This window comes from Methylobacillus arboreus, assembly GCF_020532725.1.
Taxonomy (GTDB): Bacteria; Pseudomonadota; Gammaproteobacteria; order Burkholderiales; family Methylophilaceae; genus Methylobacillus; species Methylobacillus arboreus.
This window is the reverse complement of sequence record NZ_JAJAVC010000004.1, coordinates 171,923-228,204: the sequence shown is the minus strand read 5'-3', so window position 1 is coordinate 228,204 and position 56,282 is coordinate 171,923. Positions and strand designations below refer to the sequence as shown.

Below are 56,282 nucleotides of genomic sequence, written 5' to 3'. Positions count from 1 at the left end.
TACGCAACAAACGATCGCGCAACTCTATCAGGTGCGATACAAAAGTGTCAGAAGGCTTCAATCCGGCTTACCAGTTTTATTATCGTCAATATTATTGTTCTGCAATGTCTGGTCTGGGCTTGGCTGGGCATCAATATCCTGGCGCACATCCTGTGCCAGCTCCTTGCCGATTTCACCGATCTGGTTGACTTCACGGTTCACCGCAGATTCGGCTTGGTTGATGCCTTGTCTCACCTCGTCCTGCAAGCGCTGCAGTTCTTCAAAGCGCAGCTCACGGCTGATGTCGGATTTGACGCCATTGACATACCGCTGCACGCGCCCAACCAGCAAGCCCACGGTACGTGCAACCTTGGGCAATTTTTCCGGGCCGATCACAATCAAGGCAACAATGCCGATGACGACCAGCTCTGAGAAGGCGATATCAAACAATGGAATATGCTCTCTCTATTCTATTGCTTCTCTTTTTGCCTGACTTCGTTCTCGATGGTGTTGGCGTTAGCCTCATCATCATCCAGGGCAGGTGCAGACTTGCCGTCATTCACGGCCTCCTTGAAGTTCTTCACCGCGCCACCGACGTCGCTGCCGATATTGCGCAGCTTCTTGGTGCCAAAAATCAACACCACGATAGCCAGTACGATCAACCAATGCCAGATGCTAAATGAACCCATGGTTCGCTCTCCTAATATTTCAGGTCTTCGGCAGCGTTTCACCGCCACCGAATACATGTACGTGTATATGAAATACTTCCTGTCCACCTTCACGCCCAGTATTGATCATGGTGCGAAACCCTTTCAGACCTAGCTGGGTAGCAAGCTTTGGCGCTAATAACAATATTTTTCCGAGCAGCGCCTGATGTGAAGCATCACAGCCTGCCAGGCTTTCCACATGCCCCTTGGGCACTATCAAGAAGTGTACCGGGGCAATCGGGCGGATGTCATGAAATGCAATGACCTCTTCATCCTCATAAAATTTCTTCGCAGGAATATCATTGGATACTATCTTACAAAAAATGCAGTCAGAACTCATAAGATATTCCTTTTCCTCATGCCATAAAAGGGATTACGTGTTGCGTCAGCCGAACTTGATCAGTCGGCCGGACGGGAAGCTTTTTCTTCAATGCCCGACAAGCCTTCACGCCTGGCCAGTTCGTTGAGCACATGTTCCGGGCCCAGCCCGGCATTTGCCAGCATCACCAGGCAATGAAACCAGAGATCCGCGGTTTCATAGACAATCTTCTCCGCATCACCATCCTTGGCGGCAATAATCGTTTCAGCCGCTTCCTCGCCCACCTTCTTCAGTATGGCATCCGTGCCCTTTGCATACAGCTTGGCAACATAAGAGGATTGCGGATCTGCGCTCTTGCGCTGCTCCAGCAATTCGGCCAGCCTATTCAGCACGTCACTCATGGTGATAAATATCCTCGGGATTCTTAACAACAGCCTGGTCAATCACCCAACTGTCCTGCTCCAGTTTCTGGAAAAAACAATTATGCCGGCCAGTGTGACAGGCTATGCCGCCAACCTGCTCAACCAAAATGAGTATCACATCCTCATCGCAATCAAGCCTGATCTCGTGCACCTTTTGCACATGGCCCGACTCTTCACCCTTGTGCCAGAGACGGTTACGTGAGCGCGACCAATAAACAGCCTGGCCGGTTTCAGCCGTCAGGCGCAAAGCTTCGTGATTCATCCAGGCGAACATCAACACCTTGTTGCTGCCAACCTCCTGCGCAATCACCGGTACCAGGCCGTCTGCAGTCCAGCTTACCTTATCCAGCCATGACGCGCTCACAAGCGTACCTCTATCCCGTGCTCGCGCATATATTCCTTGGCCTCGCGTACCGTATATTCACCATAATGGAAAATGCTCGCGGCCAACACTGCATCCGCACCGCCTTCCTTCACGCCTTCAACTAGGTGAACCAGGTTTCCAACACCGCCAGAAGCAATGATGGGCACATCCACCGCTTCGCTGATCGCGCGGTTAAGCGGCAAATTGAACCCTATTTTGGTGCCGTCTCTATCCATGCTCGTCACCAACAATTCGCCCGCACCCAACTCCACCATCTTGCGCGCCCATTCCACCGCATTCAGGCCAGTGGGCTTGCGTCCGCCATGCGTAAAGATTTCCCAACTATCCCCCACCTGTTTGGCATCAATCGCCACCACGATGCACTGCGAGCCGAAGCGCGAGGCGGCATCTGCGACCAGTTGCGGGTTAGTCACCGCTGCAGTATTGATACTGACCTTGTCGGCACCCGCATTGAGCAGGCGGCGCACATCTTCCACCGCACGCACGCCACCGCCTACCGTCAGCGGAATAAATACCTGCGAGGCCACCTGCTCGATGATACCGAGAATCAGGCCGCGGTTATCGGAACTGGCAGTGATATCAAGAAACGTCAACTCATCAGCGCCCTGCTCGTCATATCGGCGCGCAATTTCCACCGGATCCCCGGCATCACGCAGTTCAAGGAAGTTAACCCCTTTTACTACGCGGCCATCGGTTACATCGAGGCAGGGAATAATGCGCTTGGCTAGGCTCATACTTGGCTCAACTCATCCGCAAGTGCCTGCGCCTCGGCAAAATTCAGCGTACCTTCATAAATAGCGCGCCCGGTAATGGCACCAATCACGCCTTCGCTTTCCACTTCGACAAGACGCCGCACATCGTCAAGGTTGGTTACGCCACCACTGGCAATCACCGGAATAGTCAGCGCCTGGGCCAATGCCACAGTTGCTTCAATATTGACGCCCGTCAGCATGCCATCACGGCCGATATCGGTATACACCACGGCCTCTACGCCATAGTCCTCGAACTTCTTGGCCAGGTCGATGACATCATGCCCGGTCAATTTTGACCAGCCGTCAACCGCCACCTTGCCATCCTTGGCATCCAGGCCAACGATGATCTGCCCAGGGAAGGCATAGCAGGCTTCATGCAGGAAACCCGGGCTTTTCACCGCAGCCGTGCCTACGATCACATAGCTGATGCCATTATCCAGGTAACGCTCGATCGTATCGAGGTCGCGAATGCCGCCGCCAAGCTGGATGGGAATGTCGTTGCCCACCGCCTTGACGATTGCCTTGATGGCATCCTCATTGACAGGCTTGCCTGCAAAAGCACCGTTAAGATCCACCAGATGCAAGCGCTTGCCGCCCTGGTCAACCCAATGCCGCGCCATGGCGCCCGGATCTTCAGAAAAGACTGTGGCATCTTCCATCAAGCCCTGTTTCAAACGAACACAATGACCATCTTTCAGGTCGATAGCAGGAATAATCAGCATGATATTTTAAGATTTAACGATTAAAACACCCGTCCCACTGGACGAAGTTTGAAAGAAGCTTAAGCCCGGCATGTTGGCTTTTTTCCGGGTGAAACTGGGCGGCAAACAAATTACCGCGCGCAATACAGCTGGTAAAACGCTTGGGATATTCGCTATAGCCGGCATCCAGGCCGGCATCCCCGGGCGACACATAATAGCTGTGCACATAATAAAAACGTTCGCCATCCTCAATGCCTTGCCATAAGGGATGCGCCTGGCTCTGGTACACCTGGTTCCAGCCCATGTGCGGCACCTTGAGCTTGGCTCCGGCCTCATCATGCATATCTGCTGCGGCAAAACGCCTGACCTGGCCTTTCAAGATACCCAGGCCTGCAGCATTGCCCTCTTCACTGTGCTCAAACAGCAGTTGCAGGCCAATGCATATGCCCAGGAACGGCTTTTCTGCCGCGGCGGCAATCACAGCCTCGCGCAGGCCCCTGGCATCAAGTTCTCGCACACAGTCAGGCATGGCACCCTGGCCAGGAAAGACCACGCGACCGGCAGCAGCAATCTGCTCCGGGTCGCTGGTGACGATCACGGTCTGGTTGGGAGCGACATGCTCCAAGGCCTTGGACACGGAGCGCAAATTGCCCATGCCATAATCAACAACGGCTATATCTATCATGGTAGAACGGTAGGAAACCCGGAAACGTCTATAAACTGCCTTTAGTTGAAGGCATTATACCCACCATACGGGGGTCGAGTTCAACCGCGGCACGAAGCGCACGGCCAAAAGCCTTGAAAATCGTCTCCGCCTGGTGGTGAGCATTTTTGCCGCGCAGGTTGTCTATGTGCAGTGTGATAGCGGCATGGTTGACAAAGCCCTGGAAGAATTCCCGCACCAGGTCCACGTCAAATTCGCCGATCCTGGCACGGGTAAATTCCACATCGAATTCCAATCCCGGACGGCCGGAAATATCCAGCACCACACGTGATAATGCTTCATCGAGCGGCACATAGGCATGCGCATAACGGCGTATGCCTTTCTTGTCACCCAAGGCCTTGCTGAATGCCTGACCCAAGGCGATCCCCACATCCTCCACGGTATGGTGCGCGTCAATATGCAGGTCGCCCTGGCATTCGACATTGATGTCCATCATGCCATGGCGCGCAATCTGGTCCAGCATGTGATCGAAAAAGCCGACCCCGCTGTTCAGTCTGGATACGCCAGTGCCATCAAGGTTGATGGCAACGGCAATCTTGGTCTCTAAAGTATTACGGCTCACTTCAGCGTTACGCATGGCAATCATTCAAATCTTGAGAAACAAAATCAAAACCGCTGCAAAACAGTCAACACAGTCTTGCAGCGGTTTCCAGATGGGCTAATGTCGGCACCCACAAGGATGCCGCAAAAACGTCAATTAGCTGAACAGCTTCTTCAGCCAGCCGAACAGGCCACCACTGCTTTGGGAGCCTTTGGCAGCATTACTGATTTCAGCTGCAGCAGCTGCAGGATCCGCAGCGCCGTAAATTGCAGCACCGGCCACAACGATGGTAGCGCCTGCGTCAACCACTTGCTTGGCAGTCGTTGCCTTAACACCACCAGCAACGGAAATATCCACACCAAGGTTCAAACCAGCTACCAGACCCAGATCAGCAAATGGGGTTTGGCCAGCGGCTTGTTGGTCAAGACCAGTATGAACACCGATGATGTGTGCGCCCAGCTTGGCAACTTCCTTAGTACGAGCAGCCTTATCAACCACGTTGATCAAGTCGACTTGTGCCTTCTTGCCATACTTGTTGGCAACGTCAATTACGCCCTTGATAGTGCCGATGTCTGCAGTGCCCAATACGGTCACGATGTCAGCACCAGCCTTGTAGAATGGTTCAGCTTCATAGAAGCCAGCATCCATGGTCTTCAGGTCGACCAGGATCTTGTTGTTTGGGAACTTTGCGCGCAGAGTTTCCAGCAGTTTGATGCCGTTGTACTTGATGCAGGGTGTGCCAATTTCAAGAATATCAACGTGTGGTGCAACAGTCGTAGCAAGTGCTACTGTTTGATCGAAATCGAGTGAGTCTAATGCCATTTGAACTAATGGTTTTGCCACGATGCTTCCTCCGCTTTAATTACAGAATTATGATGTACTGACCGCGCTATAATACATTTTTTCCACAGATTAAGGGAAGCGATGGCGCACTATTCTCTTAATTTATTGGAAAATCAATGCCGTAGACAGCCAGAAACACCAGTTTTAAGGGGTTAAAATCTCTTTTAATGCCTGCACCAACGCTTGCGATTGCGCATCCGTGCCTATGGTAATGCGTAAAAACTCGCTGATACGTGCCGGCTTGCTGAAATGGCGCACGATAATGCTGTGCTCGCGCAGCCTGGCTGCAAGCTCGGCGCCACACCACTCGGCATGACGCGCAAAGATAAAGTTGGCCGCTGACGGCAGTACGGCAAATCCCAGTGCCTCCAATTCCGCAGTCAAAACCTCTCTTGTCGCGACCACCTTGCGGCGGGTTTCCTCGAAATACGCCTTGTCTTCAATCGCCGCCACGGCACCGCTGATCGCAAACCGGTCCAGCGGATAGGAATTGAAACTGTCCTTGACCCGGTTAAGGGCCTCTACCAGGTGAGGCTGGCCAATCGCATAGCCTACGCGCAGGCCCGCCAGCGACCTGGCCTTGGACAAGGTATGCGTCACAAGCAGGTTGGGATAATGCTTGACCAGTCCAACCGCGGACTCGGCCCCAAAATCGACATAGGCCTCGTCAACCACAACCACGGATTCGGTATTTGCCTTGAGCAGGCGCTCAATCTCACTCAACGGCAAACCGCGCCCGGTCGGGGCATTGGGGTTGGGGAAAATGATGCCGCCATTGGGACGCAGGTAGTCATCGACGTTGATCTCGAACTCGGTACCCAGCGGAACGGTTTCATACGCAATGCCATACAGACCGCAATACACCGGGTAAAAACTATAGGTAATATCCGGGAAGAGAATGGGCGCATCATGCTTGAGCAGGGCATTGAACGCATGTGCCAGCACTTCGTCCGAGCCATTGCCGACAAACACATGCGTTGCGGGAACATCGTAAAATTTCGCTACCGCCTGCAACACCCTATCCGAAGTCGGGTCTGGGTACAGGCGCAGGGTATCGCCCACCTCGGCCTGCAACGCAGCCAGCACCTTGGGGCTCGGCCCATAGGGATTCTCGTTGGTATTGAGCTTGACCAGGTTAGTGATCTTGGGCTGCTCCCCAGGAACATACGGGGTCAGCTCATGCACAATGGCGCTCCAGAACTTGCTCAAGGTCAACCTTTCAGCCGAAACTCGGCAGAGCGCGCATGAGCCTGCAAGCCCTCACCATAGGCAAGCGTGGAAGCAATCCGGCCCAGCTTTTGCGCACCTGCACTGGATACCATGATCAGGCTGGAACGCTTCTGGAAATCATAGACACCCAACGGAGATGAAAAGCGTGCAGTACGCGAGGTCGGCAGCACGTGGTTAGGGCCTGCACAGTAATCACCCAATGCCTCGCAGGTATCGCGGCCCATGAATATTGCTCCCGCATGGCGGATTTTCTTGCTGTAGGCCAACGGGTCATCCACCGACAATTCCAGGTGTTCCGGCGCAATATAATTGGCGATTTCCGCGGCCTGCTCCAGGTCCTCGACCTTGATCAACGCGCCGCGATTCTGCAATGAAGTGCGGATAATTTCCTTGCGCGGCATTTCCTCCACCAAGCGCACTATGCTCGCCTGCACCGCGTCAAGGAACGCAGCATCCGGCGACAGCAGAATGGCTTGCGCCAGCTCGTCATGCTCGGCCTGGGAGAACAGGTCCATTGCCACCCAGTCCGGGTTGGTCTTGCCGTCGCAGATCACCAGAATCTCCGAAGGACCCGCCACCATGTCAATACCCACTACGCCGAACACACGGCGCTTGGCGGCGGCCACATAGGCATTGCCTGGACCGACAATCTTGTCCACCTGCGGCACGGTCTCGGTGCCATAAGCCAATGCGCCGACTGCCTGCGCACCACCGATACAGAATACGCGGTCAACAGCGCACACGGCGGCCGCGGCAAGCACAAGCTGGTTCCTCTCGCCGCCCGGGGTCGGCACCACCATGATAAGTTCCTGCACGCCTGCCGCCTTGGCGGGAATAGCGTTCATGAGCACTGAGGAGGGATATGCCGCCTTGCCGCCGGGCACATAGAGGCCGACGCGGTCCAGCGCCGTCACCTGCTGCCCGAGCAGGGTGCCATCTTCCTCGGTATAGGTCCAGGAAGCCATCAGTTGCTTCTCATGGTAATCGCGCACGCGCTGTGCTGCTTGCTGCAAGGCATCGCGTTGCTCCGCTGGCAGGCCATCCAGGGCAGCCTGCAATTCCGCCTTGCCGATTTCGAGCTGTGCCAGGGATTGCGCAGATTGTGAATCCAGCCGGTCAAAACGCTGGGTATATTCCAGCACGGCAGCGTCGCCGCGGGTTTTGACATTACGCAGTATATCGGCAACCACGCTGTCTATCTGGTCGTCTTGCGCAGTCTCGAATGCAAGCAGGGCTTTCAGGTCCTGATCAAAGCTCGCGTCACTTGTAGAAAAACGTCTGATATTCATGATTTAAACCTGAGTTATTGTTTGGCCGCTACGGCCTGGGCAAATGCATCCATGATGGGCTGCAGGGCATCGCGCTTGAGCTTGAGTGAAGCTTGGTTCACCACCAGTCGCGAGCTGATGTCAGTTACTTCTTCCACCGCCTTGAGGTTGTTGGCGCGCAAAGTGCCGCCGGTACTCACCAGGTCCACGATCGCATCCGCGAGGCCTACCAGCGGCCCCAGCTCCATGGAGCCGTAGAGCTTGATCAAATCAACATGCATGCCCTTGGCGGCAAAATGCTCGCGTGCAGTCTTGACGTACTTGGTGACCACCTTGAGGCGCGCGCCACGACGGATGGATCCAAAATAGTCAAAGTCCTCGCGTACCGCCACCATCATGTGGCAACGGGCGATCTGCAAGTCCAGCGGCTGGTACAGGCCATCGCCGCCATGCTCATTCAGCACATCCTTGCCAGCAATGCCGAGGTCGGCGGCACCGTACTGCACATAAGTCGGCACATCGGTCGCACGCACGATGATCAGTCGCACATCCGGGCGATTGGTCGGCAGGATCAGCTTGCGCGAAGCCTCCGGGTCTTCCAGCGCAGTAATCCCTGCTGCTGCCAGCAGCGGCACGGTCTCTTCAAAAATACGTCCCTTGGAAAGGGCGATAGTAATCATTGCTGTCTTTCTTGGTTGTTCAATCAGGGACTACCGATGTTGCAGGCAGCTTCCCTTTTACTTATTTGGCCGGCTCATTTGACCCGCTGGGACTTTATTTTATCCGTTGGATTCGTGCGCCAAGCTGGCTCAGTTTTTCTTCCAGCCGCTCATAGCCACGATCAAGGTGGTAAATACGCTCGATCACCGTCTCGCCACGCGCCACCAGCGCAGCCAGCACCAAACTGGCCGAAGCGCGCAAGTCCGTTGCCATGACGGTGGCACCTTCAAGAAACTCGCGCCCGCGTATGATGGCAGTATTGCCTTCAACCTCAATGCTGGCGCCAAGGCGCTGCATTTCCTGCACATGCATGAAACGGTTCTCGAAAATTGTCTCGGTCACAGTTGCCACCGCATCGGCCACCGTATTCAAGGCCATGAATTGTGCCTGCATATCCGTAGGAAAAGCCGGATGCGGCGCAGTGCGAACACTCACAGACCGCAATGCACCCTGGCGCTGCAACACACCTTCGCTCCTGACCGTAATGCTGTCGCTATCGTGTTCCACGACAGCACCGCTTTCGCGCAGTTTATCAATCACGGCATCCAGCAGGTCGGCACGCGCACGCTTGAGCTTCACCTCGCCACCGGTCATCGCCGCTGCCACCATGTAAGTGCCCGCCTCAATACGATCACATACGACATCATGACTGGCTGTATGCAGATTGGCGACACCCGTGACAGTAATCACGTCCGTGCCCACGCCCTCGATCTTGGCGCCCATCTTGACCAGGCATTCCGCAAGGTCAACCACCTCGGGCTCCTTGGCGGCATTTTCCAGCACAGTTGTGCCTTCTGCCAATGCAGCGGCCATCATGAGGTTTTCCGTACCGGTCACGGTGACAATATCCATGAAGATGCGCGCACCCTTGAGCCTGTCAGCCTTGGCCTCGATATAGCCATGCTCAATACGGATATCGGCACCCATCGCCTGCAACCCCTTGATATGCAAATCAACCGGGCGCGAACCGATGGCACAGCCGCCTGGCAATGAAACGCGCACATGGCCGAAGCGGGCAAGCAAAGGCCCCAGCACCAGGATGGATGCCCGCATGGTTTTCACCATGTCATAAGGTGCTTCGCAAGTATGAATATCGCTGGCATCCAGGCTGATTTGATTATTATCCAACTGCTCGATCTTGACGCCCATGTGCACCAGCAGTTTGCGCATGGTGGCAATATCATGCAGCTGCGGCACATTACCCAGCGTCAACGGCTCGGCAGTCAGCAGGCTCGCACAGAGAATGGGCAAAGCGGCATTCTTGGCACCGGAAACAGATATTTCACCGTTTAAAGGGACGCCCCCCTGGATGACTAACTTATCCACGTTTTCAGGCCTGGGCTTCCTGCAACAGATTCTGCAATTCACCTTGCTGGTAAAGGTCGCGCATGATGTCCGCACCGCCGATAAACTCGCCCTTGATATAGAGTTGGGGAATGGTCGGCCAGTTGGCGTAAACCTTGATGCCCTCGCGGATAGCAGGATCTGCCAGCACATCAATGGCGGCAAAGTCCTTCAGGCCACATGCCTGCAGAATCTGGACTGCCAGACCGGAGAAGCCGCATTGCGGAAACTTCGGGCTGCCCTTCATGTAAAGCACCACCGGGTTGCTAGTGACCTGGCTCTTGATCAGTTCTTGCGTATCCATATTTTTCCTTGAAATTAAATTGCCATCAGAGCGTGGCATTGAGTCTGGCCCAGGCTTCCGGCGTGAAAGTGCGCATGGACAAGGCGTGAATCTCTTCATGCATGCGCCCGCCCAAAGCCTGGTAGACCAGTTGATGCTGCTGCACCATGTTCTTGCCCACAAACAACGGGCTCACGATCACAGCCTCGAAATGCTGGCCGTCGTCACCCAGTACCTGCACATGCTCACAGGTCAGTCCCTGGGTAATATAGTTTTTCAATGCTTCTGCACTTAACACGGTTCAGCCTCGCAATTTGTAGCCGGATTTCAGCATCTGTAAAGTAATCAATGATAGGGCAAAAAAGCACCCTGCAACAACGCCCAGGCTGATAAAAGGCGAAATATCGCCGGTACCGAAAAAACCGTAGCGGAAGCCGTCTATCATGTAGAAAAACGGGTTGAGATGCGACACCTTCTGCCAGAACGGTGGCAGCGAGTGAATGGAGTAAAACACGCCCGAGAGGAATGAAAGCGGCATGATGACAAAATTCTGGAATGCCGCCATCTGGTCGAACTTCTCGGCCCAGATACCGGCGATGATGCCAAAGGTGCCCATCAGGCCGCTGCCAAGCAAGGCAAAGATCAATATCCAGCCGGGATGCTCCACCGGCAGGTCAATAAAGATGATGGTCACCAGGTAGATACCCAGGCCCACTACCATCCCGCGAAGGATCGAGGCAGCAAGAAATGCCAGGTAGACCCCCAGGTAGGATATGGGCGTCAACAATATGAAGATCAGGCTGCCCATGACCTTGGACTGAATCAGGCTGGATGAGCTATTGGCAAAGGCATTCTGCAACAGCGACATCATGATGAGGCCGGGAATCAGGAACGCGGTATAGCCCACGCCGGGATATACCTGCACGCGGTCTTCCAGCACATGGGAAAAGATCAGCAAATACAGCAATGCCGTGATGATAGGCGCTGCCACGGTCTGGAAACTCACGCGCCAGAAACGCAGTAATTCCTTCTTGAACAAGGTCCATGGGCCGCGCAGATTGTGGCTGATGAAGTCCGCCATCAGCTCACGAGCTCCACGAAGACATCCTCAAGGTCGGCTTCCGTCAATTGCATATCCTCTACGGCCACGCCTGCCAAACGCAGTTCCGCCAGGATGGATTCAAGCTGGGTGACATCAGCAATCGCCAGAATACAGTCGCCATCCTGTTCTTCACGCAGCAAGGGCACTAGCGCAGCAGGCAAAGCACCCGACAATTTCAAACGCAAACGCTTGCCCGGCAAGCGATTCAAAAGATTACGCGTGCTATCCAGCGCCACAATCTCGCCCTGCTTCATCATGGCAATGCGGTTGCACAGGGTTTCCGCTTCTTCCAGGTAATGCGTAGTGAGAATAATGGTATGGCCTTCGCCATTGAGCCTGCGAATGAATTGCCACATGGCCTGGCGCAACTCGACGTCCACACCGGCGGTCGGCTCGTCGAGTACGATCACGGGAGGCTTGTGCGCAAGTGCCTGCGCGATCAACGCGCGACGCTTCATGCCACCTGAGAGGCGGCGCATATTGGTATGCGCCTTATCCGCCAGGCCCAGCGACTCGATAATCTCATCCACCCAGGCATCGTTCTCGCGACCGCGGCCGAAATACCCAGCCTGGAAACGCAGCATTTCACGCACATTGAAGAATGGATCGAACACCAGCTCCTGCGGCACCACGCCCAATGCGCGCCGCGCCTCGGCATATTGCGTATAGACATCGAAGCCCATCACCTGCAAGCTGCCACTGGTTGGGCGCGACAACCCTGCCAACAGGTTGATCAGGGTGGACTTGCCCGCGCCATTCGGCCCAAGCAAGGCAAAAAACTCGCCCTGCTCGATGGACAAGTCTATGCCTTTCAGCGCGTGTAAATTGCCAAAACGCTTGTGCACCTGCTGGATATTGATCGCGGGAATCATGGATGACTAGCTGGGGCCAAGGCCCCAAAACTCAATGGCTGGATTGGGGAATCAGCTCAAGCACCCCATACAGGGTAGCCAAGCTGGAAAGATTGGCTGGCAGATGAACGATGTTGATATCAGCCTTGGCCGCCTGGGCCTGGCGTGTCCATTCGAAAATCAGGCTCAGCGCCACAGTATCGACCTCAGCCACCTGGGCAAGGTCAATCTCCAGCGCTGCCGACATCGGCAGTGCCTTGCTTTCGGCCAACAGGCTGTCAACCTGATTGACGGTGATGTCACCGCTTACCAGCCAGCGGTTTCCTTGTTGTTGGATTTGTGCCAAGTGGATACTCTTTATGCTTATTTGCTGGATTCCTGATTCTTGGCAGCCAGCTTCTGGATCAGGCTATCCAGGCCGTTCTGGCGAATCTCGTTGCTAAACTGACCACGGTAGTTGGTCACCAGGCTCACGCCTTCGATGGTGATGTCGTATACCTTCCAGCTTTCGCCACTCTTTTCCAGGCTGTAATCCACCGCCACAGGCTGACCGCCCGGCTGCAAAATCTGGGTTTTCACCTTGACATCGGTTTCACCAGGTTGCGCACGGAAAGGCTTGTATTCAATGGTCTGGTTGCGGTACTTGGAAAGCGCTGTGGCATAAGTACGCAGCAGCAAGCTGCGGAATTGCTCCTGGAAAGCCTGTTTCTGTTCAGTAGACGCCTTGCCCCAGGCCTTGCCCAGCACCAGGCGCGATACGCGGTCAAAATTGAAATTAGGCAGGATCTTTTCTTCTGCGAGGGCGAAAATCTTGTTCTGATTACCCGCCTGAATGTCCTTGTCCTGCTTAACGACAGCCAGCACATCTTCGGCAGTGCTCTTCACCAATGCGTCAGGCGCCACTTCTGCCATTGCCAGACCCGCACAGCCAACAAAAGCCAGTGCGGCCATCCACTTCATCATATTTTGCATGCCTATTCCGCCTCTTTAATATCGTTAGACTTATCATCACCTGACTCAGATGCCTTGCTATACAGGAACTGGCCGATCATCTTTTCAAGCACCACAGCATCCTGCGTCTTGCTAAACTTGTCGCCGTCCTGCAGCATCTTGTCGTCGCCGCCAGCTTCCAGGCCAATATATTGTTCACCCAGCAAGCCGGCAGTGTAGATATTGGCAAATGTATCCTTGGGGAAAGGATAACGCTTGTCCACCTTGACTGTCACTAATGCTTCATAGCTCTCGGGATCGAACTTGATGTTATCGACACGTCCCACAACCACTCCTGCGCTCTTGACTGGCGCGCGTGGCTTGAGACTGCCGACATTCTCGAAAGCGCCCGTCACACTGTAGGTTTCACCCAGGGTGGCACTGTTGAAATTGCCCACTTTCAAAGCCAAACCAAACAGTGCAGCAGCCCCTGCCGCTACAAAAACACCGACCCATAGATCAATTGTTGTACGTTCCATCTTTTCTCCAGTGTGTTGCGCTTACGCAACAATCATGAACGAAGTCATTACAAAATCAAGACCCAGCACCGCCAATGATGAATTCACCACGGTACGGGTTGTTGCGCGGCTCACACCTTCAGCAGTGGGCGGCGCGTCGAACCCTTCAAACAAGGCAATCATGGTGCAGGCAACGCCAAACACCACGCTCTTGATCACCCCATTGACAATATCTTCACGGAAATCCACGCTGGCCTGCATCTGCGACCAGAACGCGCCCGCATCGACACCGATCAGCGGCACAGCCACCAAATAGCCACCCAGCACGCCCACCATCGAGAACAATGCCGCCAGCAAAGGCATGGAGAATACGCCAGCCCAGAAACGTGGCGCAACCACGCGCGCGACCGGGCTCACCGCCATCATTTCCATGGCAGACAACTGCTCGGTTGCCCGCATGAGGCCGATTTCCGCCGTAATGGCAGTCCCTGCGCGACCGGCGAACAGCAGCGCCGTCACCACAGGCCCCAGCTCACGCACCAACGACAAGGCCACCAGCACGCCAATAGCCTCGGAAGAGCCATAACGCTGCAAGGTGTTGTAGCCCTGCAACGCCAGCACCATGCCGACAAAGAACGCCGATACCAGGATAATGATCAAGGACAACACGCCAGTGAAATAAATCTCGCGTATGGTCAGGTGTAGCCTGCGGAAACTCTCGCCGGAATAAATCAGCACATAAAAGAAAAAGCGAATGCTGGCACCAAAACGCCACAAGCTATCAATCACGCGGTGGCCGATTCCACTCAGCACGCTTGCTACAGCACTAAACATTCGCGCTCCTCAAGATATCCTGCCTATAGTCAGGCGCTCTATAGTGGAACGGCACCGGACCATCCACCTCACCATGCACAAACTGATGAACAAACGGAAGTTCGGATTTGCGCAGGTCCTCCGGCGCTCCTTCTGCCGCCACAACGCCATCCGCGACAAAATACACATAATCGGCAAACGCAAAAACTTCCTGCACGTCATGCGTCACGATGATGGAAGTCGCGCCCAGCGCGTCATTGAGCTTGCGGATCAGGTTGCAGATCACCGCCATCGAAATCGGGTCCAGCCCGGCAAACGGCTCGTCATACATGATAATGGCCGGGTCGAGCGCCACGGCACGCGCCAACGCAACACGCCGTGCCATGCCGCCGGAAAGTTCGGTTGCCTTGAGGTCGCGCGCACCGCGCAAACCCACGGCATTGAGCTTCATCATCACCAGGTCGCGGATCATGGATTCCGGCAGGTCGGTATGCTCGCGGATGGGAAACGCCACGTTCTCATATACGGAAAGATCAGTGAACAGCGCGCCTTGCTGGAACAGCATGCCCATCTTGCGGCGCAGCTTCTGCAAACCCTTGCGGTCCTGCTTGTGCACCACCTGCCCGGCAACACGCACTTCGCCGCCCGAAGGCTTCAACTGTCCGCCGATCAGGCGCAAAAGCGTGGTCTTGCCGCTGCCGCTGCCGCCCATGATGGCCACTACCTTGCCGCGCGGGAATTGCATGTTAATGCCCTTGTGCAGCAAGCGCGTCTTGTAGCCAAAAGATAGATTGTCGATTTCGACGATATTGTCGCTCATGATCGCTACTTTTTTGATTAGCCGGGTATTTTAATGCAAAAGCGCTTTAGTTCATAACATTGGAAAAGTAAAAGCCCGCAAATGCGGGCTTTTAGAATTTACGTGTATGACTTTAAAAAGCCATACATACATTATAAAGACCAGAATCCGAAATTGATGGCTCCGCGACTAAAGACGTAACCCACGCCCCTGTATTTGTTTGATACGCCCTTACAGAGCCAGTACTAGTTTCACCGTCATCCAAAGTCAAATCAATTTGTTTTGCAAACTTCCCTAAAATACCAGCAGAACAAATAGCATACCCTCCATTTAATGCAGGCGTCGGCAAATTACTAGAGCCAGGAATACTTTGGATACCAATTCGACCACCTTCAGCATTTTTCGGTACGAACGCAGCAGCATCATCCCCAATTATTGTCGGTCCTGGAGCGAAACCAGCAAGTCTCACATGCTGCCAAAAAAGAATTGACTCATCTCCAACTGTATTAGAATCCCAAGCACCATTAATCACTCCATTACCAACAGTACTTGTAGCACCTGTACCCGCTGCTCTTGTAGCATCAACACCTAAATGTGCAACAACAGCAGCATCATCTCCAGGAAGCGCCCGGAATTTATCTTGGTATCCATATACGTAGACTTGCACATTCTTAAAATCAGATGCCAAGCTTTTTACCTTGGCACTATTAATCAACTCCTGACCCTTGAGCACACCGCCCAGCAACAAGCCGATAATCACGAGAACTATCGCCAGCTCGATCAGCGTAAAGCCAGATGTTTTTTTCATATGTTATCCTTGCGCGGAAGATGCGGCAGCCGCACTTCCAAAAACAATAGGGTGGTATGAAACATGCAACTCTCATGCCAAACGAAAATAGTTTGCAACAGGCGCCGAATGCAAGACTGGCGCGAGATTTCATGGGAATCCCGGCTAATATCGCCATAGACGAAAATTCAGCGAAGTGTTGAGATTTCGTCTACAGTGACAGAATTACGACACTTACGACTAAAAGATCACAGGATTTCATGGCCAGCCTGAGCAGCCGTACCACCGCTTACCGCCCCAGCGCTTCCACCTTGCAGCAATGGATGCTGGGGCTGATGTTATTGAGCTTTCACGGCGTCCTGCTTTGGGGCTTCGATGACCCGCTGCAAAAAAGCCTGCTGCTTTGCCATTACGGCCTATTCCTGATCTGGCAGCCTATCTGGCAAACCCAGGAAAAGCTTTCCCCGCGGTCCATGCTGCTGTTTGCTGCGGGCGGTATATTGCTGGCATGGTTCGTCAGTTGGTGGCTGCTTGCTATCTGGATGTCTGCCTTGTTCGGCCTGCTGGGTGGGCGCATCTTCTCGACCACGGCCCGCACCTCGCGTCTCAGCTATTTGCTCGCAGCCACTTATTTGCTGTCCGTATTGCTGCTCTGGGTGATTCCCCATTTGCTCGATGCCAGTGCCGCATTGATCGTGGCGGAATTCCTCATGCTGTATCTCCTGCCTATCCTGCCGCTGGCCATCCTGTTCCTGCGCGTAAAGCAGGAAACCCACCAGCATGCGCCTATCCTGGATTTTTTCTATACATTGTTGCTGTTCCTGCTGTCCGTCACGCTGGTGCTGAGCATTTTCACCATCTCCCGCACCAGCGAAGCCGACTATGCAGAAGTCGTGATATGGGTAATATTCGGCCTGGCCGCCACGCTGTTGCTGGCAAGCTGGCTGTGGAATCCGCGCGCCGGTTTCAGCGGCATCGGCCAGTTGCTATCGCGTTACCTCCTGAGCGTCGGATTGCCGTTTGAACGCTGGATCAAGAATATTGCCGAGCTTGCCGAGCGCGAGACCAGCGCCAGGGAGTTCATGCAGGCGGCCATGGGCGAAGTGGAAACCCTGCCCTGGGTGGCCGGCGGCAAATGGGAGACCGAGGATGACCAGGGTGAATTCGGCACCCAGGCGCCTTACCATGCCGAACTTGAGTTTCATGATTTTTACCTCAAGCTATACAGCCGCTGGCCGCTGACGCCTGCATTGACCATACACCTCAAGCTGCTAACGCAAATTCTGGGCGAATTCCATGAAGCCAAGCGCCGCGAGGAAGCCTTGCTACAAAACACCTACATGCAGGCAATCTATGAAACCGGCGCGCGCCTGACGCATGACATGAAGAACATCGTGCAATCCATGAGTGCCTTGTGCAGCGCGGCAGAGCAGGCGAGCGACGCCGATAATGAAAGGCTGGTTGCCCTGATCCGCAAGCAGCTCCCCCTGCTCAACCAGCGCTTGGCACTAACCCTGGACAAGCTGGGAGCGCCCCGTAACGAGAACAGACGCATGCTGCCCCTGCTGGAATGGTGGGACAACCTGCAACAGCGCTACACCGATACCCGCGTCAGCTTCAGCGAGGCAATCGCTGAAGACCCTGAACTGAAGGTTGACAGCGAAGTATGGGACAGCGTGATGGACAACCTGCTGCAAAACGCGCTTGCCAAGGCCCGGCATGAGCCGGAAATCAACATCAGCGCAAAGCTGGCGGCAGGCAATGAAGTGTTTGCAGAAGTCACGGACAGCGGCAGTGCTATGCCGGAAGAAATAGCCGCCAACCTGTTCCGCAAACGCATCCGCTCGGAAGGCGGGCTGGGAATCGGCTTGTACCAGGCCGGCCGCCAGGCACAACAGGCAGGCTATCAGCTGGCTCTTGTGGAAAACCGGCCCGGCATGGTGCGCTTCAGGCTAGGCTTAAAATAGATAATCTACTATCTAAAAAATAAAAAGGCCGAGCTGTGATACAGGCGCGGCCTTTTTGTTGTATGGCATGTACAGGCCCTTACAGTTCGCCGTAGGAATGCAGGCCAGACAGGAACATGTTGACGCCGAGGAAGGCAAAGGTCGTCACCAGCAAGCCGACCAGCGCCCACCATGCCAGGATAGGGCCTCGCAAGCCCTTGACCAAACGCAGGTGCAGCCAGGCTGCGTAATTGAGCCAGACGATCAGCGCCCAGGTTTCCTTGGGATCCCACGACCAGTATCCGCCCCAGGCCTCTGCCGCCCACATGGCACCAAGAATGGTGGCAATCGTGAAGAAGGCAAAGCCGACTGAAATGGCCTTGTACATCACGTCGTCCAGCACTTCCAGGCTGGGCAGGCGCGAAGCCAGGATGCCTTTGCTCGCCAGGAGGTAGGCAGCGCCCACCATGGCCGCCAGCGCAAACGTGCCGTAACCGATGAAGTTGGCAGGGACATGGATTTTCATCCAGTAGGATTGCAACGCAGGCACCAGCGGCTGGATTTCATACGCCTGGCGGTCAAAGGTGTACCAGAGGATGAAACCCACAGCGGCATTGATGACCACCAGGACAAAACCGCCCAGTTGGCGCGTGGCATAACGGCCTTCGTAATAGAGATAAGCCAACGCAGTAATCAGGCAGAACAGGATGAAGACTTCATAAAGATTGCTGATGGGAATATGCCCGACATCCGGCGCAATCAGGTAGGTCTCGTACCAGCGCACCATCAGGCCGACAAAGCCCATCACCACTGCGGACCATACCAGGCTGGAACCGACCTTGGATGCAAACGCGGAGCGGGCAAGCAAGCCCAGCCAGTACGCGAGCATAGCGAGCACAAACAGCACATTCATCCACATCACGGCGGACTGGCTGGCAAATAGGTACTTGAGCAGGAACACCTGCTCGACATTCGCCTGGCTGCCATCATAGAGGCGGATGGCGAACAGGCTGATGCCGGCTATGCCCAACAACAACGGGCGCATGGGCTTCCATTGCCACCCCAGCCAGCTGAACAACGCTACCGAACCAAACATGATGCCCACTTCGTAAGCATCCATAAACTCGGCATATTGCTGGAATGCAAACAAGGCACCCAGCAGCAGCAGCAGCGAATACCCCCAGTCAAGCCAGCCCAGGCGCTTGAACAGTGGTTCCGGCATATCTTCCATATAGGCAGTTTTCATCATCGACCTCAATGACTTTCGGTTACGTGACTTGACGTCACACTTGCTGGTTTTCCAGCAGACGCGCGAGTTTATCGCGCATTTTGTCAAACTCGATATCGAAATCGCGGTTCTTGCGGTTGGCCGACATGGCAAACAGCACACGATTGTTTTCCGGCTTCACCAGTAGCCAGATACGGCGCTCGCGAATATAGATCATGGAAAAAATTCCAAGCACCAGCAGCACCGAACCCGAATAGACCAGCACTTTGCCCGGCGAGCGTGTCAGTTGCAACCCGCTGGACTGCCGATGCTCAAAGCCCGTGAGCTGCAAATAAAGCGGCGCACCATAGTGAAAACTATCGCTGATCGCATGCAGACTGTCCTCAATAAACAACTGCAATGCTTCGCTATTCTCGGCGGGAGGCAGGCCCGCACGCTCACGGCTGATGGCATATGCCCCAAAGGCCGCAGTGGTGACAACCTTGACGTAAGCCTGTGCCGCACCGGCACGCTGTTCTTCTGGCACGGCATCATCAATCATCTCGGCCACCTTGCCGAATCCGCCCTGGCTGAATGCCTGCAACAATTGCATCACACTGGCTTCAAACTTGCTGCGGACTTCAGGATCAAGCTCGCTGTGGCTGGACAGCGCCAGTTGGGAAACACGCCGGACAATGTCTGGATACAGGGATTGGTCAAACATCGCCGCCCTGAAGTTCATATAACCTTCCATGCCGCCATCTTCATCTGCGGGAATCCGCAAGTAGCGGTAGCTGTCCTGCTGCATGGAACGCATGCCTGACAGGAAATATTGGCGACCGTCCAGCAGCAGCGGATTCATGTAATTCACATATTCGCGTGCCTGCCCCTCGGCATCGCGCACCTTGAAGGTGACATTGGGCCCGACATTGCGCGGCTTGCCTTTGCCATCAGTTGAAAGGTTAAGGATATTGAATAGCCGGAAATCTGACAGCTCAACGCTCAGCGGGCTGTTGCCGCCAGCCACGTTATATTTATTGAACACGCTGCCAGTGAAGGGAATGGTATCGGCATGGCTGCCCAGCAGGTTCCACACCTTGAAATCCAGCCTGGAACCGCCATCACCGAAATCAGACTGGTAGATGGCAACGCCTTTGTAAATCAAGGGATGATTCACCTTGATGGTGGCCGTCACCGGCTCTTCACGCTCGGGATCGATGATCATGACATCGCTCTCGAAAGACTTGGGCTGGCCGGTATCGTAATGTTGTATGCGGAAAGCCTTGAGCACAATGCTGAATGGCAGGTCCTGCACCAGGTAGCCATCGCGCACCCGCATGAAGGCGGCATTGGCACCCGCGCCTTCCGGCAGGGTCATGTTGGCGCGGAACGAAAGATTGGCAGGTGTCATGCGGCTTTCCGGCGGCACCTTGCGCTCGGGAATATCGCGGGTTTCTATTTTCTTGTAGCCCAATAGCTCTTGCGCCTTGAACACCAGGTTGCCATCCATGAGGCCGCCGATGCAGATGATCACGATGGCCGCATGCGTGAGGATGTAGCCCAATCGTTGATAGCTGCCGGCCTTGGCGGCAAATAGGTTGCCGCCATCATCCTGCAGCACGGTCTTGTAACGGAAACCATGGGCAGACAGGAACTGCGCCAGGCGCGATGCGGTTTCTTCGGTGGAATAAGGCGTGTGGTATTCATGCTTGTGGCTGAAACTGCGCAGGGAGACTTCCTTGGCATTTTCACGGAACGCACGCAGTTCTCGCAGCATGAGCGGAGCATTGCGGTAAATACAGAGCGAGGTAGAGAGCACCAGGAACACCAGAATGACCAGGAACCAGCCGCTATGGTAGACATCGTACAGCCCCAGGAACTCAAAGAACTCGAACCAGAACTGGCCGAACTGCACAATGTAATTCGTATAAGGCTCGTTTTGCTTGAGCACGGTGCCAATGATGGAAGCAATCCCCAGCACAACCAGTACGCTGACTGCAAAACGCATGGAACTCAGCAATTCATATAATCTGTGACTGGTGGACTGTACCGATTTCAAAACGAGACCATTCAAAAAATTTGAGGTGAGACAATCATGCCTGTTGCTAATTGCCAGCCCAGCGATATAAAAAGTTAAGGGCGGCCATTGCCACCCTTAGAGCCTGATCAACGTTTTTTTATGGAGTACGTTGTCCCGGCAGTGTAGGTGATGCAAGGCGCAAACCACAGACGGGCTAATTGCCCGGCGAGGATTTGCAACACAGCAGCAGCTGCACTGCCGGGACAACCCGATGGGCATGGTTTTAAAACGCGCCGCTCCGCGTTGCAGTCCTTCGCGAGGCAATGAGCATCACCTGCGGACTGCGCCTTAACCGGACACGTTTTGAAGCCATGCGTACCCCACAAAAAAACGTTGATCAGGCTCTTAACGCTTGAACCCGGCTTTTGGTTGTCAGAGCGAACCAACTTCCCGGCCCGTCTCACAAGACAGGCACCTAAAAGCCTGCCCGGTCAATCTTTTCACCTACTGCGAATAGGGTCGCATTCTATATAAAAACCCTACTTCGTGCTAATATTTTTCCCCTTTCCGATAATGGCCGCCCCTTCCCATGCCCTTGTTTCAAAACGCCACTTTTTACATCTCGGCCCACAACCTGAGCGACCTGCCACCCCCTGCAGGAGTTGAGGTCGCCTTTGCCGGACGCTCCAATGCCGGCAAATCCAGTGCTTTGAATACATTGGCCAACCATAACCGGCTCGCTTATGTCAGCAAGCAGCCCGGTCGCACCCAGCTCATCAATTTTTTCAGCCTGGGCAATGATCGCTTCCTGGTAGATTTACCCGGCTACGGTTATGCAAAGGTGCCGGAAGCCATGCGCAAACATTGGCAACTGACCCTGGCCACCTATTTAAGCCAACGCCCTTGCATTGGCGGCCTGGTACTGGTGATGGACAGCCGCCACCCATTGACGCCGCTGGACCGGCAGATGCTGGACTGGTACAGCCCAAGCGGCAGACCCATCCATGTCCTGCTGACAAAATCGGACAAGTTATCCCGCCAGGCAGCCAACCAGACACTGCAACAGGTCAGGAAGGAGCTGGAGGCGAACTGGGGCAATTGCAGCGTGCAATTGTTCTCCAGCCTGAAGAAACAGGGCGTAGAAGAAGCCGAGGCCGTGATCGGGCGCTGGCTATTTACGCCGGAAAACGATGTCCCAGACGCCGTGGCCTAACTTGATGCCGCGGTTCTCGAACTTGGTCAGCGGCCGGTAATCCGGCTTGGGCGCATAATCCTGCGCCGTATTCTCCAGCAAGGGTTCCTGCTGCAGGATTTCCAGCACCCATTCCGCATACTCCTGCCAGTCAGTCGCCACATGCAAGTAAGCACCTACTTTCATCTTGCTGCACAGCAGCTTGATAAACCCGGCCTGGATCAGGCGGCGCTTGTGATGGCGCTTCTTGTGCCAAGGGTCAGGGAAGAAAATATGCACGCCGTCCAGGCTGGCGTCAGCAATCATGTGCTGCAAGACTTCAACCGCATCATGCTGGACAATGCGCAGGTTCTTGAGCTCCAGTTCGCCGATCTGCTTGAGCAGGCTGCCGACCCCTGGCGTATGTACCTCCACCCCGAGAAAATCTCGGTCAGGCTGCGACTGAGCGATCCTGGCCGTGCTTTCGCCCATGCCAAAACCGATTTCAAGGATTTTCAGGCTGCTGTTGCGGCCAAACAGTTCGTCAAAGTCCAGCAGGCCGGGCGCATAAGACACGCCGAACACTGGCATCAGCTCATCCAGGGCACGCTGCTGGCCATGGGTCAACCGGCCTTGGCGCAGCACAAAACTGCGGATTGGGCGCTTCGCAAGCTCTTCCTTGCCGATGTTATCCTGCCCTAAGGCGTCTTGATCCATGCTTGACTCAACCACTGAAAAAACCGCGATTATAAGACATGCGAGCGGTCGCCGCGAACAAAGCCAGTGAGCGGGCCGACTCCCTTGCCCAGCACAACCACCTTGAACAACTCTCCCATTTCCGCAGGCGACAACAGCTTTTGCGCCTGACTTGCCAGCGGCGCATATTGCTTAAGGTTATCCGCCGGCACACGCAGCATGAGGTCGGTAATGCCGCAATTGATGAGGAATTGCGCCTGACCGCAATAGCCCAGCAACTGCAGGCCATGCTCAAGCCCTACCTTTGCCACCCCAGAAAAATCCACATGGGCGGTCACGTCCTGCAAGCCTGGGTAAAGCAAGGGATCAGTGTGGGCATGATGACGGTAATGGCACATCAAGGTGCCTTGATCCCGCTGTGGATGGTAATACTCTGTGCGGGAAAACCCGTAGTCGATCAATAGCAGCACGCCCTGATGCAAACACTGCGCCAGGCTCGCAACCAGCGCCCGCACCGCGGGGCTTATTTCTGTCTGGTAATCTGCAGGCAAGTCGAGTTCTTCTGCCAGGCCGGCTAGCTGCCTGCCAAGCAATGGCTGCTGGCGCAGCATGAGCGAGCCATTTTCATGCAAGGCCACGCCCAGCTCCTGCAAACCTTCCCCCTCCTTGCGTATCAAATGCACAGGCACGGCGTCGAGCACCTCGTTAGCCAGCACTACGCCCGTGAAACTTTCAGGCAAACCATCCAGCCAGGAAACTCTTTCATATAAGGCCGGTGCCAGCACTGATCGCAGGTATTGCTGCTGCACGGATTTGAGGTCTGCGCTTACCTCAAGAATCAGGTAGCGTTCCGGCAAGGCACCGGCCCGCTGCATTTCCTCCAGCACCGCTGCGGCAAGCCTGCCGCGCCCGGCGCCCAATTCCAGCACGCTGCCGCCGGTTTGCGCCAGCACCTGCATGACCTGCTGCGCCAGCGTCTGGCCAAACAACGGCGTCATCTCGGGCGCCGTGACAAAGTCACCCGCCTCGCCGAACTTCTGCGCACCAGCGCTGTAATAACCCAGGCCTGGCGTATACAAGACCAGCTCCATATAACGGGCGAAGTTGATCCAGCCGCCAGAGGCAATAATATGTTCACCAATCATTTCAAGCAGCTTGTCGCTATGGGCAAGCGCATCGGCATCGGGAATGGGCAAGGCAGAGATGTTCATGGTATTTGGATTATAATGCTGCGTTATTCCCAAACTTTGATGCGATCTGGAACATTTGTGGATTCCTCCCTGGAAAACAAGGTCATTTTAATCACTGGCGGTGCCAAGCGCGTCGGTGCCGCGATCTGCCGCTTGCTGCATGCAGGCGGTGCCAGGCTCATGATCCATTATCGCAGTTCCGATGGCGAAGCGCGCGCCTTGCAGTCCGAACTCAACCTCAAGCGTGCCAACTCGGTCGCCATCATGCAAGGCGACCTGCTCAAGCTCAGCGTACTGCCCAAGCTGGTGCAGGAAACCGTGCACCACTTTGGCCGGCTCGATGCTCTCATCAACAATGCCTCCAGCTATTACCCAAGCGAACTGGGCAGCATCAACGAAGACCAATGGGAAGATTTGATCGGGCCCAACCTCAAGGCACCGTTATTCCTGTCACAGGCCGCCGCACCTGAGCTCAAGAAAACCCACGGCACTATTATCAATATCACCGATATGCATGTGGAACGGCCCAAGAAAGGCTATATCGTCTATAGCGTTGCCAAGGCCGGGCTGGTCACGCTCACCAAGTCGCTTGCGCACGAGCTTGCCCCGGAGATACGCGTCAACGCGGTAGCGCCCGGGCCAGTGCTTTGGCCGGAAGACAATCCCCAATTCGACGAGGTGTACCGTCAACGCGTCATCTCACAAACACTGCTCAAACGTATAGGCGAAGGCGATGATGTTGCCAAGGCCGTGCGCTTCCTGTTGCAGGATGCCCCTTTTATTACCGGGCACGTGATTGCCGTCGATGGCGGGCGCTCACTCAATCTTTAACATATCCACCATGATCAAACATTATCCCGACGATGCTTCCAACAGCTTCCTGAAACTGCGCAACAGCCTGATCAGCGCCACAGGCAAGGCCATTGGCGACTACAACATGATTGAAGACGGCGACACCGTCCTGGTGTGCATGAGCGGCGGCAAGGACTCCTACACCATGCTCATGCTGCTGCTCGCACTGCAGGAGCGGGCACCAGTGGACTTCAAGCTGATTGCCATGAACCTGGACCAGAAGCAGCCAGGCTTTCCCGAGCATATCCTGCCAGCCTACCTGGCAGAGCTTGGGGTGGAGCACCGCATCGTCGAGGCCGACACCTACTCCATCGTCAAGGAGAAGATTCCCGAAGGCAAAACCACCTGCTCGCTCTGTTCACGGCTGCGTCGCGGTATCATCTACCGCACCGCACAGGAACTGGGCGCCAACAAGATCGCACTCGGTCATCATCGTGACGATATTGTGGAAACCCTGTTCCTGAACATGTTCTTCGGCGCGAAAATGAAAGCCATGCCGCCCAAGCTCGCCACCAACAAGGGCGAGTTCCAGGTGATACGCCCGCTTGCCTACTGTGCCGAGAAGGATATTGCCAGCTATGCGCGCGGCATGAACTTCCCCATCATCCCCTGCGACCTCTGCGGCTCGCAGGAGAACCTGCAACGGCAGAAGGTCAAGGACATGCTGCAAGCGTGGGAACGCGAACAGCCAGGCCGCGTCAACAACATCTTCCGCGCCATCGGCAATGTGGAACCTTCCCATCTTGCCGACACCGACCTCTATGATTTCAAGAATATGTCGCAGACCAAACCTGAAGACGAAGATCCCTTGTTCGGCGATATCGACAAAGAGAACAATCCCGCACTGAGCCTGGTTTCCAGCGAAGGCTCGCGCATTGAGTTCAAGCGCAATATCGCTTGAGCATCCTCCATCCCATCAAGAAAGCGCTGACGGCAAGCACCTAAATTTACAGCGCTTTCTTGTGCAGTAGGCGATTTACTCTTATCATCTGCCGCTCTGCATCCCACAAACCGTGCGTCCATGTCAAAACTGCTGATCGTTGAATCACCCTCCAAAGCCAAGACCCTGAAAAAATATCTGGGCAAGGATTTTGAGGTTCTGGCCTCATATGGGCACGTACGCGACCTGATTCCCAAGACCGGTGCCGTCGACCCCGAGCAGGACTTCGCCATGAAGTATGAGGTGATCGAGCGCAATGCGCGCCATGTGGATGCCATCGCCAAGGCAGTGAAGAATGCCGACGCCATCTACCTCGCGACCGACCCGGATCGCGAAGGCGAGGCGATTTCCTGGCATATTGCCGAGATACTCAAGAGCAAGAAGCTGCTCAAGGACAAGCTGCTGAAACGCGTGGTGTTTCATGAAATCACCAAGAACGCGGTGCAGAACGCCATTGATCAACCGCGCGACATTTCCATGCCACTGGTCAATGCCCAGCAGGCACGCCGGGCACTCGACTATCTCGTCGGCTTCAATCTATCGCCCTTATTATGGAAGAAAATCCGCCGTGGGCTTTCCGCCGGGCGCGTGCAAAGCCCGGCCTTGCGCCTGATCGTCGAACGCGAACTCGAGATTGAGGCGTTCAAGAGCCAGGAATACTGGACTATCCACCTTGAATCAGCCAAGCATCAGCATGTATTTGACTCCAGGCTGGTGCAGCTCGAAGGCAAGAAGGTTGAACAATTCGCAGTCACCAACCAGGAACAACAACAGGAAATCGTCGGCAAACTGCTTGCCGTCAGCGCAGGCAAGACCACCGTCACGCGCGTTGAAAAGAAACAACGCAGCCGCAGCCCGGCAGCGCCGTTTACCACTTCCACATTGCAGCAGGAATCCGTGCGCAAGCTCGGCTTCACCACCAGCCGCACCATGCGCGTTGCCCAGCAGCTATATGAAGGTATCGACATCGGCAGCGGCACAGTCGGCTTGATTACCTATATGCGTACCGACAGCTTCAGCCTCGCTGCCGAGGCCGTGATGCAGATTCGCGGCTATATCAAGCAGAATTTCGCTGCCGACTACCTGCCGCGGTCGCCCATCATGTACAAGACCAAGGCCAAGAACGCGCAGGAGGCCCACGAGGCCATCCGACCGACGGATATCACGCGCACGCCGGCCAGCCTGCGTGCCTTCTTGACCGATGAGCAGTTCAAGCTGTATGAAATGATCTGGAAGCGTGCACTGGCCTGCCAGATGACCCAGGCCAAGTTCGATGCCGTCAGTATTGATCTCGCCGTGGGCAGCGAAGCCAACCTGTTTCGTGCCACGGGCCAGACCCTGGTGTTTCCGGGCTTTATCGCCGTCTATATGGAAGGCGTGGACGACGAGGAAGAAGAAGGCGAAAGCAAGCTCCCGCATCTGGAAACTGGCGAGGTGCTCGCCGTACAGAAAATATTCGGCGACCAGCATTTCACCGAGCCACCGCCACGCTACTCGGAAGCCAGCCTGGTCAAGGCACTGGAAGAGTTTGGCATTGGCCGACCGTCCACCTATGCCAGCATCATTTCCACGCTGCAGGATCGCGAATATGTCCTGCTGGACAAGAAACGCTTCACCCCCACCGATGTCGGCCGCGTGGTGAACAAGTTTCTCACTGAGCATTTCACTCGCTATGTGGACTACGGTTTTACTGCCAATCTTGAAAACGAGCTTGACGATATTGCCGAAGGCGAGCGCGAGTGGATTCCCGTGCTCAATGAGTTCTGGCAGGGTTTCAATAACCAGATCAATGAAAAAAGCAATGTAGAACGCCCCGGGGTAGAAATGCTTGATGAAGCTTGCCCCAAATGCGGCAAGCCACTACAGTCCCGCCTGGGGCGCTTCGGCAAGTTCATCGGCTGTTCCGGCTACCCGGAGTGCGACTACATCCGCAATCCGAGTGCCAACACCAACAGCAATGAGCCCACCGTGATCGGTCAGGAACCGGAAAGCGGCAAGGACATCCTGTTGCTCAACGGCCCTTATGGCCCTTACCTGCAAATTGGCCTGCCCGAGGCGGACAGCAAGAAAAAACCCAAGCGCGTCAGCATTCCCAAGGAAATTCCCGCGACAAACTTGGACATGGAAACGGCACTCAAGCTGATTGCATTGCCGCGCGACCTGGGCCAGCACCCTGAAACCGGCAAGAAAGTGGTAGCCAATATCGGACGCTTCGGACCTTACGTCAACCACGACGGTAAGTTCAAGTCCATTCCCAAGAGCGACAGCGTGTTCGACATCGATATGACGCGCGCTGTCGATTTGCTGGCTCAAGCCAATTCCGGACCAGCACCCATTCGCGAACTGGGCGAACACCCGGATGGCACAGGCAATATCGCAATCTATTCTGGCCGTTACGGCCCTTACGTGCAGCATGGCAAGCTACGCGCCACGCTTCCCAAGGACCAGGAGCCAGAAGGCCTGACCGTGGAACAGGCGCTGGAACTTCTGGCAGCTAAAGCCGCAAAGGATGCCCCGGCAAAGAAAAAAGCGCCTGCGAAAAAAACGACTGCCACCAAGAAAACAACCACAGCCAAGAAGGCAACCACGCGTAAAAAAACCACCAGTGAGTAATCATCTTCCTGAGTGGCAATAAAAAAAGCGGCTTAAAGCCGCTTTTTTTATTGCTTCAATCGTCACATATCAGCTGATATGCCGATGACTGTTACTGCTTTCTATCCACTTGCGAATTTTCTGGGCATCGCCTATCCGTGCATTCTTGCTGAACGAGTCGAGCAATACGATGATCAGCGGCTGCCCACCGACCTCCGCCTGCATCACCAGGCAACGCCCGGCTTCATTGATATAGCCCGTCTTCGACAAACCAATCACCCAGTCGCTATTGCGCACCAGCACATTGCTGTTGACATACTGCAGCGGCGCCCGCGCTCCGTTGACCGGCACGGAATACGAAGTGCTCGTTGAAACATGGCGGATTTCAGGATACTGATAAGCCGCACGCACCATCTTGACCAAGTCTTCGGCTGTAGAAACATTGGCGCTATTAAGCCCTGTCGGGTCCGCAAAACGGGAGTGCAGCATGCCGAGTTGTATTGCCTTGACATTCATGGCGGCAACAAAAGCATCCAGGCCACCCGGATAATGCCGCCCCAGTGCTGAAGCAGCACGATTTTCCGAAGCCATCAGTGCCAGCTGCAGCATTTCAGCCCGGCTCAATGTCGCGCCTATTGGCATACGTGAACCCGTACCCTTGAGAGTATCAATATCCTCCCGTGACACTTTGAGCTTCTCATCCATATCCAGTTGGGCATCCAATACCACCATGGCAGTCATGAGCTTGGTCAAAGAGGCAATCGGGGTAGTAAGATCAATGCCTTTGGCAAAAAGCACCTCACCAGAATCCTGGTTGACAATCATCGCCTTGCTGGAAGCCAGCTGCAAGCCAGTGCCATCGTCCTTGAAAACGCTGGGGCTGGCTGCACCCACTGCGCTGTTGGAACGAATGGTGCTGATAATGCGGCCGCTGGCTTCATTTTTCTTGGCAACGGCAGCCGTGCTCTTTTTCTTTGCGACTACCTTCTTGCTGGCCTTGGTTTTACTCGCAGCCGCTTTTTGCGGCTTTTTCTCAGCAGCATAGGCCACTGCTGGCGGCATGCATAATGCCAGCATGGTCAGTAATAATGTAATTTTACGAATCATGACGCGCCCACCCCGTTCAATGGTCGAGAAGAATATTATCTAAAAAAGTTTGATTTGTCATTAACATAGCAACGGAAGTTTATAAACTTTCTTAATAGTGATCCGTAAAAAAATATGCTGATGCACCGCCCAGCCAAGTTTATGCGAAAATAGCCAAATAATAATCTTCAGAGTTTTTTCATGAAAATCCCAGAGAATCTGCAATATACCGCTGAACATCTATGGATACGCCAGCATGAAGACGGCAGTTGGCTGGCTGGTATCACAGACTATGCCCAGGACTTGCTGGGCGACATCGTGTATGTCGAGGCTCCCCGACCAGGCAGCACAATCAATGCGGGCCAGCCTTGCGGCCTGGTGGAATCAGTCAAGACCGGTTCGGACTTGCATTCCCCACTGGACGGCACAGTCGTTGCCATCAATGAAGCCTTGCAAAGCACACCCGAACAAATCAACGACCATCCTTACGAGGCCTGGATTTTTTCATTCAAGCCGGCAGGTGCAGCTAGCGGCCTGTTAAGCGCAGCAGAATACCAGGCCCTGCTGGGTTAATCGCCCTTTAACGCCTGTATCACACGTTCACGCAAACTGTCGGCCAGCACTTGCTCCACTTCGGCACTGAGCCTGGGAGCCAGTGCTTGTATCTCCTGCGCCAAGGCATCCTTGATCGCCTGCGAGATCAAGGGCTGCATATCTGCAATCACCGCCTCGGCGAGTTCCTGACGTGCCAGAATCAGTTGCGGGTTATCTGCCTCAGGATGGGAAAACAGATGCTCCTGCGGCAGTTCATTGGCTGCCTCATCCACGTCTGCTGGCAAAAACTTGATTCCCGACGTTTGCTGTTCATCCACTTCGGGCGATAACGTCTGCTCTGGGCTACTCTGCGTTGCTGCCTCAGCATCCTCATTCTCGGCATAATAAGGCGCTAGTAACTGCTCGATCTCCACAGCACTGAAGGCATCCGCGCCCTCATAAACGTCAGTCAACACAGGGATATCATCAATAGGCTTCCCCCCGGATGGCTGGGCCGGACGGCTCAGCGCATTGATGCGGCGCAGCACCAGGGCAAGTTCATCTTGAGATTGCTCACTCATGGCTACCTCTTTTCATCATAAAGCGGCCCCACTGACATCAAATGTCCTGACTTCATAACCACGATCACGATAGAACCGATAGCGTTCACGCGCAGCGGCGCGGTCTTCCTCCTCAAGGCCGACAATCTCGATCAATCGCCTGAACCGGCTGAAGAAAGGCGGATGCTGGCTATCCAGGTTAATCAGGATATCGTCGTGCGGCAGTGGATCATGGCGCCAGTCTATGATCACTGGCGTTTCCGCCGCACGAGGATGCGTGGCGTGGCAATGCGGCAGAAAACCTGTGGGCGGATTGCTCCAGAGAAAAACGCCCAGCTGTTCCGCCGCCTGCTGGGTAGGGGCAAGCACCATCAGCTTCCGGCCACGCTGGGTGGCACGACTGCTCAGGCTGGCTACATGCATGGCCTTGTTTTGCACATTAAAGAAGAAATCTACCCTGGTCATGCCGCTTTATTTTCCGGCACGCTGCTTGAGGAATTCAGTCAGCAATGGCACAGGGCGGCCGGTAGCCCCTTTTTCCTTACCCGACTTCCATGCCGTACCGGCAATATCAAGGTGCGCCCAGTCATACTTCTTGGCAAAGCGGGACAGAAAGCAGGCAGCGGTAATGCTGCCGCCTGCACGGCCGCCGATGTTTGCAATATCGGCAAAGTTGCTGTCGAGCTGGCCTTGGTAATCATCCCAGAGCGGCAGGTGCCAGGCACGGTCTTGCGCCTCGTTACCGGCTTCCAGCAGTTCTTCCGCCAGGCTGTCCTTGTTGCTGAACAAGCCGCTGGCATGATGGCCGAGCGCAATCACGCATGCGCCGGTCAGCGTAGCAATATCCACCACGGCCTGCGGCTCGAAACGCTCTGCGTAGGTCAGCGCATCACACAGAATCAGCCGGCCTTCTGCATCGGTATTCAATACCTCGATAGTCTGGCCGGACATACTGGTCAGCACGTCACCCGGGCGCGTTGCATTGCCATCCGGCATGTTTTCACACGTGGGGATGATGCCTACCACGTTGAGCGGCAAACCGAGCTCGGCAATCGTCTTGAACGTACCCAGCACGCTGGCTGCGCCGCACATGTCGTACTTCATTTCGTCCATGTCAGCACCCGGCTTGAGCGAGATGCCGCCGGTATCGAACGTAATCCCCTTGCCCACCAGTACCACCGGCTTCTGGTTTTTCCTGCCTTTTTTGTGCTGCAGCACAATCAGCTTGGGCGGTTGCACGCTGCCCTTGGTCACGCCGAGGAAGGAGCCCATGCCCAGCTTTTCAAGATCGGCTTGCTCCAGCACCTCGACCTGCAAGCCATGGCTCTTGACCAAGGCTTTGGCCTGCTCGGCCAGGTAGGTGGGCGTACAATAATTGGGCGCTAGGTTGCCCAAATCCTTGGCAAAGCTGACACCGGAAGCCAGCGCCTGGCCTTGCTTGAGGCCATCCTCGCCAGCCGCAACATCGGCGCGCTGCGGCACATGCACCTGTAGCTTGGCAATGCCCTTCTTGCTGTGCGCTGGCTTGCTCTTGAAACGGTCAAAGCGGTAAACGCTGTCTTCCGCCACCTCCACCAGTTGAGCAACACGCCAGCTGACATCGCGCTTCTTCACGGGAACTTCAGCGAGGAAAGTGGCAATATCACCCACATCCAGGCTGCCCAAAGCCTTGATGGCAGCACGCAATGCCTGACGATACGCGCGCTCGTTAAGCTCGCGCTCCTTGCCCAGGCCAACCAGCAGTACGCGGCCAGCAGATACACCGGGAACGGAATGCAAAAGCAAGGTAGAGCCCGGCTTGCCGTCAAGATCGCCTGCACGCAGAATATTGCCGAGATAGCCATCGGATACACGATCCAGCGCCTCTGCTGCGGCAGAAAGCTTGCGCGCTTCAAACACCCCGACTACAACGCAATCTTTACGCTGTTTTTCCGGATTACCGCTTTTTATGCTAAATTCCATTCCTTAATATCCTTAAAATTTAAGCCTCTTGAATTATCCCGCGTTTTTGCGGTAAATCAACCTCAATTGCCGAATTTGAACCACTGTCCCATCTAATATGCTCTTCAAACGTTCACTACTGCAAGAGCTAGTCAGCACTGCCATTGGCGGCTTTCTGGTGCTGTTCGGCATTGTCATCGCCCAGCGCGTAGCATATTACATCGGTGTCGCGGCCAAGGGCAGCCTTGCCAGCGATGCCATCAACACCCTGCTGGGCTTCAGCATGCTGAAGTTCCTGCCGATGATGCTGTCCCTCACCCTGTTCCTCGCCGTGCTGCTGACATTATCACGCTGGCACCGGGATAGCGAAATGGTCGTGTGGTTCAGCTCTGGCCAGGGCCTGTCCAGCTGGATCCGCCCGGTGCTGACTTTCGGCCTGCCCGTGATTGTCCTGATTGCATTCCTGAGTCTGTTTGTCACGCCGTGGGCCACCAACAAGGGCGCCGAATTCCGCGACCAGCTGAAAAGTCGTGATGAGCTGGCCTCAATCAGCCCTGGCGTATTCAAGGAATCCCGCCAGGCCGACCGCGTTTTCTTCGTGGAAAGCTTTGATGAGCTGGGCAATATCGTCAAGAATATCTTCGTGCAGTCCATGCAGCACCAGAAACTGGGCATCATCGTCGCCGCGCGCGGCCATCGCGAAACTGCGGAAAATGATGACAATTTCCTGGTCATGCAGAATGGCCGCCGCTATGAAGGCACGCCCCATACCGCAGAGTATTCCATTACCGAATTCGAGCGCTATGCCATCCGCATCGAACCTGCCGAGGTACAGCAACAACTACCCAACACCCAATCCAGAAGCAGCCTGGAGCTTTTTCAGGAACATAGCCCTGACAGCAATGCCGAACTGCAATGGCGGCTGGCTATCCCGATCTCGGCATTTGTACTGATCCTGCTCGCCATTCCCCTGAGCTTTGTCGACCCGCGCTCCGGGCGTTCAGCCAACCTGATGCTGGCCCTGTTGATTTATATCGTCTACAACAATCTGCTCAGCATCATGCAAGCCTGGCTGGCGCAGGGCAAGCTTTCACCCATCATCGGCTTGTGGCCGGTGCATGCATTCTTCCTGCTGTTGACGTTCTGGATGTTCTATCGCCGCCTGTTCCAGTTGCCGTTCCTGCCACGTCTATGGCGTAAGTAACCCGCGATGAAACTACTCAACCGCTACCTCTCCCAGGAAATCATCTCCAGCATCATGCTGATCATGCTGGCGCTGCTGGCCATGTTCTCCTTCTTTGACCTGATCCAGGAGCTGGAAAGCCTGGGCAAGGGCAGCTACGGCATCAGCAAGGTGCTGCTCTACGTATTGCTCAGCGCGCCGGGGCATGTCTATGAGGTTGTACCGGTGGCGGTATTGGTCGGCACCATGTATGCGCTTGGCCAATTCTCCCGCTATTCAGAACTGATTATTCTGCGCGTCAGCGGCATTTCCATCCGCAAGATCGCATTTTCACTGCTGCGGGTAGGGCTGATCTTTGCCATCCTCACTTTTGTGGTGGGTGAATTGATCGCGCCCCTGAGCGAGAAATCCGCCCAGCGCATCCGTATCCAGGCCACGGATTCCGTCGTTGCACAGGATTTCCGTTCCGGCTTGTGGGTCAAGGACGGCACCAGCTTCGTCAATGTGCAGGATGTCATGCCGGATGCCACGCTCATGAACATCCACATCTACGAGTTTGACAACGAGTTTCGCTTGCGCACCATCAGCGATGCCAAGGATGGCCGCTTTGACGGCAAGAACTGGAGCCTGCGCCAGGTAACGCAAACCCACTTTGAAGAGCAGAAAATACGGACCAGCTTCCTCCAGGAAGCCACCTGGCAATCGCTGATCCGCCCGGAACTGCTGAATGTGCTGTTGGTGGTGCCGGAAAAAATGTCGGCCTGGAACCTTTATTTCTATATCAACCACCTGACAAGCAACAAGCAGAAAACCTCGCGCCACCAGATTGCGCTCTGGTCAAAGATGATTTATCCGCTGGCCTGCCTGGTCATGGTTATTTTGGCACTGCCGTTCGGCTTCCTGCAGCAGCGCTCAGGCACGGCGAGCACCAAAATTTTCGCCGGCATCATGCTGGGGATCGTCTATCAGGTATTGAACCGGGTGTTCGTGCACCTGGGGCTGCTCAACGACTGGTCGCCGCTGTTCAGCGCCGTGGTGCCCACACTGCTGTTCATGGCGGCAGGCATCTTCATGCTGTACTGGGTGGAACGTAGATAGCAGGCAGGAAAGACTGCCACGAGATATAAGAGCCGTTAACAAAACTCAGCGAAGCGATTCTGGCTAGGCGATCTGCCGCAGGCAGTACAAGTGGTACGGCAAGGCAGAGCAACAACGCCAGAAGGGTTTTGTTAGCGACTCTAAATCAATCCAGGTCTTCCAGGTCGGTACCAATTTCCGGGTTCTCGCGGCGCAGTGCTTCGCGCTTGGACTCGGGCAAGCGTTGATATTCTTGCCATTTCTTGCGCAACTCGGCTTTCTTCTCGGGCGACAGGTTCTGGTATGCCTGGTACTTCTTACGCGCATTCTCCCGCTCGTAGGGCGTCATGCGGCTCCAATGGGTCAAACGCCTTTGCACACGCTGCTGTTGCTCAGGTGTCATCTTGGAATAGTCGCGCGCAATATCCAGCATCCTCTCCCGCTGCCACGGACGCAGGATATCCCACTCCTGTGCAAGCGGGGCCAGCACCTGGCGTTGGCTTTCGGTAAGCTGGGCCCAGCCCGGCTCATTGGATTCTGTCTCGGCAGCCGCCGTGAAAGCAAGCAATAACAGACCAGCTGCTATTGCTGCTCTAGCCATGAATAAAAACCTTTATCAAGATATGCCTCGGGGGGGAGTTCAGAAGCCAGCAAAAAGGCATCGCCATGTTCGGCGCCGCCATGGCCTGTCAATTGCTGGGTCGCTATAAATGTAAACAAGACAGCCCCTGCCAGGGCCGCCGCTGATAAAGCGCGTTGATGTTGCAGGAAATAGCCGGCAAGCAATGCCACAAAACCATTTCCCATATGCAAACGGCTGCGCGAATTGGCAGCCATCGCGGCCACCGCTCGTCGGCGCGCTTCAGCCAGGCGTTCGGTCACCTCCGGGCTTAGTTTTTCTGTATTTTCGTCCAGTCGCCGGACGATCTCTTTTGCAAATTGTTGTTCCTGATTCATCGCTCGCCCCCAACCTTGTCGAGCATTTCTTTAGCAAAACCGTATTTTTCAAGCGCTGCAGCCAAGGAATGGACTGCGCGAGAACAATGCGTCTTGACGCTGCCTTCCGAACAGCCCATTGCTGCAGCGGTTTCGGCAACATCCATATCTTCCCAGTAACGCATGATAAATGCTTCTCGTTGACGCGCTGGCAGATTTTTTATTGCTGTTTCGATAATCGCGATGGTTTGCTGCTGCTCATACTGCACTTCGGGATCGTCGTGTCCATTTTGCGAAGGCATGGTTTCCAGCGGATCATGCTCGTCATCGTCGTCATGGCTTACGCCAAGCGAAGAAAGCAATGTGGTCCAGACACCGCGTACCTTCTGCCGGCGCCAATAGTCCTTCATCGTGTTCTGCAAGATGCGCTGGAACAGCATGGGATACTCTTCCACAGGGCGGCCTGCATACTTTTCTGCCAGCTTGAGCATGGCATCCTGTACGATATCCATGGCAGCATGATCGTCACGCACGGCATATGCCGTCTGCTTGAATGCCCGACGTTCAACTTGCGCTAGAAAATTGGAAAGTTCCTGTGTGCTTGCCATGAAGGTGATTGGATGCTTGTGATTGCATTTAGTGCCGCGCCACGCATGAACTAGAGCCTGTTTATTGAGTATAACAGGTTTGATTTTGTTACCTTGGCCGCTTTTAGCTACAATCAACCCCATCTCCCACCTACCTGTCAGGCATCATGCTGAAACTGCTATTACTAGCCATCGTATTCTGGTTAATCTACACCATCCTCAAACGCTATCGCTCCAGCGTGGATCAAAAACCACAATCACGCGAAAAACCCGAAGACATGGTGCAATGCGCACACTGCCAGCTACATCTGCCCAGAAGTGAGAGCATCAAGAGCGGGGCACTGCACTATTGTTCAGAGACGCACCGCCAGCAACACCAGCCATGAACCAGCAGTATGCCGCAGGCATCAATGGCCCGGACTTCTGGCGCCCGCTCGCACTGTTCGGTGTTTACCGCGTCCTGCTTGGCATTATTTTCCTCGCATCCTATTTCCTGTTGCAGGATACCCCCATCTGGCTTAACTATAACCCCACCTTATACCTCAGCCTCTCTCTGGCTTACCTGGGCTTCGGCGGCCTGGCCGTATGCCTGAATATCCTACGCAGACCCAGCTTCGGCCACCAGCTTTCCCTGCTTACTCTGGTCGATATTGGCTTTATCATTCTGCTCATGTATGCCAGTGGCGGCATCAAAAGCGGCCTGGGACTGCTGCTGATCATCACGATTGCGGCCGCCAGCCTGATCAGCCAGGGGCGGTTGGCGTTGTTTTATGCCGCTATTGCCAGCATAGGGCTATTGCTGGAACAGTCCTACCAGATGTTGCTCTGGAACGAGAGTTTCGGCGATTACTCCCACGCCGCCATGCTAAGCATCAGCTGTTTTGCCACTGCCTGGCTGGCACATAGCTTTAGCAAACGGGCCAGCCTGCATGCCCAGCTCGCCTCGCAACGTGGCATCGACCTGGAAAACCTTGCCCAGGTCAACCAGCTGATTACCCAGGAAATGGACGACGGCGTACTGGTAGTGGACCATGCGCTCATCCTACGCCATCGAAACCGGCAGGCGGATTTTCTTCTGGGGACTGAAGCCAATGCCCGCAATAACCAGCCATTAAAAGAATATGCACCAGAGCTGGCCGAGCTATTGCAACACTGGCAACAGCATGGCAAGGGCAAACAGCAAGGCTTGATCAAGCTCAGCCTGATCAAGCGGGACTTGCGGCTAAAGCTCATGCCGGTCGGTGGCAGCTATGCACAAGGGACAGTGGTCTTTATCGAAGACTGGAGCCAGCTGCAAACCCAGGCACAGCAACTCAAGCTCGCAGCGCTTGGCCGCCTGACAGCCAATATCGCCCACGAGATCCGCAACCCCTTGAGCGCCATCAGCCACGCAACCCAGCTCTTGCAGGAAGACGAGTCGCATGATCCCGCCAGCCAGCGCATGCTGCAGATCATCAGCGACAATGTGCAGCGCATGGAGCAGATGATCAAGGACGTACTGGAACTCAACCGGCGCGACCGCACCAAGCAGCAGGAAATCCGCCTGGCCGACTTCCTGCGCGAATTTCATGACCAGTTCTACCAGGTGGAGAAAATCCCTCCGCAAGGATTTGTGCTGGACACGGAGGACCTGGAACCCACCATCACCTTCGATCACCGACACCTGCACCAGGTGCTGTGGAACCTGTGCCGCAATGGTTGGCGTCATAGCCGGCAACGTGATGGCAGCCTGACATTGTCGCTGCGCAGCGAGCCGCAGCAATGGCTGATCGAAATCCGCGATGACGGCAACGGCATTCCCGAAAGCGCCCTTGCCCACCTGTTCGAGCCTTTCTTCACGACAGAGAGTACTGGCACCGGGCTTGGCCTTTATATCGCACGAGAACTATGCGAAGCTAACGGGGCAACCATAGAGCATGTTGCCGTTGCGCAAGGTTGCGCATTTGTTATCCACCTCGAGAAAACCGAATCTGCATGAGTGCTTTTCCCGCCTGCCTGGTCGTCGATGATGAAACCGATATCCGCGAACTCCTGGTACTCACCCTGGAACGCATGGATATCCGCGCAGACAGCGCGAGCAACCTCACTGAAGCCCGCCACCTGCTTGAAAACACCCAATATGACCTATGCCTGACCGACATGCGCCTGCCCGATGGCAGCGGCCTGGACCTGGTCAAGCATATCGCTCAGCAATACCCAGGCCTGCCGGTCGCGGTGATTACCGCCTATGGCAGCGCGGAAAATGCCGTCTCCGCGCTCAAGGCAGGCGCATTCGACTACCTCACCAAACCCATCTCGCTCAAGCAATTGCGCCCCTTGGTGCAGTCGGCGCTCAAATTATCGGCAAGCGGGCAAACCGATACTGCCAATGACACATTGACCATGATAGGCACCAGCGCGGCCATCAGGCAGGTGCGCAGCATGATAGAAAAACTATCGCGCAGCCAGGCGCCTGTGTATATCAGCGGCGAATCCGGCAGCGGCAAGGAACTGGCGGCAAGGCTCATCCACCAGAATAGCTCGCGCCGGGATGAACCTTTTATTGCCGTCAACTGTGGCGCCATTCCGGAAAACCTCATGGAAAGCGAGTTCTTCGGCCATAAGAAAGGCGCATTCACGGGCGCGACCCATGATAAGGAAGGCATGTTCCATGCCGCCAAGGGCGGCACATTGTTCCTGGATGAAGTTGCCGACCTGCCGCTGGCAATGCAAGTCAAGCTGCTGCGCGCGATCCAGGAAAAGAAAGTGCGCATGGTCGGCGGCACACAAGAGGAAAGCGTGGATGTCCGCATCATCAGCGCCACGCACAAAAACCTGGCCGTGCTCATGGAACGGGGCGAGTTCCGCCAGGATCTTTACTATCGCCTCAATGTGATTGAACTCAAGATGCCCGCGCTGCGCGAAATGCAGGAAGATATTCCGCTATTGGTCAACGCGCTGCTTGCCAAGCAATGCCGTGAAGAAGGGCGCGCCATCCCAACAATATCGCCCGAAGCCAGCCAGATGCTGGCAAGACATAGCTTCCCGGGCAATGTGCGCGAACTGGAAAATGTACTCGAACGCGCACTGGCCCTGTGTGACGACGCCAGCATTACAGCGGATGATCTCCTGCTGGATCAAGACTCCACCGGCAGCAGTTCTCCCGGGCTGCTGCTTGAAGATGAAGGCCTGCCATTGCCCGATTACCTGGAGCAACTGGAAAAGCAAGCCATCCTCAATGCCTTGGAGAAAACCCAGCACAACAAGACTGCGGCAGCCAAGCTGCTGGGCGTCAGCTTCAGGACTTTCCGCTACCGTCTGAGCAAGCTCGGGCTCAGCAAGGACAACGACTGAATGCCGATGGATCAGGCGCTTTCGATTGACCAGCAAGGCCTGGTGGCAGAAGCCGAATTCATCGCCTCACCAAACTTCGACGCACGCCCAGCGGGTAGCGAAATCTGCCTGATCGTCATCCATAACATCAGCCTGCCACCGGGAAAATACGGCGGCCCAGGCATCAGCGAGCTATTCACCAACCGCCTGAATCCGCATGCGCATCCCTATTACGCGGAAATTCACCAGCTACGGGTGTCCTCGCATTTCGTCATCCGGCGTGATGGCGCCCTGCAACAGTTCGTCCCCTGTGAGGCCCGCGCCTGGCATGCCGGCGTATCAAGCTGGCAGGGCCGTGAGCGCTGCAATGATTTTTCCATTGGCATAGAACTGGAAGGCAGCGATTTCGAACCCTTCGCCACGGCCCAATACACAGTGCTGCAAGCCTTGCTCAAGCTATTAGTTTCGCACTACCCCATCCGCGATATCGTCGGACACTCCGATATCGCGCCAGGCCGCAAGACTGACCCAGGCCCGCATTTCAACTGGAAAATGCTGGCCGGCCTCAAGCTGGATATGGCAAAAAATGGTTAATCCGGTATAGACTGCTGAATTTAAAGCATGAAGCAACAGAGTTGCTCTTAAAACAGCAGCGTTAAGCTGGTTAGAGGAGCCAGCGTATGCTTGGTATTCATCAGGAAAACTAGAATAAATGTCAGCTTATCATTTGGGGACGGGCGCGCTGCTAGTCATGCTCACCGCATTTACCAGCGCTTGCAGCAAACAGGAAGACACCGCAAGACAAGGCCCATTGCCGCCGCTGGTCAGCGTTGCCAATGTCGAGACCATCCGGCTCGAAATCCGCGAACAGTCTATCGGCACACTGGAAGGGATCATGGACCCCACCGTTTCCGCTGAGGTCCCGGCACGGGTACTCAAAATACTTGCCCGGCCAGGCCAGGTGGTGAAAAAGGGTGAAGTGATCGCCCTGCTCGACCCGCAAGACTATACCTTGCAGCAACAAGAGGCTGAAAGCGAGGTGGCCCGGCTGGAAGCGCTGTTGCTCAACCAAGAGCGCAATGTAGAGCGCAACCAGAAGCTGGTGGAAAAGAATTTCATCTCGCAAAATGCGCTCGACGAACTTGAAACCCAGAAAATCGCCTTGAAACGCCAGCTGGAAGGTGCCCGTTCCCGCCTGGCCACCATTACGCATAACAGCAGCAAGACACGCCTGCTTTCGCCCATAGACGGCAAGGTTGAAAAGCAGATCGTCTCTCCTGGCGACTATGTCAAGGTGGGCGACCCCATCCTGCAAATCATCAGCAACCAGCGCTTGCGCGCGCATCTGCCGTTTCCGGAAAACCTTGGCAGCAAGCTGAAACCCGGCCTCAAAGTCAGGCTGAAAACACCGACTTCGGACGAAGAAGCAGAAGGCGTATTGCGTGAATTCAAGCCCGTGATCGGCAGCACCAACCGCGCCATCGACGTACTAGTGGATATCGTCGACCAGCACGGCTGGCAATCCGGCGCCAGCGTCACAGGCAACATCATCCTTGGCGAGCACGCATCTGCCTTGGTGGTGCCGGAACAAAGCGTGGTGCTGCGCCCAGCCGGCGAAGTGGTATATGTAATTGAAGACGAAGTGGCCCACCAGCGCATCGTCAAGACCGGCATGTACCAGGATGGTCGCATCCAGATCCTCGAAGGCCTGAAAGCCGGTGAAACCGTGGCCGTGGATGGCGCGGCCTTCCTCACCGACCAGATCCGCGTACAAGTCCAGGCCCTGGCGCAACAGGCACAGCCATGACCTTGCCGGAAATATCGATCAAGCGCCATGTGCTGGCGTGGATGGTGTCCGGCCTGCTGGTGCTGCTCGGCATCATCAGCTATCAGCGCATCGGTATAGACCGCCTGCCCTACATTGAATTTCCCATCATCTCGATCACCACCACGCAGCAAGGCGCCAACCCGGATATCGTCGATGCCAGCATTACCAGTATCCTCGAATCTTCCGTCAACACTACGCCAGGCATAGAGCACATCCAGTCCTCCTCCTCGCCTGGCGTTTCCGTTATCACGATTACTTTTGGCCTGGAAAAGAACATCGATGTGGCCTATAACGAGGTGCAATCCAAGGTCAACGAAGTCTTGCGCCGCCTGCCTGACGATGCCGACCCGCCGCAAGTGCAGAAGGTGGAAACCAATGCCCAGCCCATCATGTGGCTTGCCCTGCGCGGCGACCGTACCGCGCAGCAGCTTAATCTTTATGGCTCCAATGTCCTGAAGAAGAAACTCGAAACCATCAACGGCATAGGCGAGGTGCGGCTGGGCGGGCGCCGCGACCGTACCATTCGCATTAACGTGCTGCCTGAGCGCATGGCGGCCTACAACCTGACTGCGACTGATCTGATCGACGCGTTCAAACGCGAGCACGTGCAGCTCCCAGGTGGCTTCCTGGTCGGCAACAACGCTGAATACCTCATGAAGCTGGACCTTGAATTCCACAACCTGCGTGACATGGCCGAGATGATAGTCGCTTATCGTGATGAAGCCTCCATCAAGCTCAAGGATGTCGCCGAGCTGGAAGACAGCATTGCCGATTACCGACAGCTCGGACGCTTCAATGGCACCCCATCATTGGGGTTGGGTATTATCAAGGTATCCAATGCCAACACCGTCGCCATCATCAATGAAGTGCTGCACAGGCTGGATACGGAAATACGCCCCAGCCTGCCGCCGGGCATGACGCTGGATATTTCCACCAACGATGCGCTGTTCATTGAGGAAATCGTCGGCGCATTGCAGGAACACCTGGTGGAAGGCACATTGCTGGCCGCGTTTATCGTCTGGCTATTCCTGCGCTCGGTGCGCTCCACGCTCATCATCGCCACCGCCATTCCGGTATCGCTGCTCGGCTCGGTCGCGGTCATGTATTTTTCCGGCTTCACCTTCAACACCATGACCTTGCTGGCGTTGCTGCTGCTGATTGGCGTAGTGGTGGATGACGCCATTGTCGTGCTGGAGAATATCTACCGGCACCTGAACATGCGCAGCCAGGAAACAAATGCCGACCCTAGCGCCGTTGCACGCACCGCCGCCATCACCGGCAGCCGTGAAGTGGCTTTTGCCGTAATTGCCGCCACCTTCTCGCTCGTATGTATTTTCGCGCCGGTGATTTTCATGGATGGCATCATCGGCAAGTTCTTCAAATCCTTCGCCGTGGTCGTCACCTTTGGCGTACTGGTTTCGCTGCTGGTCTCACTCACGCTCACTCCCATGCTGTGTTCGCGCTACCTCAAGGCCCATGAACCTACAGGCCGCTTCTATGGCTGGCTTAGTCGCATGTTCAACGCCATGGACCATGTCTATGGCCGCATGCTGGCATGGGCCTTGGACCATCGCTGGAAAGTCATGCTGCTGACTGTGCTGGTCGTGGTTTTCAGCAGTTTCTTCTTTGACAAGGTGCAAAAAGAATTCATCCCGGATTCGGACGAAGGACGTTTCATGATCTCCTTCCGCACACCGCTAGGTTCCAGCATTGAATATACAAACAGCCGCCTCAAGGAAATTGAAACCATATTGCGGCGTTACGACAAGCAGATTGCCAGCTATTTCAGCTCTATCGGGATCGGCGCCCAGGGACAGGTTAACAAGGGCACGGTCAGCATCCGCCTCAAGGACAGGCGCGAACGCAGCATGAGCCAGCAGGCATTGATCCATGCCATGCGCAGCGAGCTGGACAGGATTCCCGGCGTACGCGCGTTCCCGGTGCCTGTCGCCATCATCGGCGGCCAGCGCTCAGAAAAACTGCAATTCAACATCACCGGCCCAAACCTGGAACAGGTCAGCCAGTTGGGCAAAACCATGCAGCGCAAGCTGGGTGAAACCCCGGGAATCGGCAAGGTCGACCTCGATCTTGACCTCGACCTGCCGCAGCTCACCATGCAAGTGGACCGCATACGCGCTGCCAGCCTCGGACTTTCCGCCAGCAACATTGCCACGGCGCTCAACCTGTACACCGGCGGCATCGACATTGCCGATTTCAACGACGAGCCCGGCGACGGGCAACGCTACGAAATTCGCCTCAAGGCCAAAGAAGGCAGTTTGCAGCACCCGGACGACCTGAAGAAAATCTACCTGCGCAGTGGCAGCGGCGAACTGGTACGCCTGGACAGCGTCGCCAGCTTCAAGCAGACGTTGGGCGCAGCCGTGATCGGACGCTTCGACCTGCAATATGCCGCCAGCCTATACAGCAACCCCATCATGCCATTGGGCGACGCCATACAGCTCGTGCGCGAATATGCCGCAGAAATCCTGCCCCCCGGTTACCGGCTCAACCTGACCGGCCAGGCCGAGGAAATGCAGAAAACCGTATCCAGCATGCTGTTTGCCTTTGGCCTCGCCCTCACCCTGCTTTACATGGTGCTTGCCAGCCAATTCAACTCATTCCTGCAACCCTTCATCATCATGCTGGCGCAACCGCTCGCCATCATCGGCGGCGTGTTTGCGCTTTGGGTGACCGGCAATTCGCTCAACATCTTCTCCATGATCGGCCTCGTGCTGCTGATCGGCCTAGTGGCCAAGAACTCCATCCTGCTGATCGACCTCACCAACCAGTTGCGTGATGAAGGCAAGAACGTTGACGCTGCCCTGCGCGAAGCCTGCCCCATCCGCCTACGCCCCGTGCTTATGACCTCGCTCACCATCATCCTCGCCCTGCTCCCCGCCGCATTCGGCCTGGGCGCGGGTGCCGAAACCAACGGTCCGCTCTCCATTGCGGTGATCGGCGGCATGATCTCCTCCACCTTGCTCACCCTGGTAGTAGTGCCTGCAGCTTATTCTTTGGTGATGAATGCGCGGAACAGGCGTAGTGATTATTCTGGCTATCATTGAGCCACGCGACGTACTCAGCTATTTAGCCGCAACCAGGCAAGCACCTCGTCGGCATTGCGATCCGGAGGAAAGACCGGGTAAAACACCTTCCTGATCCTGCCGTCCTCGGCAATCAGCGTCAGCCGCTTGAATAATTCCATCCCCGCAACGGTGAAGGTCGGTAACCGCATAGCACCCTTTAACTGAAGGAAGCTGTCACTTAACAGATGAAACGGCAGATGCAGACGGTCTTGTGCCTCTTTTTGATATTCAGAGGGTTGAGTACTCACGCCAACAACGCCTGCCCCGAGTTGATTGAGCTCCTGATAGTGATCACGGAAGCTGCATGATTGGGGTGTGCACCCTCGCGCGCCTGGAATACCATCCCATCCATCCGGCAAAGGCACATCTGGACGGCCGGTCATCGGATAAACATAGATGACCCACCGGCTTTTAAGATCATCCAAGTTAACGAAATTGCCATCAGTACTAGGGAGAGATATCTTGGGCAGATATGCTCCCTCAAGATGCGCTGCCGCACCATCGTCAATAGGCACTGGTAGGTCACTAGGCAATTGGGACAGGTTGCTGTTCATAACATCTCTTCCGACATAGATTGAAAGTTGCCGCGTTTTGCTTGGCCTTCCCGAGCGGTTGATCTGCTCATCAGCCACATAGTATTAGAGCTTGCCATAGTAAAAAAGGCAGCCGAAGCTGCCTCTTTTACTAATACCAGCCTTAAGACTGGTTTACCGTACCAGATTACTTAACAGTCACAGTGCCGCGCATCATGGTGGCATGGCCAGGGAAGGAGCAGAAGAATGTATACTTTTCGCCAGCATTCAGCTTGCTTACGTCAACCTTGACGCTGTCCTTCTCACCGCCGCCGATCAGCTTGGTGTGAGCAATCACGCGAGCATCATTGGCCTTAACGAAATTGCCAGCTTCACCAGCGGCAACGCCATCGTTCATCACACCCTTGAAGTCAGGAGTCTTGGTGATCACCAAGTTATGGCCCATGACGTTCTTTGGCAGGGAGCCTGTGTGCTTCAGGTTGACAGTGAAATCTTTACAGCTCTTTTCAATATCGATGTTCTTGGTGTTGAATTGCATAGCGTCGTTAGCTTCGACATCCACCGAGCAGCCAGCTGCCAGTACGGAACCAGAGAACAGTGAAGCGAACAACAGAGCGACGATTTTGCTGGATTTCATAATTACTTCCCTCATCTAAAATTAGGCAATATTGCCTGTGTTATAGAACTTCTCTTTTGTTACTACCAAACAAACTACAGCTTTTGGCCTCTTATGCGTCCATGCACTGTTGCTGCATCAGGGCATATTGTCTGTTTCTCAACGTTTAACTGAGAAACATTATCAATTAAACCAGTTATTTTTTCCAGTACCAGTAACACACTTTCTATAACGTATCAGTTCCGGTTTGGATGACAGAACGGGCAATTCTATACAAAATCATCCACCTGCAACAGGTTTATGCTCAGAAGATGCCACAATTTCCTGCACGATCAGGCTGCCAACCATATCACCTTCAACGTTTACCGTGGTACGTACTGTGTCAAGCAGGCGGTCTATGGGCAGTAGTATTGCGATTGCCTCGGCAGGCAAACCGACCGACTGCAATACCATGACCATGGTCACCATACCAGCACTGGGGATCCCCGGCGCGCCAATTGATGCCAGCATTGCCATGAAAAACACTATGAGTTGCTGCACCAGATTAAGTTCCACCCCTACCAGGTTGGCAATGAACAGAGCGGCGGAGGCTTCATATAACGCAGTGCCATCCATGTTGATGGTAGCGCCCAGCGGCACGACAAACCCGGCAATATTGCGCTTGACCCCAAGCTGTTGCTCGGTGCAACGTATGGTCACCGGCATGGTGGCAGAGCTTGAACTGGTAGCAAATGCCGTCACCAGTGCGTCACGCGCCCCTTTCCAGAACTGCCAAGGCGTCACTCTGGTGATGATATAAAGAATCCCCGGCAGGATAATCACACCATGCACAAGCATGATGCCTACCACCAGCAGCATGAATTCGCCCATGCTGGCAAACAGGCTGGAATCCTGGGTTGCCACCAGTTTGGCAAGCAAGGCCATGATACCGAACGGCGCCAAGCGCATCACCCAGCCAACGATCATCATCACCAGGTCAAACGCTTCCTGCATAAGGGCGAGGAAATGACGGTAACGCTCGCCGCCAATGACAATGGCAATGCCGACAATCAGGGCAAAAATAACCACTGCCAGGATATTGCTTTGAGCAAGTGCGGCGAATGGGTTCTGAAACAGACCGAGTATGAACTGGCTGAAGAATTCACCTACCGTGAGTTGCTCGCTGTGGAAATTCTGCGTAGCGTCGGCAAACATGCTCAGATGCATGCCGGCACCAGGCTTGAAGATATTGGTCGCCACCAGCGCCAGCAGCACGGCAATACCCATTGAAATACTGAAGAACACCAGTGTGGAAATCCACACCCGGTGCATCTGCTGGTGCGCCTGCAGGTTGGCAACGCCGACCACGATGGAAGTAAACAACAACGGCACCAGCACCATTTTCAGCAAGCCGATAAAAATCCCGCCTACCATTGTGCTGGTGTACAAGCCGGCCTCTTGCACTGCAGAACCCGGCTCCGTACTACCAAGCAAAAATCCCAGCACTATACCCAATACAGCACCTAGCAATATCTGTGTGTTCAGGCTGGGAAATTTCATACTGTTTCCTTGTGTTTTTAAGCGCCGAGTTCGAACACCGCGGCAAAGAAACCATCAGTTTCATGCTTGTGCGGCAGCAATTTCAGGTAAGTCCCGGTATTGAGCGCCACCTGCTGCTGCGCCAGAATCTCGCTTGCATCCAGCAGCTTGAACTGCGGATGCGCGGCAAGGAAGGCCTCGGCCAGTTGCTCATTTTCTTCGGCCAGCAAGCTGCATGTCGCATAAATCAACCTACCACCTGCCTTGACCAGCTTGGCAGCACGCGCCAGGATGGCTGCCTGCTTGGCAGTGAGCTCTGCAACGTCATCCGGCGTCTGTTTCCATTTGAGGTCGGGATTGCGTCGCAATGTCCCCAGGCCGCTGCAAGGCGCGTCCACCAGCACGCGGTCGAACTTGCCGTTGAGGCGCTTGAGCTTGGGGTCTTGCTCGCTGCTGATCACCTGGCTATGCAGGTTGGAAAGTCCCGAGCGCTTGAGGCGCTGCCCAAGATTATGCAAACGCTTTTCCGAGACATCAAACGCATAAAGCCTGCCGGTGTTGCGCATCAATGCGCCCAGCGCCAGTGTTTTTCCACCCGCTCCAGCACAGAAATCCGCGATCATTTCACCACGGCGCGGCGCCACCAGCAACGCCAGAAGTTGGCTGCCTTCATCCTGCACCTCGATCTTGCCATCGGTAAAGAAAGGATGTCGGTTGATGGACATGCGCTGGGGCAGGCGGATGCCGGTTGGAGAATAAGGCGTTGGCTCTGCGGCCGCATTTTCACTGGCAAAACGCGCCAGCACTTCGTCGCGGTTGCTCTTGACCAGGTTCACGCGCAAATCCAGGCTTGCGGGCTTGTGCATGCTGCGCGCAATCACCAGGGCTTCTTCCGCGCCATATTGCGCCTCCAGCCGCTGCCATAGCCATTCCGGCACGTCTGCCTGGATGGCAGAGCTCAAGCCTTCAGTGGATTTGGCCTTGATTTCCTGCGCCCATTCCTTCTGCTGCTTGTTCAAGAGTTCATCAAGCTCGCGCAGGCTGTTTCCCTGCACTCTGACCAGCCATGCCACTAACAGGCGGCGCGGGTCTTCACTGTCAGCGACATGGGCAAGAAAGGACTTGCGGCGCAATACGCCGTATACCGACTCGGCAATCCAGCCTCTTTCCTTGTTGCCCAGTTCGCGGTGCTGGCGGAAAAAACTGCCCAGCTTGGCATCCGCCGGGCCGGTATTGCTCAACACATCCGCCAATGCCACACCGGCAAACCTCAATACATTCTGGTTCATACACTCATTTCAATAAATCGGTCGATATCTGGACGGCCACTTGTTCAATCACACTGCCATCCTCTTCAGTCTTACGCATTTTAACCGGCAGGTAATGATAATCCACTGCCAGCCACAATTCAGTTTTCTCGCTGCCTTCCTGGCTGGTCTTGGCTATATGCCATGTACGAACCGCGCCAAACTCGGTATTCAGGGTTTCTTCGCCCTCGAAGTTATAGTTGTATTCGCTCAACTTTTTGCCATTGCTGACACTCAGGTTCATCTGCTCCAAGGGCGGTGCAAAAATGAACTGGTACATAAAACTCAAAATATCCTGCGTGCCCTCGGGCAAATCCACGGTTTTCACACCCTTGGCCGTTTCCAGCGTCAACTTGCGCTGCTCCCAGTCAAACCGGGATTGCTGCTTCTTGTTATCGCCCTTGCCATACTGATAAACAAAACGCTCTGGCCGCAAACCATGCTCTGAAACCGCTCCCTCGCTCTGTTGCAGCAGTTTCCCTGATACCACCAGCGCCGCCAGTCCCTTGGCTTCTGTGGCGCTGATCAGTTCGTAGCGTCCATCTTCCTGCATGCGATAGCTAATGTTGGTCACGCCGATCTTGCTGCCATTTTCGCCACGCAACACCACAAACTCAGTATCAATATAGCTGAAAGTTGGCTGGGCATGGGTTTCTGCTATCACTTCTTCTGCCATGCTGCTCGCATCCATAGACGGCTCCTGCACTTGCTCTTCGGCAGGAGATGGCACGCCTGTCTGCTCATCAGAAAATTGCGCGCCCTGCTCGACTGCGACAGGTTCCGGTGACGCGACTTCCTGCCCATCGTACACAACAGGCTCATCCGCAACCGCCAAAGGCGCAACAGGTTTGGGTGAAGATTTTGGTTTTTCAGGCTGCGGCTTCGGTTGTACTGACGCAACAGGCGCTGGCACTGACGCTGCCAGCAGTTGCACCTTCTGCGCCTGGCCTCCCTGTTTAGCGAAATCCAGGCTGGGTAAATGCCAATATTCACTCCCCAGAATCATCAGGTGAAACAATAGTGAAAGCAGAACCGCAAGCGCCAACCCGGCAGGCCAGCGCTTAAAGGAAGGCCTGCTGAAAACGCTACTCCACATTGATGCTGGTGAGCACCTGTTCTATCTTGCTGCCTTTGTCGTCCAGCATCATAAGTTTGACCGGCAGGTAATGCTGCTCAGTACCCAGCCACAACTCTTTTCCATCCTCATCTGCATCAGGCCCGGCCTCGCTCAGGTGCATGACCTTGAACTTGCCCGCAGCCGTTTCCAGGGCTTCATCCTTGGCGTCGATATTGTAATGGTAAGTGCGCAGCTTTTTGCCCGTGGTCACGGGCAGCTTGAGTTCGTTGCCGGCAGGCGGCACGAACATGAATTGGTATACGAAGCTGCTGAGGTCCTGGGCGCCAGCTTCGAGCGGCACGGTATTGAGCTTGCCCTTGACCTTCATCTTGAGCTGGTTCGCGCCCCAGTCAAAGTCGGTATAGAGCGAGCGCTTTTCATTGTCGCCCTGGTGCAACTCAAAGTGTGCGGGCTTCAAGCCCTGGGCCGTCACCTCGCCTTCGCTGGTAAGCCTGCGCTCGCCAAACAGGGCATAGACACCAACGCCCTTGGTGACGCTTTCAATACGATAGCGGTTGCCTTCCTGACGGTAGGTTTCAGTCACCTTGGCAAATGGCTGGCCGTTGCGCGTGGCTTCATAAGTGAGCTGCACTTGTTTCGGTGCGGCTACCGCCATGCCGCTCACGCACAACAACAATAGACTCAGGGTACGCATGCTGGAAATTGACATTTGGCCTCCTAGAACATGAAGGGCGGCGCACTGCACCGCCCCGGACAAGCACTTTGAGCGAGTGCGAGCAGACATCCAGTTGGCAACTGAATGCCGCTTTAGTTCTTTATATGACCACGGTGGGCGCCTCGCCCGCCGCCTGCGCACGGATACGGCCAATCTGCCACACCTGCTCGCCCTCGGCAGCCAGCAAGGCCTGGGCCGCTGCGGCATCCTGCTCCGCCACGATCACCACCATGCCAATGCCGCAGTTGAAAGTGCGGTACATTTCCTGGTCGGTGACATTGCCCTGCTCCTGCAGCCAGGAGAACAGAGAAGGAATCTCCCAGCTGCCTTGGCGCACCTCGGCAGTCAGCCCTGCAGGCAATACGCGCGGCACGTTTTCGGTAATGCCGCCGCCGGTGATATGCGCCATGCCCTTTACTTTCACCGCCTGCAATAGTTTGAGTAAGGGCTTCACGTAGATGCGTGTTGGCGCCATCACCACATCACGGAAGGGCCGGCCGTAAAAATCGCTGTCCATATCCACGCCGGAAATATCGATCAGCTTGCGGACCAGCGAATAGCCATTGGAATGCGCGCCATTCGAGGCAAGGCCGAGCACCACGTCGCCCTCGGCAATGGTCGAGCCATCAATCAGGGCATCCTTGTCGGCGGCGCCGACGACAAAACCCGCAAGGTCATATTCGCCTGCCGGGTACATGCCTGGCATTTCAGCGGTTTCCCCGCCCACCAGCGCACAGCCGGACTGCTCACAGCCAGCGGCAATACCCTGCACCACTTGGGCGGCAACATCCACATCCAGCTTGCCGCAAGCGAAGTAATCCAGGAAGAACAGTGGCTCGGCGCCCTGCACCAAGATGTCGTTGACACTCATGGCGACGAGGTCGATACCCACCGTGTCATGCTTGTTGAGCTGGAAAGCTAGCTTCAGCTTGGTACCTACACCATCGGTGCCGGAAACCAGCACCGGATTCTTAAATTTTTTCGGCACCTCGAACAGGGAGCCGAAGCCGCCGATTCCCCCGAGCACCTCGGGGCGCATGGTACGTTTTGCAAATGGCTTGATTCTCTCAACCAGGGCGTCCCCGGCCTCAATGTCTACACCGGCATCGCGATAGCTAATCGAGATTTTTTCAGAATTCAAGTTGAGTTCTCGCTTTCCACAAGATAAATTTAGATAATCAGGGCGTAATTTTACCTGATAATAGTCGGCAAACGATAATAAAGAGCGGCTAACAAAACTCAGCGAAGCTTCTGGCTAGGCGCTCTGCCGCAGGCTGGGCAACAACACCAGGAGAATTTTGTTAGCCTCTCTTAAAGACCGCGGCAGGAAAATGGCCTTCGTGCCATGCTTGCCCACCACAATTTGCAAGTGAACCGCATTGAAACAACTACTTCTTGATATCCAGCCACCTGCCGCGCCCAGCCTGGACAACTTTGTGACCGGCCGCAATGCCGAGGCGCTGTTCCAGTTGAAACGCACCGTGCTTGAAAACGATGACGCGCGTTTTATTTATCTCTGGGGAGAAAGCGGCTGCGGCAAAACCCACCTCATACAGGCTTGCAACGCGCTCGCCAGCGATTCTGGCCTCAACATGATCTGCGTGGATGACGTGCACCTGCTTTCCGATGACGAGCAGATTGCATTGTTCGACCTCTACAACCAGTTGCGCGAATCCGGCGGCCGGCTGCTAGCGAGCGGCATTGCCGCGCCGGGCCAGATGAGCTTGCGCGATGACCTTGCGACACGCCTAGCCTGGGGGCTGAGCTATCAGCTCCATCCATTGAGCGATGAAGAAAAAACCCAGGCATTGAAAATCCATGCCAGCGCACGCGGCATGAAACTGCCGAATGAAGTGCTGGAGTACTGCCTGCGCCACCTTCGCCGTGATATGCCCAGCCTGATTGCCACCATAGATGCGCTTGATGAGTGGTCGCTCACTGCCAAGCGGGCCGTGACCCTACCTTTGCTGAAGCAGCTGCTGCAAGCTTCTGCCAACCAATAGAAAGCCGCAACCATGGCCATTTTCCGCTGTAGCCGTTGCAATTTCATTCAGGAATCTGAAGCCGCACTGATCGGACAGGATATTCCCTGCCCCAAGTGCCAGCATCAGAACAAGGTGTGGGATACGACCTTTTTCGTCAGCAAGCTGCTGGAAAAATACTTTGCACTGCATCAATCGCTGAAGCGGTTGCAAGCCAGCGAATCCGAGGAAGATGCCGCCCCTGCCGAGACACCACGCTCCCAGGACTTTTCCAGTACCGAGATGCTGTCCAGCCCCGGGCAGGCGCTACCTATCCTCCGCTGGTTCGAACGCAAGAAGATCGCCGTCGAAATCAACCCCAAAGCCGTGGACACCACCGGCTTTTTCGATGAAGTCGCCAATGCCATTGCCGAGGACTATGCCACCCTACGCCCCTTGATCGGGCAGATATGCCATGCCTACAAGGAAAACTATAATGGCACGACGATCAAGCTGGCCAACCGCAAAGCGGATGAGATCAGCCGCATTACGCACTTTTGCAAGCAGTTGCATGATTACGCTTTCCTGAGCCGCCTGGTACAACAGAAAAGTGAGAAAAGCCTGCGCCTGATCCTGCAGCCCTCGCCCGTCATCCGTCAGTTTTTCAATGGCATCTGGCTGGAATGGTATGCCTTGATGCAAACCCTGGATTTTGCCAGCCAGCGCAACCTGCCATTCTCCTGCGCACGCAATGCCAAGATCACGCTGCCCAATGCGGATGTGTACGAACTGGACGTGTTTCTGCTCCTGGATCAGGAAACCCCGATCTGCATTGAGTGCAAAAGCGGGGATTACAAGCCTTATATCGAGAAATACCGCTTGCTCAAGAAAAGCCTGGGACTGCAGAAATCCCAGTTCCTGCTTTGTGTTGCCGACCTGCCCGACGAGCATGCACAAGGCCTCACCAGCATGTATGACATCACCTTTACCAGCCAGAAGAACCTGCTGACCCACCTGATGCGGTTGTAGTAATCCAAACTCCCTGCACTCCCGGGAAACTGTTATAACAAAGCTATCACAGGCAAGCAGGTGGAATTTTGTTACTATAGAGAATAACCCTTCTACAAAAAGGAGTATTACATGTCCAACATGAAAGCTGCGGTATTCGTCTCCCCCGGACGCATCGAGTTGCAAGATAAACCCATTCCCGAAATCGGCCCGCTGGATGCATTGATCCGCATCACCACCACCACGATTTGCGGCACCGACGTGCATATTCTCAAAGGGGAATATCCTGTTGCTACCGGGCTGACCGTTGGCCATGAACCTGTCGGCATTATCGAAAGGCTCGGTTCCGAAGTACATGGTTTCAAGGTAGGCCAGCGCGTGATTGCTGGCGCGATTACGCCCAGCGGCTACTCCAACGCCTGCCTGTGCGGCATCGGCGCGCAGGACGGGCCTGATAGCCCGCACGGCTTCAAAGTGGCAGGCGGCTGGAAATTCGGCAATACCATTGACGGCAGCCAGGCTGAATACCTGCGCGTGCCGGATGCCCTGGCCAACCTGAGCGTGATTCCTGACCACCTGAGCGACGAGCAGGTGCTCATGTGCCCGGACATCATGTCTACCGGGTTCTCCGGTGCCGAGCGCGGCAATATCAAGATCGGCGATACCGTGGTGGTATTTGCCCTCGGACCCATCGGCCTTTCCGCCGTGGCAGGCGCAAAACTGCTGGGCGCCACCAAGATCATCGGTGTGGATGCAGTGCCGGAACGGCTGACCATTGCACGTGCGCTTGGCGCGGACCATGTGGTCAACTTCAAGACCCATGACCCAGTGCAGGAAATATTGAAACTAACGGATGGCCGCGGGGTGGATGTGGCGATTGAGGCACTGGGCGTGCAGCAGACCTTCGAGTCCTGCCTGCGCGTGCTGCGTCCGGGCGGCACCTTGTCCAGCCTCGGTGTCTACTCTACCGAACTGAAGCTGCCGCTTGATGCCTTCGGCGCAGGGCTAGGAGACTTCACCATCGTCTCCACGCTATGCCCAGGCGGCAAGGAACGCATGCGCAGATTGATGGATGCCGTGGGTTCCGGCCGCGCCGACCTGAGCAAGCTGGTGACACACCGCTTCAAGCTGAGCCAGATCAACGAAGCCTATGAACTGTTTGCCAACCAGCGCGATGGCGTGATGAAGGTGGCAATCACGCCTTAAAGAATTTGGAAGTGATTTAATAGCGGCCAACAGATCAGCACAACAGCCCGCAGTACCGCAAGGCAACAACGCCTGCCGCACTAGTCCAGTATGATGGCCTGCTGGCCAGTCTGTCCCTTGTTATCATGCCACGCTACGCTGATGGTATCGCCTGGCATGGCACCGGCAACATAAAACACCAGGTAGGGATCGCGGGCCACGCCCGTGCCCCACTGTGCCTGCATAATCTCTTTACCGTTGTGTTCGGCCTGCAGCAACTGGATAAAATGCGCAGCAATGTTCGCACCAGTTGCGTCTGTGCCATGTCCAGTTTGCATCGGGTGAGCTATCGTCAGCTCGACCTCGGCCACACCGTTCTCCAGCCGCGCATGCATGCCGACTATGCCTGCATAATGTGCCATCAGCCTGCTGTGCCTTTCCTGACCCGAATGTAGCGGCTGGCCTGGTAATACTGTCCACCCGCCTTGACCACTGCCTCAACCTTCTGGCTTCCGGCCAGCTTGATCCGGGTCACAATATAAGGCTGTGCGCCATGACTGAATGTGAAATTGGCAACCAGCGGCACCGGATTCTTTTCCGCGAAAATCGCAATCGCTTCTGTGCCGGCAATCCGGCTCATGATTTCGATCTGCGCTGCCTCGCCATGCGCGACAGATTTGGGCGCCACAATCTCGATTTCCCGGCTGTGAGTGGCGCTGTTGCCTTGCAGTTCCTGCCCGGCAACATCAGCGTTATCCATCTCGAATGCAGGTTTGTTCCAGATGGCTGCCCAAGCCTGCCAAGGCGTAAGCAACAAAGCAGAAACCAGCTGCAATAGCGTACGACGCCCGGGTTTAAGCCTGAGGTTCAATCGCGCCTCTTGTCGTCAAGCTGCTGGCGCAGCTGGTTGCGGCGCGCCTCGACAATGGATTTCTCATAGAAGTCGCCATCCTGCGCCTTGGTGGCAAGATCCATCTGCTCAAGCGCTCCGCGCAGGTTGTAACGCCGCGCATAGGCTTCTCCCTGCGCATGGTGCATAAGCAGCGACTTGCCCTGCGTGCTATAGGCACGCGCCTTCAACTCATAGAAATACGGGTCGTCCGGGAATTGCGATTGCTTGTCCGCGATCAGTTGCAGCAACTTGTCGACTTGCCTGGAGTTCAACAGGTGCTCGGCATAGCCGTAGATCAATGCACGATGTTCCGGATAAGTGCCCAGGGCTTCCAGATATTGCTGCTCCGCCACGGCAGGATCCTTGCCTGCCACGGCTATCCTGGTCGCTACTGTTTCTATCATGGCATTGGGCACCGTATTCTTGCGCAGCCAGTTGACCTGCTCGCGCGCGCCGTCAAGGTCGTTCTTGCGCAGCATGGCGAGGGCAATGCCGTAATGCTGCGCTGCTTCATTGCTAAAGTTGTTTTCCTGCAGGTTGATGCGGAAGATGTTGATTGCGCTATCCGCGGTGCCTATATTAGCCAGCAGTTTGGCCTTGACGAAGTGGAACTCGGCACTTTCCTGTATCACGCGAAAGCTGCCCTGCTCCACACGATTGCGCACATCGGCAATCCGTTCCACGGTCAGGGGGTGGGTCCGCAGAAA

The 56,282-nt window shown here is 55.3% G+C and carries 63 protein-coding genes (2 of these 63 running past the window's edge); 17 read left to right on the top strand and 46 right to left on the bottom strand.

The genetic code is table 11. The features are described 5' to 3' along the window. From tatC to LG198_RS05905, 25 genes are all read right to left on the bottom strand, one after another. A protein-coding gene (gene tatC, locus LG198_RS06025) for a twin-arginine translocase subunit TatC (RefSeq protein ID WP_230342279.1) crosses the window boundary here: on the bottom strand, positions 1–61 show its 5' portion. The gene continues 668 nt to the left of window position 1, outside the view; the window shows 61 of its 729 coding nt (coding positions 1–61); it begins with the start codon at positions 59–61; its stop codon lies off the left edge, out of view. Further along, positions 58–429: a Sec-independent protein translocase protein TatB gene (gene tatB, locus LG198_RS06020; protein WP_230342278.1), complete on the bottom strand. Its 372-nt coding sequence runs from the start codon at positions 427–429 to the stop codon at positions 58–60. Before tatB ends, tatC begins: the two co-directional genes overlap by 4 nt. A 20-nt stretch (positions 430–449) precedes the next feature. Next, positions 450–668 (bottom strand): Sec-independent protein translocase subunit TatA, encoded by a 219-nt coding sequence (gene tatA / locus LG198_RS06015; RefSeq protein ID WP_230342277.1) that lies wholly within the window; start codon positions 666–668, stop codon positions 450–452. 19 nt (positions 669–687) lie between these two features. Continuing rightward, positions 688–1,026 carry a histidine triad nucleotide-binding protein gene (locus LG198_RS06010; protein WP_230342276.1) on the bottom strand — a complete coding sequence of 113 codons (339 nt, stop codon included), beginning with the start codon at positions 1,024–1,026 and terminating at the stop codon, positions 688–690. A gap of 59 nt (positions 1,027–1,085) precedes the next feature. Then, the gene (locus tag LG198_RS06005) at positions 1,086–1,406 is read right to left on the bottom strand and encodes a phosphoribosyl-ATP diphosphatase (RefSeq protein ID WP_230342275.1); all 321 of its coding nucleotides are present in this window, start codon (positions 1,404–1,406) and stop codon (positions 1,086–1,088) included. Further along, complete coding sequence (hisI, locus tag LG198_RS06000; RefSeq protein WP_230342274.1) at positions 1,399–1,791, bottom strand: phosphoribosyl-AMP cyclohydrolase; 393 nt, start codon at positions 1,789–1,791, stop codon at positions 1,399–1,401. The genes LG198_RS06005 and hisI overlap by 8 nt, the downstream gene beginning before the upstream one ends. Further along, complete coding sequence (gene hisF / locus LG198_RS05995; RefSeq protein WP_230342273.1) at positions 1,788–2,546, bottom strand: imidazole glycerol phosphate synthase subunit HisF; 759 nt, start codon at positions 2,544–2,546, stop codon at positions 1,788–1,790. Before hisF ends, hisI begins: the two co-directional genes overlap by 4 nt. Continuing rightward, positions 2,543–3,286, bottom strand: coding sequence for a 1-(5-phosphoribosyl)-5-[(5-phosphoribosylamino)methylideneamino]imidazole-4-carboxamide isomerase (gene hisA / locus LG198_RS05990; RefSeq protein WP_230342272.1), 744 nt, complete (start codon positions 3,284–3,286; stop codon positions 2,543–2,545). The genes hisF and hisA overlap by 4 nt, the downstream gene beginning before the upstream one ends. Before the next feature lie 13 nt (positions 3,287–3,299). Beyond that, positions 3,300–3,950: an imidazole glycerol phosphate synthase subunit HisH gene (hisH, locus tag LG198_RS05985; protein ID WP_230342271.1), complete on the bottom strand. Its 651-nt coding sequence runs from the start codon at positions 3,948–3,950 to the stop codon at positions 3,300–3,302. Positions 3,951–3,978: 28 nt separating this feature from the next. Continuing rightward, positions 3,979–4,566 carry an imidazoleglycerol-phosphate dehydratase HisB gene (gene hisB, locus LG198_RS05980; protein ID WP_230342270.1) on the bottom strand — a complete coding sequence of 196 codons (588 nt, stop codon included), beginning with the start codon at positions 4,564–4,566 and terminating at the stop codon, positions 3,979–3,981. A 120-nt stretch (positions 4,567–4,686) separates the two neighbouring features. Further along, positions 4,687–5,352 carry a 3-hexulose-6-phosphate synthase gene (hxlA, locus tag LG198_RS05975; RefSeq protein ID WP_230342291.1) on the bottom strand — a complete coding sequence of 222 codons (666 nt, stop codon included), beginning with the start codon at positions 5,350–5,352 and terminating at the stop codon, positions 4,687–4,689. 165 nt (positions 5,353–5,517) lie between these two features. Then, positions 5,518–6,582, bottom strand: coding sequence for a histidinol-phosphate transaminase (gene hisC / locus LG198_RS05970; protein ID WP_230342269.1), 1,065 nt, complete (start codon positions 6,580–6,582; stop codon positions 5,518–5,520). Between the two features lie 2 nt (positions 6,583–6,584). After that, positions 6,585–7,892, bottom strand: a complete 1,308-nt coding sequence (gene hisD / locus LG198_RS05965; protein ID WP_230342268.1) for a histidinol dehydrogenase — start codon at positions 7,890–7,892, stop codon at positions 6,585–6,587. 14 nt (positions 7,893–7,906) lie between these two features. After that, positions 7,907–8,551, bottom strand: coding sequence for an ATP phosphoribosyltransferase (gene hisG, locus LG198_RS05960; RefSeq protein ID WP_230342267.1), 645 nt, complete (start codon positions 8,549–8,551; stop codon positions 7,907–7,909). Between the two features lie 94 nt (positions 8,552–8,645). Next, positions 8,646–9,917 (bottom strand): UDP-N-acetylglucosamine 1-carboxyvinyltransferase, encoded by a 1,272-nt coding sequence (gene murA / locus LG198_RS05955; RefSeq protein WP_230342266.1) that lies wholly within the window; start codon positions 9,915–9,917, stop codon positions 8,646–8,648. A gap of 4 nt (positions 9,918–9,921) precedes the next feature. Continuing rightward, the gene (gene grxD / locus LG198_RS05950) at positions 9,922–10,239 is read right to left on the bottom strand and encodes a Grx4 family monothiol glutaredoxin (protein WP_230342265.1); all 318 of its coding nucleotides are present in this window, start codon (positions 10,237–10,239) and stop codon (positions 9,922–9,924) included. 25 nt (positions 10,240–10,264) lie between these two features. Beyond that, a complete protein-coding gene (locus LG198_RS05945; protein ID WP_230342264.1) occupies positions 10,265–10,516 on the bottom strand; it encodes a BolA family protein in 252 nt (83 codons plus the stop codon). A gap of 3 nt (positions 10,517–10,519) precedes the next feature. Next, the gene (locus LG198_RS05940; RefSeq protein ID WP_230342263.1) at positions 10,520–11,299 is read right to left on the bottom strand and encodes an ABC transporter permease; all 780 of its coding nucleotides are present in this window, start codon (positions 11,297–11,299) and stop codon (positions 10,520–10,522) included. Continuing rightward, positions 11,299–12,192 carry an ABC transporter ATP-binding protein gene (locus LG198_RS05935; RefSeq protein ID WP_230342262.1) on the bottom strand — a complete coding sequence of 298 codons (894 nt, stop codon included), beginning with the start codon at positions 12,190–12,192 and terminating at the stop codon, positions 11,299–11,301. Before LG198_RS05935 ends, LG198_RS05940 begins: the two co-directional genes overlap by 1 nt. A gap of 31 nt (positions 12,193–12,223) precedes the next feature. Next, entirely contained in the window at positions 12,224–12,517 is a 294-nt protein-coding gene (locus LG198_RS05930; RefSeq protein WP_230342261.1) for an STAS domain-containing protein, read from the bottom strand. Between the two features lie 17 nt (positions 12,518–12,534). Continuing rightward, positions 12,535–13,143 (bottom strand): MlaC/ttg2D family ABC transporter substrate-binding protein, encoded by a 609-nt coding sequence (locus tag LG198_RS05925; RefSeq protein WP_230342260.1) that lies wholly within the window; start codon positions 13,141–13,143, stop codon positions 12,535–12,537. Between the two features lie 2 nt (positions 13,144–13,145). Next, positions 13,146–13,640, bottom strand: a complete 495-nt coding sequence (mlaD, locus tag LG198_RS05920) for an outer membrane lipid asymmetry maintenance protein MlaD (protein WP_230342259.1) — start codon at positions 13,638–13,640, stop codon at positions 13,146–13,148. Between the two features lie 21 nt (positions 13,641–13,661). Next, a complete protein-coding gene (gene mlaE / locus LG198_RS05915) occupies positions 13,662–14,453 on the bottom strand; it encodes a lipid asymmetry maintenance ABC transporter permease subunit MlaE (protein WP_230342258.1) in 792 nt (263 codons plus the stop codon). Next, entirely contained in the window at positions 14,446–15,252 is an 807-nt protein-coding gene (locus LG198_RS05910) for an ABC transporter ATP-binding protein (protein WP_230342257.1), read from the bottom strand. The genes mlaE and LG198_RS05910 overlap by 8 nt, the downstream gene beginning before the upstream one ends. 112 nt (positions 15,253–15,364) lie before the next feature. Then, entirely contained in the window at positions 15,365–16,039 is a 675-nt protein-coding gene (locus tag LG198_RS05905) for a prepilin-type N-terminal cleavage/methylation domain-containing protein (protein WP_230342256.1), read from the bottom strand. 239 nt (positions 16,040–16,278) lie between these two features. On the opposite strand from LG198_RS05905, the gene LG198_RS05900 reads away from it, so the two are divergent. Beyond that, positions 16,279–17,985: a sensor histidine kinase gene (locus LG198_RS05900; RefSeq protein WP_230342255.1), complete on the top strand. Its 1,707-nt coding sequence runs from the start codon at positions 16,279–16,281 to the stop codon at positions 17,983–17,985. Between the two features lie 79 nt (positions 17,986–18,064). Here LG198_RS05900 and ccsB read toward each other — a convergent pair whose 3' ends face one another. Both ccsB and LG198_RS05890 read right to left on the bottom strand, forming a co-directional pair. After that, on the bottom strand, positions 18,065–19,210 hold the full coding sequence (gene ccsB / locus LG198_RS05895; protein WP_230342290.1) for a c-type cytochrome biogenesis protein CcsB: 1,146 nt from the start codon (positions 19,208–19,210) through the stop codon (positions 18,065–18,067). Positions 19,211–19,247: 37 nt separating this feature from the next. Then, positions 19,248–21,179, bottom strand: a complete 1,932-nt coding sequence (locus LG198_RS05890; protein WP_230342254.1) for a cytochrome c biogenesis protein ResB — start codon at positions 21,177–21,179, stop codon at positions 19,248–19,250. 601 nt (positions 21,180–21,780) lie between these two features. On the opposite strand from LG198_RS05890, the gene yihA reads away from it, so the two are divergent. Next, positions 21,781–22,404 carry a ribosome biogenesis GTP-binding protein YihA/YsxC gene (yihA, locus tag LG198_RS05885; protein WP_230342253.1) on the top strand — a complete coding sequence of 208 codons (624 nt, stop codon included), beginning with the start codon at positions 21,781–21,783 and terminating at the stop codon, positions 22,402–22,404. Here yihA and trmB read toward each other — a convergent pair. Both trmB and LG198_RS05875 read right to left on the bottom strand, forming a co-directional pair. Then, the gene (gene trmB / locus LG198_RS05880) at positions 22,363–23,079 is read right to left on the bottom strand and encodes a tRNA (guanosine(46)-N7)-methyltransferase TrmB (RefSeq protein WP_230342252.1); all 717 of its coding nucleotides are present in this window, start codon (positions 23,077–23,079) and stop codon (positions 22,363–22,365) included. The two genes, yihA and trmB, sit on opposite strands and share 42 nt — an antisense overlap. Before the next feature lie 29 nt (positions 23,080–23,108). Next, a complete protein-coding gene (locus LG198_RS05875; RefSeq protein ID WP_230342251.1) occupies positions 23,109–24,269 on the bottom strand; it encodes a class I SAM-dependent methyltransferase in 1,161 nt (386 codons plus the stop codon). A 57-nt stretch (positions 24,270–24,326) separates the two neighbouring features. On the opposite strand from LG198_RS05875, the gene LG198_RS05870 reads away from it, so the two are divergent. The 3 genes from LG198_RS05870 (at position 24,327) to topA (ending at position 28,653) form a co-directional block, all read left to right on the top strand. Next, entirely contained in the window at positions 24,327–25,079 is a 753-nt protein-coding gene (locus LG198_RS05870) for a pteridine reductase (RefSeq protein WP_230342250.1), read from the top strand. 10 nt (positions 25,080–25,089) lie between these two features. Then, a complete protein-coding gene (gene ttcA / locus LG198_RS05865; RefSeq protein WP_230342249.1) occupies positions 25,090–26,001 on the top strand; it encodes a tRNA 2-thiocytidine(32) synthetase TtcA in 912 nt (303 codons plus the stop codon). A gap of 120 nt (positions 26,002–26,121) precedes the next feature. Then, positions 26,122–28,653, top strand: coding sequence for a type I DNA topoisomerase (gene topA / locus LG198_RS05860; protein WP_230342248.1), 2,532 nt, complete (start codon positions 26,122–26,124; stop codon positions 28,651–28,653). A gap of 69 nt (positions 28,654–28,722) precedes the next feature. On the opposite strand, the gene pbpG is transcribed toward topA, so the two are convergent. After that, positions 28,723–29,739, bottom strand: a complete 1,017-nt coding sequence (gene pbpG / locus LG198_RS05855) for a D-alanyl-D-alanine endopeptidase (protein WP_230342247.1) — start codon at positions 29,737–29,739, stop codon at positions 28,723–28,725. Between the two features lie 180 nt (positions 29,740–29,919). Between pbpG and gcvH the strand changes: the two genes are divergently transcribed. Beyond that, complete coding sequence (gcvH, locus tag LG198_RS05850) at positions 29,920–30,291, top strand: glycine cleavage system protein GcvH (protein ID WP_230342246.1); 372 nt, start codon at positions 29,920–29,922, stop codon at positions 30,289–30,291. Here gcvH and LG198_RS05845 read toward each other — a convergent pair. Genes LG198_RS05845 through LG198_RS05835 form a run of 3 tightly spaced genes read right to left on the bottom strand, consistent with a single transcriptional unit; the run spans position 30,288 to position 32,774 of the window. Next, positions 30,288–30,833 carry a hypothetical protein gene (locus LG198_RS05845; protein ID WP_230342245.1) on the bottom strand — a complete coding sequence of 182 codons (546 nt, stop codon included), beginning with the start codon at positions 30,831–30,833 and terminating at the stop codon, positions 30,288–30,290. The two genes, gcvH and LG198_RS05845, sit on opposite strands and share 4 nt — an antisense overlap. A gap of 15 nt (positions 30,834–30,848) precedes the next feature. Continuing rightward, positions 30,849–31,277, bottom strand: coding sequence for a DNA polymerase III subunit chi (locus tag LG198_RS05840; protein ID WP_230342244.1), 429 nt, complete (start codon positions 31,275–31,277; stop codon positions 30,849–30,851). 6 nt (positions 31,278–31,283) lie between these two features. Continuing rightward, a complete protein-coding gene (locus LG198_RS05835; protein ID WP_230342243.1) occupies positions 31,284–32,774 on the bottom strand; it encodes a leucyl aminopeptidase in 1,491 nt (496 codons plus the stop codon). Between the two features lie 97 nt (positions 32,775–32,871). Here LG198_RS05835 and lptF point away from each other — a divergent pair, with 97 nt between their 5' ends. Then, positions 32,872–33,957, top strand: a complete 1,086-nt coding sequence (lptF, locus tag LG198_RS05830) for an LPS export ABC transporter permease LptF (protein ID WP_230342242.1) — start codon at positions 32,872–32,874, stop codon at positions 33,955–33,957. A gap of 6 nt (positions 33,958–33,963) precedes the next feature. Next, entirely contained in the window at positions 33,964–35,034 is a 1,071-nt protein-coding gene (lptG, locus tag LG198_RS05825; protein WP_230342241.1) for an LPS export ABC transporter permease LptG, read from the top strand. 145 nt (positions 35,035–35,179) lie between these two features. Here the strand turns inward: lptG and LG198_RS05820 are convergent, their stop codons facing one another. The 3 genes from LG198_RS05820 to LG198_RS05810 are packed head-to-tail and all read right to left on the bottom strand — an operon-like array spanning position 35,180 to position 36,557. Beyond that, positions 35,180–35,614: a DUF3106 domain-containing protein gene (locus tag LG198_RS05820; protein WP_230342240.1), complete on the bottom strand. Its 435-nt coding sequence runs from the start codon at positions 35,612–35,614 to the stop codon at positions 35,180–35,182. Beyond that, positions 35,596–35,970, bottom strand: a complete 375-nt coding sequence (locus LG198_RS05815; protein ID WP_230342239.1) for a DUF3619 family protein — start codon at positions 35,968–35,970, stop codon at positions 35,596–35,598. The genes LG198_RS05820 and LG198_RS05815 overlap by 19 nt, the downstream gene beginning before the upstream one ends. Next, positions 35,967–36,557, bottom strand: coding sequence for an RNA polymerase sigma factor (locus LG198_RS05810; RefSeq protein ID WP_230342238.1), 591 nt, complete (start codon positions 36,555–36,557; stop codon positions 35,967–35,969). Before LG198_RS05810 ends, LG198_RS05815 begins: the two co-directional genes overlap by 4 nt. Positions 36,558–36,703: 146 nt before the next feature. Here LG198_RS05810 and LG198_RS05805 point away from each other — a divergent pair, with 146 nt between their 5' ends. From LG198_RS05805 to LG198_RS05780, 6 genes are all read left to right on the top strand, one after another. Continuing rightward, complete coding sequence (locus tag LG198_RS05805; RefSeq protein ID WP_230342237.1) at positions 36,704–36,922, top strand: PP0621 family protein; 219 nt, start codon at positions 36,704–36,706, stop codon at positions 36,920–36,922. After that, on the top strand, positions 36,919–38,514 hold the full coding sequence (locus LG198_RS05800; RefSeq protein WP_230342236.1) for a sensor histidine kinase: 1,596 nt from the start codon (positions 36,919–36,921) through the stop codon (positions 38,512–38,514). The genes LG198_RS05805 and LG198_RS05800 overlap by 4 nt, the downstream gene beginning before the upstream one ends. Then, entirely contained in the window at positions 38,511–39,869 is a 1,359-nt protein-coding gene (locus LG198_RS05795; RefSeq protein WP_230342235.1) for a sigma-54-dependent transcriptional regulator, read from the top strand. Before LG198_RS05800 ends, LG198_RS05795 begins: the two co-directional genes overlap by 4 nt. A gap of 6 nt (positions 39,870–39,875) precedes the next feature. Further along, on the top strand, positions 39,876–40,442 hold the full coding sequence (ampD, locus tag LG198_RS05790) for a 1,6-anhydro-N-acetylmuramyl-L-alanine amidase AmpD (RefSeq protein WP_230342289.1): 567 nt from the start codon (positions 39,876–39,878) through the stop codon (positions 40,440–40,442). A gap of 118 nt (positions 40,443–40,560) precedes the next feature. Then, a complete protein-coding gene (locus LG198_RS05785; protein WP_230342234.1) occupies positions 40,561–41,655 on the top strand; it encodes an efflux RND transporter periplasmic adaptor subunit in 1,095 nt (364 codons plus the stop codon). After that, the gene (locus LG198_RS05780; protein WP_230342233.1) at positions 41,652–44,741 is read left to right on the top strand and encodes an efflux RND transporter permease subunit; all 3,090 of its coding nucleotides are present in this window, start codon (positions 41,652–41,654) and stop codon (positions 44,739–44,741) included. Before LG198_RS05785 ends, LG198_RS05780 begins: the two co-directional genes overlap by 4 nt. Positions 44,742–44,755: 14 nt before the next feature. Here the strand turns inward: LG198_RS05780 and LG198_RS05775 are convergent, their stop codons facing one another. The 7 genes from LG198_RS05775 to purM all read right to left on the bottom strand — a co-directional run bounded on the left by LG198_RS05775 (position 44,756) and on the right by purM (position 51,670). Next, positions 44,756–45,316: a peroxiredoxin gene (locus tag LG198_RS05775; protein WP_230342232.1), complete on the bottom strand. Its 561-nt coding sequence runs from the start codon at positions 45,314–45,316 to the stop codon at positions 44,756–44,758. A 166-nt stretch (positions 45,317–45,482) separates the two neighbouring features. After that, positions 45,483–45,932, bottom strand: coding sequence for an azurin (gene azu / locus LG198_RS05770; RefSeq protein ID WP_230342231.1), 450 nt, complete (start codon positions 45,930–45,932; stop codon positions 45,483–45,485). Positions 45,933–46,190: 258 nt separating this feature from the next. Beyond that, positions 46,191–47,450, bottom strand: a complete 1,260-nt coding sequence (locus LG198_RS05765) for a dicarboxylate/amino acid:cation symporter (protein ID WP_230342230.1) — start codon at positions 47,448–47,450, stop codon at positions 46,191–46,193. A 17-nt stretch (positions 47,451–47,467) separates the two neighbouring features. Further along, entirely contained in the window at positions 47,468–48,718 is a 1,251-nt protein-coding gene (locus LG198_RS05760; protein WP_230342229.1) for an RsmB/NOP family class I SAM-dependent RNA methyltransferase, read from the bottom strand. 4 nt (positions 48,719–48,722) lie between these two features. Next, on the bottom strand, positions 48,723–49,832 hold the full coding sequence (locus LG198_RS05755) for a DUF3108 domain-containing protein (protein WP_230342228.1): 1,110 nt from the start codon (positions 49,830–49,832) through the stop codon (positions 48,723–48,725). Then, positions 49,822–50,523, bottom strand: coding sequence for a DUF3108 domain-containing protein (locus tag LG198_RS05750; RefSeq protein ID WP_230342227.1), 702 nt, complete (start codon positions 50,521–50,523; stop codon positions 49,822–49,824). The genes LG198_RS05755 and LG198_RS05750 overlap by 11 nt, the downstream gene beginning before the upstream one ends. 106 nt (positions 50,524–50,629) lie before the next feature. Beyond that, the gene (gene purM, locus LG198_RS05745; RefSeq protein ID WP_230342226.1) at positions 50,630–51,670 is read right to left on the bottom strand and encodes a phosphoribosylformylglycinamidine cyclo-ligase; all 1,041 of its coding nucleotides are present in this window, start codon (positions 51,668–51,670) and stop codon (positions 50,630–50,632) included. Between the two features lie 238 nt (positions 51,671–51,908). Here purM and LG198_RS05740 point away from each other — a divergent pair, with 238 nt between their 5' ends. From LG198_RS05740 to LG198_RS05730, 3 genes are all read left to right on the top strand, one after another. Further along, positions 51,909–52,532, top strand: coding sequence for an HdaA/DnaA family protein (locus tag LG198_RS05740; RefSeq protein WP_230342225.1), 624 nt, complete (start codon positions 51,909–51,911; stop codon positions 52,530–52,532). A gap of 12 nt (positions 52,533–52,544) precedes the next feature. After that, positions 52,545–53,519, top strand: coding sequence for a PDDEXK family nuclease (locus tag LG198_RS05735; RefSeq protein ID WP_230342224.1), 975 nt, complete (start codon positions 52,545–52,547; stop codon positions 53,517–53,519). A 111-nt stretch (positions 53,520–53,630) separates the two neighbouring features. Next, positions 53,631–54,704 carry an NAD(P)-dependent alcohol dehydrogenase gene (locus tag LG198_RS05730; protein WP_230342223.1) on the top strand — a complete coding sequence of 358 codons (1,074 nt, stop codon included), beginning with the start codon at positions 53,631–53,633 and terminating at the stop codon, positions 54,702–54,704. 80 nt (positions 54,705–54,784) lie between these two features. On the opposite strand, the gene soxZ is transcribed toward LG198_RS05730, so the two are convergent. The 3 genes in view from soxZ to LG198_RS05715 are tightly spaced (each overlapping or abutting the next) and all read right to left on the bottom strand, a layout consistent with a single transcriptional unit that may run on beyond the window. Beyond that, the gene (soxZ, locus tag LG198_RS05725) at positions 54,785–55,105 is read right to left on the bottom strand and encodes a thiosulfate oxidation carrier complex protein SoxZ (protein ID WP_230342222.1); all 321 of its coding nucleotides are present in this window, start codon (positions 55,103–55,105) and stop codon (positions 54,785–54,787) included. Next, on the bottom strand, positions 55,105–55,554 hold the full coding sequence (locus LG198_RS05720; protein WP_230342221.1) for a thiosulfate oxidation carrier protein SoxY: 450 nt from the start codon (positions 55,552–55,554) through the stop codon (positions 55,105–55,107). The genes soxZ and LG198_RS05720 overlap by 1 nt, the downstream gene beginning before the upstream one ends. Continuing rightward, a protein-coding gene (locus LG198_RS05715) for a M48 family metalloprotease (RefSeq protein ID WP_230342220.1) crosses the window boundary here: on the bottom strand, positions 55,551–56,282 show its 3' portion. The gene runs 693 nt beyond the window's last position; the window shows 732 of its 1,425 coding nt (coding positions 694–1,425); its start codon lies off the right edge, out of view; it ends in the stop codon at positions 55,551–55,553. The genes LG198_RS05720 and LG198_RS05715 overlap by 4 nt, the downstream gene beginning before the upstream one ends.

Bases quoted from the DNA above. Each gene is read 5' to 3' on its own strand.
- tatA (WP_230342277.1), bottom strand. From the start codon at position 668: ATGGGTTCATTTAGCATCTGGCATTGGTTGATCGTACTGGCTATCGTG.
- LG198_RS06010 (WP_230342276.1), bottom strand. From the start codon at position 1,026: ATGAGTTCTGACTGCATTTTTTGTAAGATAGTATCCAATGATATTCCT.
- LG198_RS06005 (WP_230342275.1), bottom strand. From the start codon at position 1,406: ATGAGTGACGTGCTGAATAGGCTGGCCGAATTGCTGGAGCAGCGCAAG.
- hisF (WP_230342273.1), bottom strand. From the start codon at position 2,546: ATGAGCCTAGCCAAGCGCATTATTCCCTGCCTCGATGTAACCGATGGC.
- hisA (WP_230342272.1), bottom strand. From the start codon at position 3,286: ATGCTGATTATTCCTGCTATCGACCTGAAAGATGGTCATTGTGTTCGT.
- hisH (WP_230342271.1), bottom strand. From the start codon at position 3,950: ATGATAGATATAGCCGTTGTTGATTATGGCATGGGCAATTTGCGCTCC.
- hisB (WP_230342270.1), bottom strand. From the start codon at position 4,566: ATGCGTAACGCTGAAGTGAGCCGTAATACTTTAGAGACCAAGATTGCC.
- hxlA (WP_230342291.1), bottom strand. From the start codon at position 5,352: ATGGCATTAGACTCACTCGATTTCGATCAAACAGTAGCACTTGCTACG.
- hisD (WP_230342268.1), bottom strand. From the start codon at position 7,892: ATGAATATCAGACGTTTTTCTACAAGTGACGCGAGCTTTGATCAGGAC.
- hisG (WP_230342267.1), bottom strand. From the start codon at position 8,551: ATGATTACTATCGCCCTTTCCAAGGGACGTATTTTTGAAGAGACCGTG.
- grxD (WP_230342265.1), bottom strand. From the start codon at position 10,239: ATGGATACGCAAGAACTGATCAAGAGCCAGGTCACTAGCAACCCGGTG.
- LG198_RS05940 (WP_230342263.1), bottom strand. From the start codon at position 11,299: ATGGCGGACTTCATCAGCCACAATCTGCGCGGCCCATGGACCTTGTTC.
- LG198_RS05935 (WP_230342262.1), bottom strand. From the start codon at position 12,192: ATGATTCCCGCGATCAATATCCAGCAGGTGCACAAGCGTTTTGGCAAT.
- LG198_RS05925 (WP_230342260.1), bottom strand. From the start codon at position 13,143: ATGCAAAATATGATGAAGTGGATGGCCGCACTGGCTTTTGTTGGCTGT.
- mlaD (WP_230342259.1), bottom strand. From the start codon at position 13,640: ATGGAACGTACAACAATTGATCTATGGGTCGGTGTTTTTGTAGCGGCA.
- mlaE (WP_230342258.1), bottom strand. From the start codon at position 14,453: ATGTTTAGTGCTGTAGCAAGCGTGCTGAGTGGAATCGGCCACCGCGTG.
- LG198_RS05910 (WP_230342257.1), bottom strand. From the start codon at position 15,252: ATGAGCGACAATATCGTCGAAATCGACAATCTATCTTTTGGCTACAAG.
- LG198_RS05905 (WP_230342256.1), bottom strand. From the start codon at position 16,039: ATGAAAAAAACATCTGGCTTTACGCTGATCGAGCTGGCGATAGTTCTC.
- LG198_RS05900 (WP_230342255.1), top strand. From the start codon at position 16,279: ATGGCCAGCCTGAGCAGCCGTACCACCGCTTACCGCCCCAGCGCTTCC.
- ccsB (WP_230342290.1), bottom strand. From the start codon at position 19,210: ATGAAAACTGCCTATATGGAAGATATGCCGGAACCACTGTTCAAGCGC.
- LG198_RS05890 (WP_230342254.1), bottom strand. From the start codon at position 21,179: ATGCGTTTTGCAGTCAGCGTACTGGTTGTGCTGGGGATTGCTTCCATC.
- yihA (WP_230342253.1), top strand. From the start codon at position 21,781: ATGCCCTTGTTTCAAAACGCCACTTTTTACATCTCGGCCCACAACCTG.
- trmB (WP_230342252.1), bottom strand. From the start codon at position 23,079: ATGGATCAAGACGCCTTAGGGCAGGATAACATCGGCAAGGAAGAGCTT.
- LG198_RS05875 (WP_230342251.1), bottom strand. From the start codon at position 24,269: ATGAACATCTCTGCCTTGCCCATTCCCGATGCCGATGCGCTTGCCCAT.
- ttcA (WP_230342249.1), top strand. From the start codon at position 25,090: ATGATCAAACATTATCCCGACGATGCTTCCAACAGCTTCCTGAAACTG.
- topA (WP_230342248.1), top strand. From the start codon at position 26,122: ATGTCAAAACTGCTGATCGTTGAATCACCCTCCAAAGCCAAGACCCTG.
- pbpG (WP_230342247.1), bottom strand. From the start codon at position 29,739: ATGATTCGTAAAATTACATTATTACTGACCATGCTGGCATTATGCATG.
- gcvH (WP_230342246.1), top strand. From the start codon at position 29,920: ATGAAAATCCCAGAGAATCTGCAATATACCGCTGAACATCTATGGATA.
- LG198_RS05845 (WP_230342245.1), bottom strand. From the start codon at position 30,833: ATGAGTGAGCAATCTCAAGATGAACTTGCCCTGGTGCTGCGCCGCATC.
- LG198_RS05840 (WP_230342244.1), bottom strand. From the start codon at position 31,277: ATGACCAGGGTAGATTTCTTCTTTAATGTGCAAAACAAGGCCATGCAT.
- LG198_RS05835 (WP_230342243.1), bottom strand. From the start codon at position 32,774: ATGGAATTTAGCATAAAAAGCGGTAATCCGGAAAAACAGCGTAAAGAT.
- lptF (WP_230342242.1), top strand. From the start codon at position 32,872: ATGCTCTTCAAACGTTCACTACTGCAAGAGCTAGTCAGCACTGCCATT.
- lptG (WP_230342241.1), top strand. From the start codon at position 33,964: ATGAAACTACTCAACCGCTACCTCTCCCAGGAAATCATCTCCAGCATC.
- LG198_RS05820 (WP_230342240.1), bottom strand. From the start codon at position 35,614: ATGGCTAGAGCAGCAATAGCAGCTGGTCTGTTATTGCTTGCTTTCACG.
- LG198_RS05815 (WP_230342239.1), bottom strand. From the start codon at position 35,970: ATGAATCAGGAACAACAATTTGCAAAAGAGATCGTCCGGCGACTGGAC.
- LG198_RS05810 (WP_230342238.1), bottom strand. From the start codon at position 36,557: ATGGCAAGCACACAGGAACTTTCCAATTTTCTAGCGCAAGTTGAACGT.
- LG198_RS05805 (WP_230342237.1), top strand. From the start codon at position 36,704: ATGCTGAAACTGCTATTACTAGCCATCGTATTCTGGTTAATCTACACC.
- LG198_RS05800 (WP_230342236.1), top strand. From the start codon at position 36,919: ATGAACCAGCAGTATGCCGCAGGCATCAATGGCCCGGACTTCTGGCGC.
- LG198_RS05795 (WP_230342235.1), top strand. From the start codon at position 38,511: ATGAGTGCTTTTCCCGCCTGCCTGGTCGTCGATGATGAAACCGATATC.
- ampD (WP_230342289.1), top strand. From the start codon at position 39,876: ATGGATCAGGCGCTTTCGATTGACCAGCAAGGCCTGGTGGCAGAAGCC.
- LG198_RS05785 (WP_230342234.1), top strand. From the start codon at position 40,561: ATGTCAGCTTATCATTTGGGGACGGGCGCGCTGCTAGTCATGCTCACC.
- LG198_RS05780 (WP_230342233.1), top strand. From the start codon at position 41,652: ATGACCTTGCCGGAAATATCGATCAAGCGCCATGTGCTGGCGTGGATG.
- LG198_RS05775 (WP_230342232.1), bottom strand. From the start codon at position 45,316: ATGAACAGCAACCTGTCCCAATTGCCTAGTGACCTACCAGTGCCTATT.
- azu (WP_230342231.1), bottom strand. From the start codon at position 45,932: ATGAAATCCAGCAAAATCGTCGCTCTGTTGTTCGCTTCACTGTTCTCT.
- LG198_RS05765 (WP_230342230.1), bottom strand. From the start codon at position 47,450: ATGAAATTTCCCAGCCTGAACACACAGATATTGCTAGGTGCTGTATTG.
- LG198_RS05760 (WP_230342229.1), bottom strand. From the start codon at position 48,718: ATGAACCAGAATGTATTGAGGTTTGCCGGTGTGGCATTGGCGGATGTG.
- LG198_RS05755 (WP_230342228.1), bottom strand. From the start codon at position 49,832: ATGTGGAGTAGCGTTTTCAGCAGGCCTTCCTTTAAGCGCTGGCCTGCC.
- LG198_RS05750 (WP_230342227.1), bottom strand. From the start codon at position 50,523: ATGTCAATTTCCAGCATGCGTACCCTGAGTCTATTGTTGTTGTGCGTG.
- LG198_RS05735 (WP_230342224.1), top strand. From the start codon at position 52,545: ATGGCCATTTTCCGCTGTAGCCGTTGCAATTTCATTCAGGAATCTGAA.
- LG198_RS05730 (WP_230342223.1), top strand. From the start codon at position 53,631: ATGTCCAACATGAAAGCTGCGGTATTCGTCTCCCCCGGACGCATCGAG.
- soxZ (WP_230342222.1), bottom strand. From the start codon at position 55,105: ATGGCACATTATGCAGGCATAGTCGGCATGCATGCGCGGCTGGAGAAC.